At 62.4% G+C, this 57,671-nt stretch carries 52 protein-coding genes; 24 read left to right on the top strand and 28 right to left on the bottom strand.

Annotated elements, in window-relative coordinates; translation table 11 throughout:
* From G9U53_RS07370 to G9U53_RS07380, 3 genes are all read right to left on the bottom strand, one after another.
* A partial coding sequence (locus tag G9U53_RS07370) for an isopeptide-forming domain-containing fimbrial protein (protein ID WP_242692441.1) occupies window positions 1-3,036 on the bottom strand: 3,036 nt, incomplete at its 3' end.
* A 979-nt stretch (window positions 3,037-4,015) separates the two neighbouring features.
* Complete coding sequence (locus G9U53_RS07375; RefSeq protein ID WP_054782289.1) at window positions 4,016-4,762, bottom strand: glycoside hydrolase family 25 protein; 747 nt, start codon at window positions 4,760-4,762, stop codon at window positions 4,016-4,018.
* A gap of 56 nt (window positions 4,763-4,818) precedes the next feature.
* Window positions 4,819-6,156 (bottom strand): glycogen debranching protein, encoded by a 1,338-nt coding sequence (locus G9U53_RS07380; RefSeq protein WP_042449890.1) that lies wholly within the window; start codon window positions 6,154-6,156, stop codon window positions 4,819-4,821.
* 110 nt (window positions 6,157-6,266) lie between these two features.
* On the opposite strand from G9U53_RS07380, the gene G9U53_RS07385 reads away from it, so the two are divergent.
* From G9U53_RS07385 to G9U53_RS07395, 3 genes are all read left to right on the top strand, one after another.
* Window positions 6,267-6,965 (top strand): haloacid dehalogenase type II, encoded by a 699-nt coding sequence (locus tag G9U53_RS07385; RefSeq protein WP_007735269.1) that lies wholly within the window; start codon window positions 6,267-6,269, stop codon window positions 6,963-6,965.
* Between the two features lie 72 nt (window positions 6,966-7,037).
* Window positions 7,038-7,949, top strand: a complete 912-nt coding sequence (locus tag G9U53_RS07390; RefSeq protein ID WP_047270088.1) for a cation transporter — start codon at window positions 7,038-7,040, stop codon at window positions 7,947-7,949.
* A gap of 119 nt (window positions 7,950-8,068) precedes the next feature.
* Entirely contained in the window at window positions 8,069-9,427 is a 1,359-nt protein-coding gene (locus tag G9U53_RS07395) for an HNH endonuclease signature motif containing protein (RefSeq protein WP_165638521.1), read from the top strand.
* A gap of 49 nt (window positions 9,428-9,476) precedes the next feature.
* Here G9U53_RS07395 and G9U53_RS07400 read toward each other — a convergent pair whose 3' ends face one another.
* Window positions 9,477-10,478 carry a PHP domain-containing protein gene (locus tag G9U53_RS07400; RefSeq protein WP_003942580.1) on the bottom strand — a complete coding sequence of 334 codons (1,002 nt, stop codon included), beginning with the start codon at window positions 10,476-10,478 and terminating at the stop codon, window positions 9,477-9,479.
* 54 nt (window positions 10,479-10,532) lie between these two features.
* Between G9U53_RS07400 and G9U53_RS07405 the strand changes: the two genes are divergently transcribed.
* Complete coding sequence (locus G9U53_RS07405; RefSeq protein ID WP_003942513.1) at window positions 10,533-10,949, top strand: TIGR03668 family PPOX class F420-dependent oxidoreductase; 417 nt, start codon at window positions 10,533-10,535, stop codon at window positions 10,947-10,949.
* A 144-nt stretch (window positions 10,950-11,093) separates the two neighbouring features.
* Complete coding sequence (locus G9U53_RS07410) at window positions 11,094-11,846, top strand: cyclase family protein (RefSeq protein WP_207624107.1); 753 nt, start codon at window positions 11,094-11,096, stop codon at window positions 11,844-11,846.
* Here the strand turns inward: G9U53_RS07410 and G9U53_RS07415 are convergent.
* The 4 genes from G9U53_RS07415 to G9U53_RS07430 all read right to left on the bottom strand — a co-directional run bounded on the left by G9U53_RS07415 (window position 11,835) and on the right by G9U53_RS07430 (window position 16,076).
* Window positions 11,835-13,391 carry a GGDEF domain-containing protein gene (locus G9U53_RS07415; RefSeq protein ID WP_007729043.1) on the bottom strand — a complete coding sequence of 519 codons (1,557 nt, stop codon included), beginning with the start codon at window positions 13,389-13,391 and terminating at the stop codon, window positions 11,835-11,837. The genes G9U53_RS07410 and G9U53_RS07415 overlap by 12 nt on opposite strands.
* Window positions 13,392-13,527: 136 nt before the next feature.
* Entirely contained in the window at window positions 13,528-14,418 is an 891-nt protein-coding gene (locus G9U53_RS07420; RefSeq protein WP_003942568.1) for a metal ABC transporter permease, read from the bottom strand.
* Window positions 14,419-14,421: 3 nt separating this feature from the next.
* Window positions 14,422-15,153, bottom strand: a complete 732-nt coding sequence (locus G9U53_RS07425) for a metal ABC transporter ATP-binding protein (protein ID WP_165638523.1) — start codon at window positions 15,151-15,153, stop codon at window positions 14,422-14,424.
* Window positions 15,150-16,076 (bottom strand): metal ABC transporter substrate-binding protein, encoded by a 927-nt coding sequence (locus G9U53_RS07430; protein WP_165638524.1) that lies wholly within the window; start codon window positions 16,074-16,076, stop codon window positions 15,150-15,152. Before G9U53_RS07430 ends, G9U53_RS07425 begins: the two co-directional genes overlap by 4 nt.
* A gap of 77 nt (window positions 16,077-16,153) precedes the next feature.
* Here G9U53_RS07430 and G9U53_RS07435 point away from each other — a divergent pair, with 77 nt between their 5' ends.
* From G9U53_RS07435 to G9U53_RS07445, 3 genes are all read left to right on the top strand, one after another.
* On the top strand, window positions 16,154-16,831 hold the full coding sequence (locus G9U53_RS07435) for an SDR family oxidoreductase (protein ID WP_165638525.1): 678 nt from the start codon (window positions 16,154-16,156) through the stop codon (window positions 16,829-16,831).
* 138 nt (window positions 16,832-16,969) lie between these two features.
* The gene (locus G9U53_RS07440) at window positions 16,970-17,878 is read left to right on the top strand and encodes a TIGR04222 domain-containing membrane protein (RefSeq protein ID WP_165638526.1); all 909 of its coding nucleotides are present in this window, start codon (window positions 16,970-16,972) and stop codon (window positions 17,876-17,878) included.
* Window positions 17,875-18,801 (top strand): TIGR04222 domain-containing membrane protein, encoded by a 927-nt coding sequence (locus G9U53_RS07445; RefSeq protein WP_165638527.1) that lies wholly within the window; start codon window positions 17,875-17,877, stop codon window positions 18,799-18,801. Before G9U53_RS07440 ends, G9U53_RS07445 begins: the two co-directional genes overlap by 4 nt.
* Here the strand turns inward: G9U53_RS07445 and G9U53_RS07450 are convergent.
* From G9U53_RS07450 to pdhA, 5 genes are read right to left on the bottom strand one after another with little or no spacing between them, the layout of a single operon-like run.
* On the bottom strand, window positions 18,712-19,836 hold the full coding sequence (locus G9U53_RS07450) for a Glu/Leu/Phe/Val dehydrogenase (RefSeq protein ID WP_165638528.1): 1,125 nt from the start codon (window positions 19,834-19,836) through the stop codon (window positions 18,712-18,714). The genes G9U53_RS07445 and G9U53_RS07450 overlap by 90 nt on opposite strands.
* Before the next feature lie 24 nt (window positions 19,837-19,860).
* Complete coding sequence (gene lpdA / locus G9U53_RS07455) at window positions 19,861-21,255, bottom strand: dihydrolipoyl dehydrogenase (protein WP_242692442.1); 1,395 nt, start codon at window positions 21,253-21,255, stop codon at window positions 19,861-19,863.
* On the bottom strand, window positions 21,255-22,478 hold the full coding sequence (locus G9U53_RS07460; RefSeq protein ID WP_165638529.1) for a dihydrolipoamide acetyltransferase family protein: 1,224 nt from the start codon (window positions 22,476-22,478) through the stop codon (window positions 21,255-21,257). The genes lpdA and G9U53_RS07460 overlap by 1 nt, the downstream gene beginning before the upstream one ends.
* Window positions 22,475-23,479, bottom strand: a complete 1,005-nt coding sequence (locus G9U53_RS07465; RefSeq protein ID WP_165638530.1) for an alpha-ketoacid dehydrogenase subunit beta — start codon at window positions 23,477-23,479, stop codon at window positions 22,475-22,477. The genes G9U53_RS07460 and G9U53_RS07465 overlap by 4 nt, the downstream gene beginning before the upstream one ends.
* 2 nt (window positions 23,480-23,481) lie before the next feature.
* Window positions 23,482-24,609, bottom strand: a complete 1,128-nt coding sequence (gene pdhA / locus G9U53_RS07470) for a pyruvate dehydrogenase (acetyl-transferring) E1 component subunit alpha (protein ID WP_003942481.1) — start codon at window positions 24,607-24,609, stop codon at window positions 23,482-23,484.
* 154 nt (window positions 24,610-24,763) lie between these two features.
* On the opposite strand from pdhA, the gene G9U53_RS07475 reads away from it, so the two are divergent.
* The 3 genes from G9U53_RS07475 to G9U53_RS07485 are packed head-to-tail and all read left to right on the top strand — an operon-like array spanning window position 24,764 to window position 26,428.
* The gene (locus tag G9U53_RS07475; protein WP_020971454.1) at window positions 24,764-25,234 is read left to right on the top strand and encodes an Lrp/AsnC family transcriptional regulator; all 471 of its coding nucleotides are present in this window, start codon (window positions 24,764-24,766) and stop codon (window positions 25,232-25,234) included.
* Between the two features lie 46 nt (window positions 25,235-25,280).
* Window positions 25,281-26,105 (top strand): DUF692 domain-containing protein, encoded by an 825-nt coding sequence (locus tag G9U53_RS07480; RefSeq protein WP_165638531.1) that lies wholly within the window; start codon window positions 25,281-25,283, stop codon window positions 26,103-26,105.
* Window positions 26,102-26,428, top strand: coding sequence for a hypothetical protein (locus G9U53_RS07485; RefSeq protein WP_007729071.1), 327 nt, complete (start codon window positions 26,102-26,104; stop codon window positions 26,426-26,428). Before G9U53_RS07480 ends, G9U53_RS07485 begins: the two co-directional genes overlap by 4 nt.
* On the opposite strand, the gene G9U53_RS07490 is transcribed toward G9U53_RS07485, so the two are convergent.
* The 8 genes from G9U53_RS07490 to G9U53_RS07525 form a co-directional block, all read right to left on the bottom strand.
* Complete coding sequence (locus G9U53_RS07490) at window positions 26,417-27,211, bottom strand: family 1 encapsulin nanocompartment shell protein (protein WP_003942478.1); 795 nt, start codon at window positions 27,209-27,211, stop codon at window positions 26,417-26,419. The genes G9U53_RS07485 and G9U53_RS07490 overlap by 12 nt on opposite strands.
* On the bottom strand, window positions 27,208-28,266 hold the full coding sequence (locus G9U53_RS07495) for a Dyp-type peroxidase (protein ID WP_042447536.1): 1,059 nt from the start codon (window positions 28,264-28,266) through the stop codon (window positions 27,208-27,210). Before G9U53_RS07495 ends, G9U53_RS07490 begins: the two co-directional genes overlap by 4 nt.
* Window positions 28,267-28,334: 68 nt before the next feature.
* Window positions 28,335-29,291, bottom strand: a complete 957-nt coding sequence (locus G9U53_RS07500; RefSeq protein ID WP_007729077.1) for an SMP-30/gluconolactonase/LRE family protein — start codon at window positions 29,289-29,291, stop codon at window positions 28,335-28,337.
* A 33-nt stretch (window positions 29,292-29,324) separates the two neighbouring features.
* Window positions 29,325-30,281 carry an alpha/beta hydrolase gene (locus G9U53_RS07505; protein ID WP_165638532.1) on the bottom strand — a complete coding sequence of 319 codons (957 nt, stop codon included), beginning with the start codon at window positions 30,279-30,281 and terminating at the stop codon, window positions 29,325-29,327.
* Window position 30,282: 1 nt separating this feature from the next.
* Window positions 30,283-30,657 (bottom strand): nuclear transport factor 2 family protein, encoded by a 375-nt coding sequence (locus G9U53_RS07510; RefSeq protein WP_003942502.1) that lies wholly within the window; start codon window positions 30,655-30,657, stop codon window positions 30,283-30,285.
* Between the two features lie 65 nt (window positions 30,658-30,722).
* A complete protein-coding gene (locus G9U53_RS07515; protein ID WP_165638533.1) occupies window positions 30,723-31,403 on the bottom strand; it encodes a hypothetical protein in 681 nt (226 codons plus the stop codon).
* 54 nt (window positions 31,404-31,457) lie between these two features.
* A complete protein-coding gene (locus G9U53_RS07520; protein ID WP_050655905.1) occupies window positions 31,458-32,888 on the bottom strand; it encodes an APC family permease in 1,431 nt (476 codons plus the stop codon).
* Between the two features lie 98 nt (window positions 32,889-32,986).
* The gene (locus G9U53_RS07525) at window positions 32,987-33,709 is read right to left on the bottom strand and encodes a FadR/GntR family transcriptional regulator (RefSeq protein WP_021332595.1); all 723 of its coding nucleotides are present in this window, start codon (window positions 33,707-33,709) and stop codon (window positions 32,987-32,989) included.
* A 186-nt stretch (window positions 33,710-33,895) separates the two neighbouring features.
* On the opposite strand from G9U53_RS07525, the gene G9U53_RS07530 reads away from it, so the two are divergent.
* Genes G9U53_RS07530 through G9U53_RS07550 form a run of 5 tightly spaced genes read left to right on the top strand, consistent with a single transcriptional unit; the run spans window position 33,896 to window position 38,864 of the window.
* Window positions 33,896-34,702 carry a gamma-glutamyl-gamma-aminobutyrate hydrolase family protein gene (locus tag G9U53_RS07530; protein ID WP_242692443.1) on the top strand — a complete coding sequence of 269 codons (807 nt, stop codon included), beginning with the start codon at window positions 33,896-33,898 and terminating at the stop codon, window positions 34,700-34,702.
* Window positions 34,686-35,459, top strand: a complete 774-nt coding sequence (locus G9U53_RS07535) for an SDR family NAD(P)-dependent oxidoreductase (RefSeq protein WP_021332597.1) — start codon at window positions 34,686-34,688, stop codon at window positions 35,457-35,459. The genes G9U53_RS07530 and G9U53_RS07535 overlap by 17 nt, the downstream gene beginning before the upstream one ends.
* Window positions 35,456-36,832 (top strand): glutamine synthetase family protein, encoded by a 1,377-nt coding sequence (locus G9U53_RS07540; protein WP_165638535.1) that lies wholly within the window; start codon window positions 35,456-35,458, stop codon window positions 36,830-36,832. The genes G9U53_RS07535 and G9U53_RS07540 overlap by 4 nt, the downstream gene beginning before the upstream one ends.
* Window positions 36,833-36,863: 31 nt before the next feature.
* Window positions 36,864-38,327 (top strand): aldehyde dehydrogenase family protein, encoded by a 1,464-nt coding sequence (locus G9U53_RS07545; protein ID WP_165638536.1) that lies wholly within the window; start codon window positions 36,864-36,866, stop codon window positions 38,325-38,327.
* A gap of 18 nt (window positions 38,328-38,345) precedes the next feature.
* Window positions 38,346-38,864 carry a hypothetical protein gene (locus G9U53_RS07550; RefSeq protein WP_007729094.1) on the top strand — a complete coding sequence of 173 codons (519 nt, stop codon included), beginning with the start codon at window positions 38,346-38,348 and terminating at the stop codon, window positions 38,862-38,864.
* A gap of 66 nt (window positions 38,865-38,930) precedes the next feature.
* Here G9U53_RS07550 and G9U53_RS07555 read toward each other — a convergent pair whose 3' ends face one another.
* A complete protein-coding gene (locus G9U53_RS07555) occupies window positions 38,931-40,436 on the bottom strand; it encodes an MFS transporter (RefSeq protein ID WP_165638537.1) in 1,506 nt (501 codons plus the stop codon).
* A gap of 1,967 nt (window positions 40,437-42,403) precedes the next feature.
* A complete protein-coding gene (leuS, locus tag G9U53_RS07565) occupies window positions 42,404-45,250 on the bottom strand; it encodes a leucine--tRNA ligase (RefSeq protein WP_021332602.1) in 2,847 nt (948 codons plus the stop codon).
* A 101-nt stretch (window positions 45,251-45,351) separates the two neighbouring features.
* On the opposite strand from leuS, the gene G9U53_RS07570 reads away from it, so the two are divergent.
* Together G9U53_RS07570 and G9U53_RS07575 are read left to right on the top strand one after the other, a co-directional pair.
* Window positions 45,352-45,846: an SdpI family protein gene (locus tag G9U53_RS07570; protein WP_165638538.1), complete on the top strand. Its 495-nt coding sequence runs from the start codon at window positions 45,352-45,354 to the stop codon at window positions 45,844-45,846.
* 5 nt (window positions 45,847-45,851) lie between these two features.
* Window positions 45,852-46,811, top strand: coding sequence for a DUF1648 domain-containing protein (locus G9U53_RS07575; RefSeq protein ID WP_231914980.1), 960 nt, complete (start codon window positions 45,852-45,854; stop codon window positions 46,809-46,811).
* Here the strand turns inward: G9U53_RS07575 and G9U53_RS07580 are convergent.
* Entirely contained in the window at window positions 46,780-47,475 is a 696-nt protein-coding gene (locus G9U53_RS07580) for a FadR/GntR family transcriptional regulator (RefSeq protein ID WP_047272655.1), read from the bottom strand. The two genes, G9U53_RS07575 and G9U53_RS07580, sit on opposite strands and share 32 nt — an antisense overlap.
* Before the next feature lie 162 nt (window positions 47,476-47,637).
* Here G9U53_RS07580 and G9U53_RS07585 point away from each other — a divergent pair, with 162 nt between their 5' ends.
* Window positions 47,638-48,807 carry an MFS transporter gene (locus G9U53_RS07585; RefSeq protein ID WP_063315350.1) on the top strand — a complete coding sequence of 390 codons (1,170 nt, stop codon included), beginning with the start codon at window positions 47,638-47,640 and terminating at the stop codon, window positions 48,805-48,807.
* 4 nt (window positions 48,808-48,811) lie between these two features.
* A complete protein-coding gene (locus tag G9U53_RS07590) occupies window positions 48,812-49,792 on the top strand; it encodes a bile acid:sodium symporter family protein (protein ID WP_003942582.1) in 981 nt (326 codons plus the stop codon).
* Here G9U53_RS07590 and G9U53_RS07595 read toward each other — a convergent pair.
* The 3 genes from G9U53_RS07595 to G9U53_RS07605 are packed head-to-tail and all read right to left on the bottom strand — an operon-like array spanning window position 49,785 to window position 51,413.
* Window positions 49,785-50,003: a hypothetical protein gene (locus G9U53_RS07595; protein WP_042924370.1), complete on the bottom strand. Its 219-nt coding sequence runs from the start codon at window positions 50,001-50,003 to the stop codon at window positions 49,785-49,787. The genes G9U53_RS07590 and G9U53_RS07595 overlap by 8 nt on opposite strands.
* A 55-nt stretch (window positions 50,004-50,058) precedes the next feature.
* Window positions 50,059-50,664, bottom strand: a complete 606-nt coding sequence (locus G9U53_RS07600) for a YqgE/AlgH family protein (RefSeq protein WP_003942572.1) — start codon at window positions 50,662-50,664, stop codon at window positions 50,059-50,061.
* A gap of 53 nt (window positions 50,665-50,717) precedes the next feature.
* Complete coding sequence (locus tag G9U53_RS07605; protein WP_039973071.1) at window positions 50,718-51,413, bottom strand: TetR/AcrR family transcriptional regulator; 696 nt, start codon at window positions 51,411-51,413, stop codon at window positions 50,718-50,720.
* 134 nt (window positions 51,414-51,547) lie between these two features.
* Between G9U53_RS07605 and G9U53_RS07610 the strand changes: the two genes are divergently transcribed.
* Genes G9U53_RS07610 through G9U53_RS07625 form a run of 4 tightly spaced genes read left to right on the top strand, consistent with a single transcriptional unit; the run spans window position 51,548 to window position 56,119 of the window.
* Entirely contained in the window at window positions 51,548-52,489 is a 942-nt protein-coding gene (locus G9U53_RS07610) for an NAD-dependent epimerase/dehydratase family protein (RefSeq protein WP_165638539.1), read from the top strand.
* A gap of 54 nt (window positions 52,490-52,543) precedes the next feature.
* Window positions 52,544-53,167: a TetR/AcrR family transcriptional regulator gene (locus G9U53_RS07615; RefSeq protein ID WP_042924289.1), complete on the top strand. Its 624-nt coding sequence runs from the start codon at window positions 52,544-52,546 to the stop codon at window positions 53,165-53,167.
* Window positions 53,151-54,788: an acyl-CoA dehydrogenase family protein gene (locus G9U53_RS07620; RefSeq protein WP_165638540.1), complete on the top strand. Its 1,638-nt coding sequence runs from the start codon at window positions 53,151-53,153 to the stop codon at window positions 54,786-54,788. Before G9U53_RS07615 ends, G9U53_RS07620 begins: the two co-directional genes overlap by 17 nt.
* A gap of 23 nt (window positions 54,789-54,811) precedes the next feature.
* Complete coding sequence (locus tag G9U53_RS07625) at window positions 54,812-56,119, top strand: MFS transporter (RefSeq protein WP_165638541.1); 1,308 nt, start codon at window positions 54,812-54,814, stop codon at window positions 56,117-56,119.
* Here the strand turns inward: G9U53_RS07625 and G9U53_RS07630 are convergent.
* Window positions 56,103-57,554, bottom strand: a complete 1,452-nt coding sequence (locus G9U53_RS07630) for a CCA tRNA nucleotidyltransferase (RefSeq protein WP_165638542.1) — start codon at window positions 57,552-57,554, stop codon at window positions 56,103-56,105. The genes G9U53_RS07625 and G9U53_RS07630 overlap by 17 nt on opposite strands.
* Window positions 57,555-57,671: the final 117 nt, after the last annotated feature.

Below are 57,671 nucleotides of genomic sequence, written 5' to 3' on the forward strand. Positions count from 1 at the left end.
GTACGCCACCTCACCCGCACCGTTACCGGTGTTCGTGAACGAAAGCGTGTACTTGATGTCCTGACCGGCAACAACATTCGAACCCGACACCGGATCAGAAGACTTCACCACAGCAATCTTCGGAGACAGAACCGGATGCTCCGTCGTCACCGGCGGAGGAGTGATCTCCGGACCCGTCGGCGGCTTCGCAGTACCGGTGACCTTGTTGTTGATCAGAACCCCGCCGGCAACACCATCGTTGATCTTCACCTGATAAGTCAAAACAACAGACTTACCCGGCTCCAGAACACCAGTCCACGAGAGCGCCGTCCCCGAGAGCGTCGGAGCAGCGGCAGCAGCACCGTCGACTGTCGCCTTGAGCGAACCGTCCACCAACGTCGCGTTGTCGAGAACCTTCGACAGATCATCGGTCAACACAACAGGATTGAGCGTCGTCTTACCGGTGTTCGTACCTGTCACCGTATACGTGATCGTCTGACCAGCATTGACGCCGGTACCCGACGCAGGATCGGCAGTCTTCGCGACAGTGAAACCGGGAACCGAGTGATTCGTCTCAACCGGCGGCGGAGTGATGTCCGGACCGGTCGGCGGCTTCGCAGTACCCGTGACCTTGTTGTTCAGGACCGTACCCGCAGCGACACCGTCGTTGACCTTCACCTCGTAGGTCAGGACAACCGACTTGCCGGCTTCGAGAACGCCAGTCCACGAGAGCGTCGTACCCGACAAAGTCGGAACAGCCACGGAAGCTCCGTCAATGGTCGCCTTCAGCGAACCAGGAACGACAGCAGCATTATTGAGGACCGCACCCAGATCGTCATTGATCTGTACCGGATCAAGCTTCGTCTTGCCGGTGTTGGTGCCGGTGACGGTGTACTTGATCGACTCGCCGGCCTGAACCGTCGAACCGGAGATCGGATCGGCAGTCTTCGCCAGCGTAAAACCTGGAACCGAGTGATTCGTTTCCACCGGAGGAGGAGTGATGTCCGGACCGGTCGGCGGCTTCGCAGTACCGGTGACTTTGTTGTTCAGAACCGTTCCCGCGGCAACGCCGGCATTGACCTTCACCTGGTATGTCAGAACAACAGACTTACCGGCCGGGAGATTCGCGGACCACGACAAAGTGCTGCCCGAAAGAGTCGGAGCAGCAACAGGAGCACCGTCGATGGTCGCCTTCAGCGAGCCCGGAACGACAGCAGCATTGTTGAGAACCGCACTCAGATCATCGGTGATCGTCGCGGGAGTCAGGGCCGTCCTGCCGGTGTTGGCACCGGTGACGGTGTACGTAATGGTGTCGCCGGCCTGAACCGTCGAACCGGAAACCGGATCAGCCGTCTTGGTCAGCGTGAAACCAGGCATGGGATGCGTCGTGCAGAGATTGGTTGCAGGATCACATGTTGTGGGGGGAGTTGTAGTCCCCGGAACCAGATAGTTGTTCAGAACTTTGTTGCCGCCGTCTTTGACAGTGACGGTGTATGTGACTGTCCCCTTGCCGCCGGCCGGCAAGGTGCCGCCGACCTTGATCTTGTCGGCGCCGTTCAATGCGGCGGTGAGTCCGCCGGTTGCAGCACCGACCGCAACTGTTCCGTCATCAATGACGTCGGCGAGGTAGTCCGTGTAGTCGATCGTTGCCGGCGCAGTGCCCGGATTCTCGAAATTCAGAGTGTAGGTGATTGATTGGCCGATATTGACCGTCTCACCGGTAGGTGGTGACGACGACTTCTTCACGAGAACCGGGGTGTTCTTGACCTTGCAATACACGTTGTCACCCGGTGTAAGTGCTGCCTGCGCAACGTCACCGACCCTGAGGGCCTGGGTCACGCCGTTTACCTGGCAATCCCACGATGTCGCATAGTTCGCGGTCTTGGTCGCCGAGGTAGTTGGCTTCTCCCAGAACGTGACGGGGGTGGGCGTGGTATCTGCGAGGAGCGTCCGCCAGCCAGTCGATGCCGTCGTATCAGTCGCACCGGTCGTGGTGCTCTTGATCTCGGTTGCTGCAGCGGCGCCTGCATCAGCGTGGTGTCCGGTGCTCATGCCGATAGTGAAATCGTCACCGGGGGTGACGCGCGTGAGGTCCTTGTCGATCTTGACCTTCGACAGCAGCACACCGAACGCCAGGCCCTGACGCGAGGTCGCCTGAACGGTATTTCCGAAAGTGGCTGCGAAACTTGTCGGAGCAGTCGATGCAACGACCAGCGTTCCGGGCGTGCGCCCCTGGCCATTGACGTTGTTCCACGAATCGCATCGGACGGTATTGGCTGGCATACCCGTCAGCCCACCGTCACAGGCCCGAATTCCGGGGTAGGCAGGATCACTGTCGTCACCGACGGTACGTGCGATCTGCCGTAGAGGCTTGTCCGAATTGAAAGTGAGGAATTCACGGTCGTTCGTAGTATTGATATTCGCGTCTGTCGACTCGGCGTCGGCTGCTACGAGCCCGTAGTTGTTGACGGCGCCATTCGGCCCCGTCATCACGATGTTCTTCAGCGAGACTGTTCCACCGGACTGACCAGCGGTGGCTGAGGTTTGGTAGATCGCCGGCTTGATCGTCGTCGGCACACCCGTGTACGCGGAAGTTCCCAACGCTGCATAGTGCAACGTGGGAAATGCCTTCGTTTCGATCCCCTGGTGTGTCTTTCCCGCTACCGAGTCGGTGAGGAAAGCCTTGAAGTTGATCTTGTAACCGTCGGTGAGCTGGATTTCCATCGACTGCCCTGCCGCAGAAGCAGCCGTTGCCGCATCGAGCGTCGACATATCGATCCAGCAGATGTTCTGCGAGAACGGACCGGTGCCGGGGGCGCTGAATGCGCAGCCTTTTGCAGGCTGTTCATCCGGAAGAACAGCGGCGCGAGCCGGCGCCTGAGCCTGAACGGGGCCGCCGAGCGTCGCGGCCGGCTGCGCTGACGCAACCACTGCCGTCGCGCCGGAGATACCGAGAATCATCGCGATGGCGGTCCATACCACCGTCCACGCTCGCACCCAGGGCGGGAGCCCTGCGGTGAATATGGCCGACCTTGTCGGCGGTATGTCGTTAGGCATTTCTTACTCCCCAGGATGTGCCTGATCGATGTTCGATGGACGGAGATGCGAGAGCGCTGGCGCGAACTCCCGGTTGATCGGTTGGTTCGGGTCGATGCGCCTGTTTTCGGCTGATCGACCTCACACCGGACGCTGTTGCCGGTCCTGTCATTCGAGCTCCTCTTCGGAAACACCTGCGTGTTGGAAGAGCCGTCCTGAACAGGACCTTGGCCCTCGAAATCCGCGCAAATCGAGAGCAACCTTCCAGTTATCAGAAACAAGATAACAGATAACCGGGAGCTTGCCCATCGAAAGTCGGACAAAGCAGACCGATCGACGTTTTTGTTCGTAGATCGGACAAGCTTCGAGGAGCAGTGTTGTCCGAGCGGACAATTCAGCCCTCGGAGTGCGGCACCGCGGCGAACGCGATGACATTCAACGTTTCCGCTGACCAGATCGGGTGACGACCAACCTCAAGGAAGGTACGGAATCTGGACAAATGCCCAATATGGATAAGGCCTGTTGGATGCGCCACAGACCCTCGAACGACGGTCGGAAACCCCGTCCTGAATGGAGTCCGATCACCCGTGCGAGCACGTCGAAATTGATCGAATTGATCCAGACCACACTCAGCGACGGCTGCCGGTAACGAAGCATCCCGAGGCTCCGATAATTGGATTGCGAGGCACCAACTTCGCCCGAAACCGGGCGGCCGCCTTCGATTCAAACCCAACTTCAAGTCCGTTTTGTAGCTTTTCAGGCAGAGCAGTTCTGCTCATTTTCTGCCATAGCTATTTTCTGATCCTGCTCAGCTAGTCGAAAGTTCAGCGACCGTGGCTACCGCCCGGCAGAATTCTCGTAACTGACGAGCAACAACCGGACTAACCAGCCAAGCGTCACAAGAGTGCCAAAAAGGGCCCTTCCGCGTGCCTCGAGGCAAATGCATCGAGGGCGAAAGGGCCCGAACCGGGCACCACGGAGCCAAAGGCCCCGCCGCAACCTAGCTGCTGCCGAACCCCACACTGTTGGCGTAGCGATCGAAATCGCCCTGGGCTCCGCTGTAGACGTTGATATCTGTGTTTCCGGTGATTCCGGGGATGCGTCCGGTGCTGGTGTACTGCCAGAAAGTCCAGTTGGACCAACCGCCGGGTAGCGGCCCCGGTGCGTTCTGCCCGTTGTAATCGGCGATCCACAGCGGGTAGTGGTTGAACTCGGTGGTGTTGGCCATCTGAGTACGCCAGAAGTTGGGATACGTGTAAATGATGGGCTGCCGCCCGGTGAGTGTCTGGACTGTATTCAAGTAGCGATGAGTCCAGTCGATGACCTGCCCGGCGGGCAGTCCCTTCGCGTCCTCGAGATCCAGAACGGGCGGGAGGTCACCAGGTCCGTTGATACCCAGGACGATCGCCGAATAGAAGGCGGCCTGGGCTTCGGGGGACTGGCGAACGTCTGCGTAGTGGTAGGCCCCGCGCGAGACGCCGGCAGCACGCATGACCAGGCAATCCTGGATGAAGTACGGATTGACGTAGTTGAGCGACTCGGTGGCCTTGACCATCGCGAACTCGTGCCCTGACGCCTTGACCTGGAACCAGTCGATTCCGGTTCCGTCCACGTGTTGCCACGAAGAGACGTCCGGGCCACGGGGAGCGTCGGCAGCGGCGAGGCCAGGTGCCGTGATCGCGATGGCAGCTGCCATCGCGATCGGGGTGAGCTTGCCCAGTGTCCTGACGATCCGTCGCTCGACCATTTCCCGAGACTAAGGTCGACTAGTCCGTTTTGTCCCCTAATTCAAGGAATGTTCACTCAACCGAGCCAATCGAGAACAGCCGCAGCGGTCCACGACTGTTGCATACTGCCCAGCGGCTCACCGGTGAAAGGCTCGTAGTATTCGGCAAAACTGCCATCGCTGGCCTGCCGCAAACCCTCCGAACGCAACACGTGCGATCTCTCGGCCCACCCCCGACGCGCGAACGCCCACGAGAACAACCACGTGATCACCGGCCACACCGGGCCACGCCAATACTCCCGCGGGCGGAAATCGCCGGAAACCGGAGACGTCGACGGTGGGACAGCAAACCGCATGTCCGGGTGACCACAGAATTTGGGCCCCTCGAAAGTGCGCAACAGAGCGCGCTCGGCATCGCGGCTCAGGCCGCCGCACAGCAACGGCGCAAACATCGCGATGGTTTCGGTATGAACCCATCGCCCGGTGCGAAGATCGAAATCCTTTGCTGCACCTGATCGTTCATCGGTGGTGGCAATCACGCCCTGCCGGAATCGATCTGCCCAACCGCGCAGATCACGGACGTCGGAGTTCGGCCGCGAATGCTCCTCACCGATAGTTGCCAAGACGTCGCATGCCATCGAGAAAACCGCACTGACAAACACGTCCTCGACGGCAAAACTCATGGCAGTGGCGAGTTGAGAATCCTCGTACCGCACGGCCTTCATCTCTTCGAGAAGCCAAAGGTAGCGGTCGTATTCGTTATCCGTGGGCCGCTGAGACAGGTCCGTCACCACAGCGAGATCAGCACGCTGATACGCAGGCACTTGTCCCGCAACAACATTCGCGTACGCCAGATCCCACCGCGGAGAGTTGTCCATCCCAGATTCCCACCCGTGATAGAGCGCGATACGGCCGTTGCCGTCGAGATCGCGGGCCTCCGCCAACCACCGATGCCACCGAACCAGATCGCTCCAGCGCCGGTCGAGGAACTCTTCCGCGACCGCACGCGTCGTACGTCCGTGCCGACGCGAATGATCGAGAATCCGCTGCACCGCGATCGCGTGAACGGGGGGTTGGGTGATTCCCGATGTAGCGGTACCCAAAGGAGCATGCGCTGCCAACGCATTGACATCCCACCGCGTCGGGCCGGGGAAGTAGCCGTCGACACCGTTCGCGAACACGATGTGCGGAATCATTCCGTTCTTCCACTGAGCCGAGAGCAAGGTATCGAGCTCTACTACCGCCCGTTCGACGCTGAGCGGCGCCAGACCTACCGCCACGAACGCGGCGTCCCAGCTCCACATGTGGGGATACAGCTTCGGGGCAGCGCTGGTCATCGTGCCCAGGTCGTTTCCGCGCAGCAAGTAGGCAGCTCGGGCGGCGAGCTGAGTCGGGGTGAATCCGCGGTCGGCCATAGATGTCTATTTTGCGACGCGTCGAGCCTTTGCGCTCACCGAGCACGAATCCGGCGCTGCAGCCGCAATAATGAAGGAAGTCCGTCAGGTGATCTCGGAGTGGAGGCCTAGTGCGCGAGAAGATCAAAGCACTGCTGTTCGACGTCCAGGGCACAGCGACCGATTTTCACAGCACACTGTGCCGAGAGGCCCGTCGAATCACCGACGCCGACGTGGACTGGCCAAGATTCGTCAATCTCTGGCGCGCTGAGTACTTCGCGAACACCTCCGAGGCCGACGACTCCACAGGCGAATGGGTGACAGTACATTCGGTGTACCGCGAGGCTCTGCGCAAGCTGTTGGCCCGCGAGAGCATCGAACTTTCCGATGCCGAACAGGAAGAACTCACCACCGCCTGGAAATTCCTGGACCCGTGGCCCGACACTGTCGCCGGCCTGACAACCCTGCGCCAGCAGTACACAATCGCTGCCTTGTCCAACGCCGACGTGAATGCCGCAGTCAGCATCTCCCGGCACGGAAATCTGCCATGGCATGCCGTCTTCACTGCCGAAATGGCCGGCGTCTTCAAACCAGATCCGAAGATCTATCACCTGGCTGCTCGATATCTCGGGTACGACCCGGCCGAGATCATGATGGTTGCCAGTCACAAATATGACATCCGGGCGGCCAAAGCTCTCGGATTCCGCACAGCCTTCATAGCTCGACCACTCGAATTCGGAGCCAGGGGCAATCCCGATGTGTCCTTCTCCGACGAGTTCGACATCAACGCCGAGGACTTTCTCGATCTGGCAGCGCAATTGGTCCACTGATCCCGTGCCTGCGCGTCGTTGCTGGTATTCCTACGTGAAGGAATATCGAAACGGACAGGCGGTTTGGAATTCATGGGCACCAAGGAAGACAGCGCTACCCGCGAACGCAAGGCCCTGCGGTACTCGCTCGTGGTCGCAACGGCGTTGGCTGTGCTCGCCGCATTCTGGGGCTGGATCTCGCAGTCCCAGGTGATCCTGCTCGACGGTGTGTACGCCCTCATCGGAATGGTGTTGACGGCGATCTCACTGCGGGTCTCGCGGATAGCCGACTCGGGCCCCACCGCACGCTTCCCGTTCGGAAAGGAGGCATTGATCCCGGTCGTCATCGCTGTCCAGGGCATGGCACTACTGGCGACGCTCGCCTACGCCGCAGTCGAGGCAGTTCGTGTCATCCTCGCGGGCGGAGTCGACGTCACCGCGGGGTCTCTGGTGGCATACGGCGCTGTCAGCGCAGTGGTGTCGATCATCATCTGGCGCTACGTCGGACAAGTCGACCGCACATCTGATCTGCTCGTCGCCGAAGCCAGGCAATGGGGAGCGTCGGCTGCCTTCAGCGCGCTGGTCGCAGTCGGTGCTGTCGTCGCAATGATCCTGGGCCGCACCGATTTCTCCGACGCCGACCGATATGTCGACTCCGTCTTGGTCCTCCTCGGCTGCGCGATGCTGGTCCCGCAACCGTACGCACTTCTGCGAACCGCACTGATCGAACTCCTCGAAGGTGCTCCCGGCGAAAACGTTCAGGCCCGCGTGCACGATGCCATCGCCGTCGTCCGCGACGAATTCGGTTTGGACGAACCGACTCTCACCATGAGCAAGGTGGGTCGCAAGCTGTATGTCGAAGCGACGTTCATGGTCGCGCCACACAGCTGGGACATCGACGGTGAAGACGCAGTACGACGCTCGTTCGCCACCAGCCTCGCCGATCTCCCCTACGAACCGTGGCTGAACATCGAACTGACTACAGATCCGGCGCTGATGCTCTAGCGACGGAATCTGCTCTCGAACAACAGAATCACGACGGCCGGGCCCACCTCACCTTCTCGAAAAAGCCCTTGACTCGAAAGTATGTTCGAGTATAATGGGAGGTGGAACGGGGGGTTCTCATGACGATCAACATCACCGAAGATGCCGTCACCGACGTGGTCAACAACTCCGCCGTGGGTGTGCGCGGACGATTGTGGCGGCTTCACCCCAGCGACGTCCGCGAGATCGCCATCACCGCGTCAGCGGAAATCCTTCGCCTGGAAGCCATTCGAGTGGCCGCCGTCGACACCCTGACGTTGAACCCGGACGAACAAGTACTCTGCTACCGCGGCACCGGACAATGGCTCGCGAACCACACCATGCTGCAGATCTCCACCGGCAGAAGAATCGCAGCCCTGGGCAAAGCGCTACGGTCGTTTCCCGAGATCGAAGACCAATTCGATGCCGGTGACCTCACTTTCGAGCACGCAGCACTGATCGTGGCGTTCTGCGAATCCCCACCCAAGGCAATGCCCGACGCCGCACTACCGTACTGCCGCGACACACTCCTCGCCGCAGCATCGGGAACCGAAGCAACCACCGTCAAACTGCGCTACGCCATCAGCGTCCTCGAGCACATGTTCGAATCCGACGACCCACCACCAAGCGAAGACACCGACCGCAACGAACTGCGCATCTCCCCCACCCTCAACGGAAGAGTCGCCGTCCGAGGCGATTTCGACGGAATGACCGGCGAAATGCTTCTCTCCGCCCTCTCCAACCTCTCCATGCCCCCCGCCGAAGACGGCACACCCGACAAACGACCCGCCGCCACACGCAACGCAGACGCCATGGCAGAACTCATCCGACGCTACCTCGACAACGCTGCCACCGGCATCGACGGCGGCCAACGCCCACACCTGAACGTGCACATCAACGCCAAAGACCTGGCCTACCACCGTGAATGCGCCACAACGGGTGATGGCTCAACACCTGTCCCGTCCGAGGACGACGATCCCGGCATGCTGAATCTCGACTTTCACGATCTCGACAAACAAGATCTCGATGTCGGCCACATGCCCTGGATGGGTCCACTGAGCGTCGGCCGCACCCGCATGATCGCCTGCGACTGCATGCTCTCTAGCGTCCTCCTCGACGGAAACGGTGCCCCACTCGACGTCACCCCACTGAAAAGGCTTGTCACCGCAGCACAACGCACCGCCCTGATCGCCCGCGACAAAGGCTGCGCCTTCCCCGGCTGCGACTGCGTCCCCGCCTGGACCGACGCCCACCACATCAAACACTGGGCCAAAGGCGGACCAACCGTCATGGACAACCTGGTCCTGCTCTGCCGAACCCACCACACCCTGATGCACCGAAAACCCGGATTCACCGGCAAATGGGAAATCCGAATGGGCACCGATCACCTGCCCTGGTTCATCCCACCACCGGGCATCGACCCCGACCGGAAACCCCGCCGCTCCACCACACGACTCTGAACCCGGAGGTCACCGAGCACACGCCTCGGTGACCCATTCCGGCGTGCTCTCAATTGCCCGCCCACTCCAAAAGATCTTCGGCGGTCCAGGTATTGATCACCCGATCGGCTTCGACACCGCACTTTTCGGCCCGGTCACAGCCGTATCCCTGCCAAGCCAGCTGACCGGGGGCATGGGCGTCAGTGTCGATGGAGAAAAGACAATCGAGATCGCGGGCCAACTCGATCAAACGCGAAGGCGGGTCACGACGCTCCGGTCGGGAATTGATCTCAACGGCTGTGCCTGATTCGCGGCAGGCCTCGAACACTTTCTCCGCGTCGAACTGCGACTCGGGCCGGGTTCCGCGAGCACCCTCGACAAGACGCCCGGTGCAGTGTCCGAGAATATCGACACGCGGGTTTCGCACTGCAGCAAGCATTCTGCGGGTCATCGCCTCACGTTCGGACCGCAGCTTGGAGTGGACGCTCGCCACCACGATGTCGAGTTCGTCGAGCAGATCGGGATCCTGGTCGAGTGAACCATCCTCGAGGATGTCCACCTCGATTCCCGTGAGGATGCGGAAGGGAGCCAGTTCGGCATTCAACCCGGCTATCACGTCGAGTTGAGACCGTAGACGCTCCGCGGACAGCCCGTTGGCAACTGTGAGGCGAGGCGAATGGTCGGTGAGGGCGCAGTAGTCATGGCCGAGTGCTGCTGCGCGTCGCATCATTTCTTCGATGGGGCTTCCACCATCGGACCAGTCGGAGTGGGTGTGGAGGTCGCCGCGGAGGGCTTGTCGCAATGGGCTGTCGCCGATGGGCTCAGCCTGCCCCCGCAGTTCCTCGAGATACTCGGGGATGCCGTCGTACGACTGAGCGATAATCGTGGCAGTCTTCGGCCCGATGCCGGTGAGGGCCTTCCAACTGTCGGCTTTCCGGCGAGACTCCTTCTGCTCGTCGGACAATCCTGAAAAGACCTCCGCAGCTCGGCGATAGGCCTTGACGCGGTGCGTTTCAGCGCGTGATCGTTCGAGCCAGTAGGCGATCTCCCGAAGCGCTTCATCCGGTTCCATGAGACCACTGTTCCGTCAGCAGCGGCTCGCGGCAACCCTTGATCCCCTTACGCTGTGAATATGGACGACCCGAGAGCACGATTTGAAGCCGCGCGGGTGGCTCACCTGGCAACGGCAGATGCGGCCGGCGTTCCGCACATCGTGCCGCTGGTATTCGTCTTGGTCGGCGGCACCGTCTATTCCTGTGTCGACCACAAACCGAAAACCACGACCGCTCTTCGCAGGCTCCGGAACATCACCGAGACGGGGCGCGCAAGCCTGCTGGTCGATCATTACGACGACGACTGGTCCGCGCTCTGGTGGGTCCGCGTCGACGGACATGCGGAGGTTCTCGACCCCGGCACCAAGGAGTCCGAGAGCGCGATCGATGCTTTGGCCGCAAAGTATCCGCAGTACGTAGATCACCGACCGCACGGACAGGTCATAGCTGTCCGCGATGTGGAGTGGTCGTCATGGTCCGCAGCAGCCTAAGGTTCTGTCCTAGTGTTCAAGGAGCGAAAGTGATTGCAACACTCTCAATTCGGACAAATTGGCGGGGGATCGATGAAACGACGGCAGTTACTTCAGCGCGCAGCCACAGGTCTGGCGCTGGTAGCGGGACCTCAGGTGATCGACATGGGTAGCAGTTCCGGAAGCAGTCAAGACGCAACAAGCCCGTTGAACGAACAGTTGTCGGTTGTTTCGCTCGCACACGTGAACGACCCGGCGACGACACCGGTTTTTCCAGGCGACCCCGAGTTCACTCTCGACACAGCGGCCACCATCGCAGACGACGGCTACTACCTCCAGTACGTCAAGGAAGGTGAGCACACGGGCACGCATTGGGGCGCACCCGCACACTTCCAGGAAGGCGGCCTCACAGCCGACCAACTCGATCCGGCGGACCTCTTCCTCCCCGCAGTGAAGATCGACATCCGGGACAAGGCTGCCGCCGATTCGGACTATGCGCTCACGGTCGCGGACCTGCAGGAATGGGAAACGCGCAACGGCAAGATCCCCGATGGAGCGGCCGTAGTTCTCTGGACCGGATGGGAATCGCGCTGGGGTAGCGAAGAATATGCCAACTCCGATGCCGAGGGCGTCACCCACCAGCCCGGCTTCTCGGTGGACGCGGCGCGGTGGCTGATAGACACCGGCCGTTTGGGCACCCGCGGAGCATTGGGAACCGACACGTTCGGTCCCGACCTCGGAAACGACGAAACCTACCCCGTCTCGACAATCCTGTACGACAAGCATCGAATCAGCCTGGAGAACTTGAACAATCTTGCCGCCCTGCCAACCACCGGGGCTAGCATCCTTGTCGGTGGTGCGATCAACAAGGCCGGATCGGGTTCACCGGCAACGATTTTCGCACTACTACGGCGATAACCATTTGCGACGGTCGCCGTAGACAACGACCGCGCCCTTCCCACTTCTCTTCGCCTCGTACATCGCCGCATCGGCCTGGCGAAGAAGAGTGTGCGCGCTGAGCGGTTCGTCCCCGAACTCGAACTGCGCGGACTCGAAATGCGCGACACCAACGCTCGCACCCACCGACACCGATGTGTCTGCAGTCTGATCGGACCTGAGCGCGTCGACGATCCGGCGAGCCACGACGACGGCGTCGTCGATCGTGCCCTGCAGGAGCACTGTGAACTCGTCGCCACCGAATCGGGCGACAAACGCACCCTCGGGAACCGCTTCGCGCAGACGTGCTGTGAGAGCAACCAGTAACCGGTCGCCGGCCGGGTGCCCGTATCGATCGTTGATCTGTTTGAAGTCGTCCAGATCGACAAGCATCAGCACCCAATCGGAGTTCGTCTGGCGATAGTTTTCGATGGCGCTCGCAAAGTGTTCGTCGAACGCGGCCCGGTTTGCAAGCTCGGTGAGTGGGTCGTGATGTGCTCGGTACCTCAGCTCGTCCTGGGCAGCGGAGATCTGTTGAAGGAGCGCGTCGTTCTCGAGGAGCGTGAGTATTTGGCGCACCAGCGCGAGAACCAACACGCCGACGCCGAGTATCACGACCACGGCATCGAGGTTGCCGACGATCAGCGCCTGAACAGTCACGATCGTCGCGATCACCGCGATCAACAGATACGGCAGCAGCAACTGAGTCCGATCGCTTCGCCACTGCTGCGGCGCGTTGCGGTTCCGAGGCTCGGTTCGCTTCGTCAGCGCCGCCAAGGCGATCAACGGCGGCCCCGCGATGAACCCGGCATCGGCGATGGTCGGCATACTCTCGGCGCCGATCGCCACCAAGTACGCGTACAGGCTGTCCGATAGGGAGAGCATCACCAACCCGCACCCGAGGAACGTCAGCGGTTCACGGATCTCTGCTACGGCCTTCGGTCCGATGACCATCAGCAAGACCATGGCGATCAGAACGAAGTCGGTGATCGGATACATCACCGCGACAAGAAACCCGAGAGATCCCGTCGGACCGGTATGAACGACGGCGCCCAGGGCGGTCGTCCACGTGAGGATGAACAATCCACCGACAACGACAAGACCGTCGAGCGTCAGCACGAGCCAGAGATGGATCGGACCGATCGCCTCACGCCGGGGCGACTGACGCACCAACGACAGAAGCGCCGGCACGGCGAACACCGGGAACATGAAGAAACCGATGTCCGCGATCGACGGCGACGGAAGTGGAACGTGGAGAACCGAGCGGTAGAACGCCCAGAAGAACATCCCGAGAGTCCAGCCGGCCATACCCAGAGCCATCAGAGTTCGCCAACGCCGCTCGACGCCGTGATAGCGCCGCGATGTCCACCAACAGACCGCAGTTGCGGTGGCTCCGCCGACGAGCTGGGCGATATCGTCCACCAGAACCGAAGTTCGTGGGCTGAGCAGCCCGGATCCGGCGAGAGCGATGACCGCGACAACGACGCCGAGAACCAGCCACGTGCGTCGCGCTCGGAACTGCGTCATCGAAGAACCCATCGGTGTTCAAGGCGTCACCACCGATCGTCTTGCAGCCGGCATCGTTGCGGCCGGAATGTTCGTGGTGACGAATGCCCGTACGAACCTACCCGATTTGGTAGCGGATTGTTAACTGGACGAACGATCAGGAAGGCTCGTACGCCGCGGCGCTGTATTCCGCTCGGGTCCTACGCCGCTGCGAGGTCCATTTCGCGATCACCCCTTGCGACGGGCTGAACAGGTACACCAGAGCGAACACGATGCCCTGCGTCATGACGACCATGCCACCGGAAGCCGTGTCGAGATAGTAGCTGACGTAGATACCGGCAATCGCGCAGACTGCGGAAACGACGGGAGCTATCACCAGCATCCGCGAAAACTTGTCGGTGAGGAGGTAGGCCGTCGCGCCGGGGATGATCAGCATCGCCACCACCAGCACGACGCCGACGGCTTGCAACGCCACAACGGACGTGAGTGCGAGGACGCCGAGTAGCAGCGCACCCAGGCGCTTGGGCGAAAGACCTATCGCGTTCGCATGGATCGGGTCGAAGGCGAACAACGTCAGATCACGACGCTTGATCAACAGAATGCTCAACGCCAACGCGCCGAGTATCGCGACCTGCAGAAGATCTGACGAGCTCACCCCCAGCAGGTTGCCGAAAATGATGTGGTTGAGATCGGTCTGGCTGGGGGTCACCGAGATGAGCACCAAACCGAACGCAAAGAGAGTCGTGAAGACGATACCGATCGCGGCGTCTTCCTTGACGCGGCTGGTGTTACGGATCAGTCCGATCAGGGCTACGGCGATCAACCCGAAGATCAAGGCCCCGATGGCAAATGGTGCGCCGACGACGTAAGCGAGGACAACACCCGGCAGCACGGCGTGCGAGACGGCGTCGCCCATCAACGACCACCCGATGAGCACCAACCAACAACTGAGCACCGCGCAGACAACCGCTGCCACAACCGCAACGGCCAACGCGCGCACCATGAATCCGTACTGGAGAGGATCAAGTAGCAGTTCTACGAGGTTCATCGATCAGGTCCTGTCCATCACGTCGAGACCGAAAGCCAGGGCGAGGTTTTCCGGTTGCAGCACGGTGTCCGGGTCGGAATGCACCAGGACCTTGCGCATGAGCAGTACCGCCTCGTCGCAGAGTTTCGGCACAGCGTGGAGATCGTGGGTCGAGACCAAGATCGACCGGCGGTCGGAAGCCAACTCTCGTAGCAGCATCGAAATCGTTGCCTCGGAACGCTTGTCGACGCCCGCAAACGGCTCGTCCAGCAACAGTATCGACGCGTCCTGAGCGATGCCGCGTGCGACGAACGCGCGCTTCTTCTGACCACCCGAGAGTTGACCGATCTGACGATCCGCAAATTCGGTGAGTTCCACCCGCTCGAGGGCCTCTGCCACCGCCTCGCGATCTGCACGCCGCGGACGTCGCAAGAATCCGAGGTGGCCGTACCTGCCCATCATAACGACGTCACGGACGCTGATCGGGAAGGTCCAGTCGACGTCTTCACTCTGCGGCACGTATCCGACGCGGCCGCTCTTGCGCGCAGTGGCTGCGTCGAGACCGGCGATTCTGACAGAACCGTGGTCCGGCTTGATCATCCCCATGATCACTTTGAACAGAGTCGACTTTCCTGAACCGTTCATGCCGATCAGTCCGCAGACGCTTCCGGAATTCAATGTCAGATCGACGTGGTCCAGTGCGTGGACCTCGCCGTAGTGAACGCTGACGTTTTCGACGCGAATGGCTTCGTTCATGATTTACCGCCGGTCAGACCGCCGAGGATGACGTCGGTGTCGTGGCGAATCATGTCCAGGTAGGTGGGCACGGGACCGTCGGCTTCGGACAGCGAATCGACGTACAGCGTTCCGCCGAACTTCGCGCCGGTCGCCCCGACAACCTGCTGCATGGGGGCATCCGAGACCGTCGACTCGCAGAAGACGGCGGGAACGGAATTGGCTCGGACGAAGTCGATCGCGGCGATGATCTGCTGCGGCGTCGCCTGCTGCTCGGCATTGACCGGCCAGATGTACGCCTCGCTGAGTCCCGCGTCCCTGGCCAGATAGTCGAACGCACCCTCGCAACTGACGAGTGCACGCTGACCTGCGGGCAATGCCGCCAGCCCACTGACCAGGCCGTCCTGAACTGCTTGCAGTTCCGCCTTGTACTTCGCGCCGTTCTCCGCAAATGCCGAGGCGTTGTCCGGGTCGAGGTCGCTGAAAGCAGTCACCATGTTGTCGACGTAGATCTGCGTATTCAACGGAGACATCCATGCATGCGGATTGGGCTTGCCCGCATACGCGTCGCCGGCGATCGGAATGCCTTCGACGCCGTCGCTGACCACGACGTGTGGCACGTCCAGTCCGTTGACGAATTTCGCGAACCACGCCTCGAGGTTCATGCCGTTGTCGAGGATCAGATCGGCTTCGCTCGCCCGCCGAATGTCTCCGGGCGTCGGCTCGTAGCCGTGAATTTCGGCCCCCGCCTTGGTGATCGACTCGACGCGAAGATGATCGCCGGCAACGTTCTGGGCGATGTCCGACAGCACGGTGAACGTGGTGAGCACCACCGGGCGGTCGTCGTCGGAGCCAGAACTCACCGCAGAACAGCTGGACAGAAGCAGGGCGGCGAGGGCGGCAATTCCCAGGCGGCGGAAGTTCTTCGCGTCGCGTGTCGTCATGGTCGAACTCTAATATGTGGGTAAACAAATACACAAGTTCGCCTCGCCGAACAATCTCCACTCGATAAGCTCGGGCCATGCGTCCTACTGCCTTGATCACCGGTTCCAGTCGCGGCCTCGGAGCTGCCATCGCACGCGAACTGGCGCCGACACACGACCTGCTGCTCGGTGCACGATCCGCGCAGGCCCTCGAGCCGATCTGCGCCGAACTGACCGGATCGACGCCTCTACCCCTCGACCTCACGGACTACGACGCCGTCGCCGCCGCCGCCTCGTCCATCACGACGCTCGACGTGCTGGTACACAACGCCGGCGTGGCCGACATCGGAACCATCGAGGAATCCTCGGTCGATCAGTGGCGACGCACCCTCGAGGCAAACGTCATCGCCGTCGCCGAACTCACGCGGGTTCTCCTGCCCGCGCTTCGTGCGGCCGGAGGTCACGTCGTGCTGATCAATTCGGGTGCCGGACTGCGCGCCAACGCCGGTTGGGGCTCGTATGCGGCCAGCAAGTTCGCCCTGCGCGCTTTCGGAGATGCGTTGCGCCTGGAAGAGCCGGCACTGCGGGTCACCTCCATTCACCCCGGACGGATCGACACCGACATGCAGCGCGACATCGTCGCCGGTGAGGGCGACGAGTACGACCCGGAGCGCTTCCTGAAAGCCTCCACTGTGGCGCGTGCCGTACTCACTGCCGTCCAAACACCGTCCGACGCACACCCTACGGAGATCGTGCTTCGACCTACCGGCCGGTAAATCCCCAGTTCGGCGGTAACGGAATGGTGACGATGGCCATCCGGATATCGCTTTTCCGGGCACTGGCCCGATACTGACATCAGTTGTCGGACAAAGAGACTGGACTTGTCTCAGGAGTTCATCGAGAGGTGGTGTGCGATGCATGATCATACGGATACATGGGGGATCCCCAGCCAGACTTTCCTTCAGTGGTACCTGGTGGCGGCTGCCGTCGCGATCGGACTCTCGCTGTACAGCCGAATGACTGCGCGCCGGTCACCGGTGGTCGTCGAAGCTGTCCGTCGGCCGCTCACTCCTCCCGAGATCGGCGCCTTGACCAGTGACTACCAAGCGGTGCTGGCGTCGATGGCTATTCTGCGCAGCGCCGAGCTGATCAGCACCGAAGGCAAGACCAAGCTGGCACTCACTGCGGAGGACAAGAATCGTCTCGACTGGTTCACCCGTACGGTGCACAAGCGGCTCGGCAACGGAAAGGTCCCGCTGCGGCAGGTGCGTCTGATGGGACGGCTGAACGTCGCACTCGCACAACTACGTACGACGTTGATCGACGAGGGATATTTGCAACGCCAGCAGGACGGTCTGACCGCTGCCCTTCGGACCGTTCCGATCGTGGCGGTCATTGCTCTCGGCTTGGTCCGTCTCGTCGCCGGAATCGCCGGCGGTAAGCCGGTCGGGTTCCTGCTCCTCACCATCATCGTTCTCGCTCTGATGATTCCACTTCTTCGCATCAAGCGTCGTCGGACAGCTTTGGGAGACAGCGAGCTTCGACGCCTCAAGCACGAAAACTCGTACCTCTCACCGAAACTGCGGCCCGCGTACACGAGCTACGGTCCCTCGCTCGCCGGGCTGTCGGCGGCGCTCTTCGGTGCGGGCGCTCTGGTTCTGATCGATCCGGCGCTGGCGGGAGCGGTAGCTGCGGGCGCCGCGTACAGCCCGGGTGGCGGAAGTTCGAGCTACTACAGTTGTGGCTCCTCATCCGGATCATCCGGCTCGGACGGCGGTGGCGGCAGTGGGAGCAGTTGCGGCGGCGGGGGGTGTGGGGGATGAGCACGCATGCATCCGACACCTGGGGGATCCCCAGCGAGGATTTCCTCTACGGCTACATAGCCGTTTCGGCCACGCTCATGGTTCTCACTCTGGGGTGGCGTCTGATGATCCGGGCACGCCGGCACGGGTACTCAACCGAGCACGGGTATTCCGCCGAGCAACTGACGCCTCCGGAAGTCGGAATGCTCACCGGCGAGTCACGCGCCATCGCAGCATCATTGGCAATCCTGCGTAGCGCTGACCTGATCACCACCGACGGCGCTGTCCTGCGCCCGTTGGGCCCTGGCGACGAGACCCTGGACTGGTACACCCTCACCGTGTACCAGCGCCTGGCCCAGCAGGCTCTACCCCATCGTCGGCGCCAACTCGCCGAGCGTATGACGGTGGAAACAGCTCGCCTACGAAACTCTTTGGCGGACCGGGGATACCTGACCTCCGACAGCGCCAGGCGTTCAATCTTTCTCTCCACAGTTCCGCTGAAGATCCTGGTGGCCGTGGGTATCGTCCGCATTGCTTTCGGACTGCACAACGACAAGCCCGTCGAGTTTCTGATTCTCGCCGTACTCGTCACCGGGTTCAGCATCCCGCTGCTCGGGCTCAACTTCGATCGAACCACCTCTGGCAAGGCGGCACGTTCGGAACTGACCACGGCACACGCCTACCTGTCCCCGCGCAACAAGCCTGCCTTCTCCGCCTACGGACCGCGTTTGGCGGGAATGTCCGCTGCTCTCTTCGCCGGTTCGGCGATGCTGATGATCAATCCCGCCTTGGCCTCCGCCGCCGGAATCGGTGCCGACGGCAGCGGAAGTAGCGGGGGTTCGGACGGTGGCGGTTCAGGCGGGGGAGGCAGCAGCTGCAGCGGAGGCAGCAGCTGCAGCGGGGGCGGCGGATGTGGCGGCGGCGGCGGTGGATGCGGGGGATAGCCGCGCCCGGGCGAGCATAAGCGCTGCGGCCGCGGTAGTGATGCCACGTTCCTCGCTCAACGAGTACACCTCGTCCAAGGTTCGACCGATGCCTCGGGTTCGTTCGACGACGTCGTCTTCGTTCCACCCCAGGACTTCTCGCCCCACGAGGTGAAAGGCTCCGCCTGCGTTCGCGACGAAATCAGGGGCACAGAGAACCCCGCGGTCTCGCAGAACCTCACCGGCAGCGGCATCGGTCAAGATGTTGTTTGCTGCGCCCGCCACGGCCAGAGTCGGAATCGACGCAGCCGCAGCGAAATCAATGATGCCTCCCATCGCGCAGGGGGCAAAGAGGTCACACGGTGTTCGGAGGACCTCGCCGGCAGGAACGACCGCGTGCCCCGCGAGAGAAGCCGCCTCGAGGCGCTGCGGGTCCGTATCGGCAACCAGCAGACGTGCGCCAGCCTGCGCTGCGAGACGGACGACGTCGCCGCCGACGGCGCCGAGCCCCTGTACCAGTACCGTTCGGCCGTCGAGTGTTCCGAGTCCTCGGCGACGCGCCGTGGCCTTCATCGCTTCGAACACACCCAGAGCGGTGGCGTGCGCGCTGGAACCGGCGCCACCGTTGCCGACCGAACGCCCGAAGACGTATCTGGTGGTGCGACTGAGCTGATCCATGTCGGAAGAGTTGGTGTTGACGTCGGGACCGGTCCAGTAGTTTCCTTCGAGCTTGTCGATGTTCTCGGCGTGGATGTCGAGGATACGGGTCCAGGTTGCGGCGTCGATCTGATTGCGCGGTGCAGGTAGCGCTATTACCGACTTCCCGCCACCCATCGGCAGATCGGAGACCGCCATCTTCAAAGTCATTGCGCCGGCCAGCTTCCCGGCGTCCGCCAATGCGTGACCGATGGAGGGATAGTGAGCGGCCCGCGTGCCACCCGACGCCGGTCCCAGACGGGTGGAGTCGATTCGAATCACGAAAGTCGTGCCGGTCTCCCGATCATGGCGTGTGACGGTCAGTTCACCGTCCCAGCGCAGTTCGTCGTCGATACTCATTGAATCTCCTTTTCTGTCTCCGGGTCAGTTGTGGGCGTGCAGTGGTGTTCCCGCGAGTGCGAGCATGGCCTCGCCCAACGCTTCGTTCTGACTGGGGTGCGCGTGGATGAAACGCCCCACTTCATCGGGAAGTGCTTCCCAGGCAACGGCCAACTGCGCCTCACCGATCAGTTCGCCGACGCGGTCTCCCACCAGGTGAACTCCGACAACAGGGCCTTTCGTTCCGCTTCGAATCACTTTGATTCCGCCGGTAGTTCGCAGGATCTGACTCTTGCCGTTACCTGCCAGGTCGTAGATGACGGTGGAGACGTCGGCGTACTGCGTGCGCGCCACCTCTTCGTCGAGTCCGACCGATGCAACTTCGGGATGTGAGTACGTCACGCGAGAAATCAGATGTTCGGCGACCGGTATCGGATCCTTGCCGGCAATCTGTTCGGCCACAAAGATTCCCTGCTGGAAGCCTCGGTGCGCCAATGCAAGACCGGGCACGATGTCACCGACCGCGTACACACCGTCCACGGACGTACGGAGGCGTTCGTCGGTGACGACAAATCCCTTGTCGAGGCTGATTCCGTTTTCTTCGAAACCGTCACCGTCCGTGCGAGGTCCGCGGCCGACGGCGACCAACAGTAGGTCGGTGTCGAGTTTCGTTCCGTCGCTTAGTTCGACGCGGACCGAATCGGCTGCTTCTTTCGCGGAAACCATCTTCGTACCTGTCTTGCACACGATTCCGCGTTTCCGGTATGCCCGTTCGAGCTGCTTCGACGACCACGGGTCCTCGGCGGCGATCAGTCGGGGGAGTGCCTCGACGATCGTGACTTGGGCGCCGAACGAGCGCCAGAGGCTTGCGAACTCGACGCCGATGACACCGCCACCGAGTACCGTTGCGCTGGTGGGCACCCGGTCGAGTTCGAGTGCCTGGTCGCTGGTGACGATCCGTCGGCCGAGTTCGATGCCGGGGAGTTCCCGCGGATACGAGCCGGTGGCCAGAACGAGTGATGTTCCGGTGTAGCGGGTTCCGTCGACGTCGATGCTTCGCCCACCGACGTACGTTCCGTATCCGTTGACGATAGTGATCTTGTGTTGCGCCAACAAACCTTGCAGACCGCTGTACAGCCGCTCGACTGTCCCGTTCTTGTAGTCGTGCACCTGCGCGATGTCGATGCCGTCAAAAGATGCCCGGACTCCGAATTGCTCACTGGTGCGTGCCGAGTCGGCCACCTCGGCGGAATGCAGCAGCGCCTTGGTCGGGATGCATCCGCGGTGCAGGCACGTTCCGCCGACCTTGTCCGCCTCGATCAGCGTGACCGACAATCCGAGTTGGGCGGCGCGGATGGCGCAGGCATAGCCGCCCGATCCTCCACCGAGGATCACGACGTCGCTGTGGGGTTCTGCAGTTGTCATCGGAGCCTTGGTCATCAGAGCCTTCCCAGGACGCGGATCGGGTTCTCGATGTAGTCACCGAACAGCCTGAGGAATCCGCCGGCTTCGCCCCCGTCACAGACGCGGTGGTCGAAGCTCAACGAGATCTGAGTGACCTTACGAACGGTCAACTCGCCGTTCACGACCCACGGCTTGTCGATGATGCGTCCGATCCCCAGAATTGCCGCCTCGGGGTGATTGATGATCGGAGCCGATCCGTCGACCCCGAATACCCCGTAGTTGTTGAGCGTGAACGTGCCGCCGGTCAGGCGGGCGGGTTCGAGCTTGCCGTCGCGGGCAAGGTCGGTGGTCACCCGAAGTGTCTGTGCGAGTTCGACGGTGCTCAGGGCGTCCGCATTTCGAATGACCGGTACCATCAATCCCTTCGGTGTCTGCGCGGCGATCCCCAGGTGGGTGCGGGCGTGTCGGACGATCTCGCCTCGAGCAGTATCGACCGACGAGTTCAGTTCGGGGTACTGCGCCAACGCCGCGATCGTCAGCCGAGCCAGGAGCGCCATCAGGCTGATCTTGTCGGAATCGGGCAGTGACTTGTTGATCTCGGCTCGCGCCGCCAAGAGTTCGGTGGCGTCGACGTCAACCCAGGTTGTTGCGTCCGGGATCTCACGGCGGCTGGTGGACAGCTTGTCGGCAACTACCTTGCGTAGCCCCTTGATCGGAATTCTTTGGTCGGTCGCGTGTGACGTTTCCGTTTCCGGGCCGAAGTTTGCCCCGGCCTCGACGTCGGCGCGCGTGATGACTCCGCCAGCGCCCGATCCGGAAATCGTGGCTAGGTCGATACTGTTGTCAGAGGCCAGTTTACGAACAATCGGCGAGATCACACGTACCGACGGAGCCGCTCTGCGGCGGCGCAGAGGAGCATCCTCGCTGGTGCCGTAGCCGATCAGGACGTTGCCCGAACCGGCGCGTTCCTCTTCGCGGTAGCGCTCGTGGTTGGCCGAAACGACCGCGTCGACACTCTCGCCACCACTCACGGTGATCAGCGGTGTGCCCACCTTCAGGGTGTCTCCGTCTTTGCCGTGTAGTTCGATCACGGTCCCGGCGAACGGGATGGGCACATCCACAGCAGCTTTCGCAGTTTCCATCTCGACGACGATCTGATCGATGGTGACCACGTCGCCGACCTTGACGTGCCACTCCGCGATGTCGGCCTCCGCCAGTCCTTCGCCGAGGTCGGGGAGCATGAATACCTGATTGGTCATGCCGTCACCGCCCAACGGGTGTCGGGAGTGTCGTTCCACTGCAGACGGTCGACGGCGTCCAGGACCCGGTCGACGCTGGGCAGGTGGTGACGCTCGAGCTTGGGAGCGGGGTAGGGGATGTCGAAGCCGCTGACCCGGAGCACCGGGGCATGGAGATGGTGGAAGCACCGTTCCTGCACGCGGGCAGCAATTTCTGCACCCACACCGGCAAAACCTTGCGCTTCCTGGATGACGATGCAGCGTCCGGTCTTTCGCACCGATGCGGTGACCGTCTCGTCGTCGAACGGCACTATCGAGCGGATGTCGATCACCTCGATGTCCCGGCCCTCGGCTGCAGCGGCCTCGGCGGACCTCAGTGCAACGTCCACGGACGGACCGTAGGCGATGAGCGTCGCGTCACGACCGGGGCGACGGACGACGGCGCGACCGATCGGCTCGCGTGCGGTCAGGTCGACATCTGCTCGCGCGAAGTACAGCTTCTTGGGCTCGAGGAAGATCACCGGGTCGGGGTCCTCGATCGCCGAACGTAGCAGCGAGTACGCGTCTTCCACCGTGGACGGCGCCACAACCTTCAGTCCGGGTGTGTGCGCGTAGTAGCCCTCACTGGAATCACAGTGATGCTCCACCCCGCCGATACCGCCGGCAAAAGGAACACGAATGACTATCGGAATCGACAGCGCGCCCTTGGTGCGGTTGCGGATCTTCGCGACATGGGAGGCGATCTGCTCGAATGCCGGATAGGCAAACGCGTCGAACTGCATTTCCACGACCGGACGAAAACCGGTCATGGCCATGCCGATTGCGAATCCGATGATGCCGGACTCGGCGAGGGGAGTGTCGAAGCATCGGTCGTCGCCGAAGTCGCGGGTGAGGCCGTCGGTGACGCGGAAAACGCCGCCCAGGGTGCCGACGTCCTCACCGAAGACGACAACGTTGTCGTCCGCGGCCAGAGAGTCGCGTAGCGCGGTGTTGAGGGCCTGAGCCATCGTGAGCATGGGCATGGTCAGTGTCCCCCTGTGTCAGCGGCTTCGGCAGCAAGTTCGGTTTCGAGTTGGGCTTGTTGCTCACGCAATTGCGGTGTCTGCTCGGCGAAGACGTACCGGAACAGATCGAGCGGATCGTGCGGGCGGTCGACGTTCATGCCGGCGCGCAGTGTGGCGGCCGCGGTTTCTGCCTCTGCAGTCAGCGATTCCACGAACGCGTCGTCGATCAGATCGTGTGCGCGCAGATACTTTTCGAGACGCGGCAACGGATCTCGCCCGAGCCAGGCTTCCACCTCGGCGCTGTCGCGGTAGCGGGTGGCGTCGTCGGCATTGGTATGTGCGTCGATGCGATAAGTGTGTGCCTCGACGATCACCGGTCCGTTTCCGCTGCGGACGAAGCGTGCCGCCTCGTCCATGACGGCCAGCATCGCAACGGGATCGTTGCCGTCGACCTGCTCGCTGCCGATCCCGTAGCCGACGCCCTTGTGCGCCAACGTCGGTGCTGCGCTTTGGCGCGACAGTGGCACGCTGATCGCAAATCCGTTGTTCTGCACCAGAAAGATCACCGGCGCCTTGAAGACGGCGGCGAAGTTCAGCGCCTCGTGGAAATCGCCCTCACTGGTGGCGCCGTCACCACAGAGCGCCAAGGCGACGGTGTTCAAGCCCCGTCGAGACTCCCCGTAGGCCACCCCCGCTGCATGCAGCAATTGCGTTGCCAGCGGGGTGCACTGCGGCGCACTGCGCAGTGCGACCGGGTCGTATCCGCAGTGCCAGTCGCCGGCGAGCATGCTCAGAATCTGCACCGGATCGACACCCCGGGCGGCCAACGCCATCGAATCCCGGTAGGTGGGGAAGAGCCAGTCACTCGGCTCCAGACTCATCGCTGCCGCGATCTGACATGCCTCCTGCCCTCGCGAGGACGGATACACGGCCAGGCGCCCCTGTTTGGTCAGCGCCGTCGCCTGCTGGTCGAAACGCCTGCCCAGGAACATCTTTCGATACATCGCGATCAGGCGATCGTCGCTCGGTTTTGCGTAGCGGGCCTCGCTGCGCGTCAGTTCTCCGGCAGGGTCGAGGTACTGCACCGCAGAATCGGCCGGCAGGAACTTCTGATACCGCAGTTCCCCCAAGGGTTCGACAAGTGTCACTTCTACCTCCAGAAGACGTTGTGTCCATCAGTATTCGCACTCCGGCGACGTAATGGCAGCAAGCGTCGAGGATTCAAGACAAACGGCCTATCATGAGGATTCGGGCAGCAATATGTCCATCAACCGACTCGACTACCGAACCAGGAATGGACAGATGGCCACCGAACCGCACGCTCTCGATGCGATCGACCGTCGCATCATCGCCGAGCTGGTCGCAGACAGTCGCATCTCCATGCGTGCACTGGCCGAGAAGGCGCACATATCCCGCGCTCACGCCTACGTCCGCATCGAAAGGCTCGAGGACGCCGGAATCATCACCGGATTCACGACGCGGATCGCCCACGAGAAGGCCGGACTCGGCTCCTCGGCATACGTTGCACTCTCGATCAGGCAGCACTCGTGGCGAGGTCTGGCGGCGTCCTTGAAGGCCCTGCCGTTTGTCGAGCACTTCTCCCTCCTCGGCGGCGACTTCGACGTTCTGGTGCTGGTCCGTGCCCCGGACAACCAGGAACTACGCCACACCGTTCTCGAAGAACTCCAGGGACTCGACGGGGTTCTCTCGACCAAAACGTGGCTGATCTTCGAAGAAGGCAACGGTCCGGGACCCAACTGGTTGCCCGGCTGATCCGTCTATAGTCGCCGTTAGCAGTTGCACACGGGAGGTGACTCGAATGACCCTGCACGGCCTGGGAATCGGTTGGTGCCCCGAGGTCTCCGGAATCATCGCGCAGCTCGACGGCCTGGCATTCTGCGAAGTCATTGCCGAATCCGTCGGAAACGAGATACCGCCGCACCTCGGCTCGCTGGGAGTTCCGGTGATCCCGCACGGAATCTCGCTCTCACTTGGCGGGGCCGAGGCGGTAGATCAGGCACGGATCGATCACCTTGCGCGTGCATCCCAGCTACTGGGCGCTCCCTTGGCGAGCGAGCACATCGCATTCGTGCGTGCAGGCGGCATCGAGGCCGGCCACCTGCTCCCACTTCCGCGCACCTACGAAGCCGTCGACGCCCTGGTACGCAACATCACCCGGACTCAGGACGGTCTACCGGTGCCGTTCGCCGTCGAAAACGTTGCCGCCCTGTTCGACTGGCCGGACGACGAGTTGACCGAAGGGGAGTTTCTCGCGGAGATCGTCGAGCGCACCGGAGCCCTGCTGGTTCTCGACATCGCGAACGTCTATGCCAATGCCCTCAACCGAGGGCGTGATCCCTGGGCCGAGCTGAGCCGGCTACCACTCGAGCGAATCGCATACTGCCACATCGCCGGTGGCAGCATCAGCGACGGCAAATACCACGACACGCACACCGATCCGGTACCCGAAGCCGTGCTGGAACTCCTTGCGCAGTTCACCGCCGCCGGTCACCATCCCGCCATCATGCTCGAGCGCGACGGAAACTATCCGCCGGCACTGGAATTGCTCGACGAGCTCGATGCCATCGCCGACGCAGCTGGTCTGGATCGCATCACCGCGGGCACCGATTGGTCACGCACATGAGCACGCTCGGTGAGCGTCAAGAGGCGCTGATTCGCGCACTGGTGGCGGGTGGCGAACTGCCCGAAGGCTTCGACAAAGACGAAGCCGCCGTTGTCTCGGCGGCGCTGCTCCGAAAGCGCGCAGGAGAAGTGGCGCACCACCTTCCGGTCGTGCGCCACACTCTCGGCGATCGTTATCTTCAGTTGTTCACAGCGTGGGCGGACGGACGACCGAAGTCGTCTTCGCATGCGGATGCCCAGGCCTTTGTCGCCCATCTCCAGGACATCGGCGAACTGCCTCGCCCACCCTGGTATCAGAGGTTTCGAAAGGTCTCACGCAAGTGAGACAACAGCTTCGCTGGTGTACATGAGGAACGTCATCGATTCCTGGAAGTACAGCTCGACGGAGTTCGCATCGTGCGAGAGATAGCCGATGGACAGGTCCTGGCCGAGGTGCAATTCGTAGTCACCGCCACGCGTCGACAGCAGGAAAGCGCCGTCGATGGCCGGGGCCCAGATGATCTCGCCGTCGAGGACGCGTCGCAGGTGCTCGCGGATGGGGTAGCCGTGATCGGAGGTCTCGTTGATCGCGGTGAACGCATCTGCATTCAAGAGCAGTGAGTACGGTCCGTTGACACCGGCCAAGCGCAGCGACGTGATCGCCTGGCTGATGGCTTCCGGGTAGTCCTTGGCGTCGATGGGTAGCTTCAGTTCCGGGTTGGAACCGCTGGCCCGCACGCCGGTGATGCTGGCTGCTGGGTATCCCTCGAAGATGGCGCGGTCCTCGGCGAACGCGATCTGCTTGGCCGCGTCCTTGACGGGCTGCCAGTCGGAGTCCTTGGCGCCGCGTTCGACGTCGTCGATGGCCTGACGGCTGACGGTGAAAGGGACCCGCAGTTCGATGATCGGCTGGGACTGACGAGCATGTGCGATGACGCCGTCGGCCAAGGGATTGATCGGCACCTGATGCCCGAGTGGGATGGCCGCGAGATCGTCACCCGACGGTCCCTCCACATCCACGACACGACGACCGGCGACGTGACGCTTGAAGGTACGGCTCGCCTCTTCTTCGATCTCGGCCCAGGCTGCTGCCGAAATGGGTGCTAGGTCGCGGTGCAGGTTTGTCATTGCTGGGCACTCCTTTTGAGGCTGCCGATTCCGAGAGAACCGTCAGAGATGGGCGCTGTGAACGTCGCTTCGGGAACGAGCCTGGTCGGCAAGTCCGGGGGATCGTCGAGAAAGTCCGCCGTCGGAACGAAGAAATTGATTCCGGTGACGGCGGTGGAGAAATCGAGAATGCGGTCGTAATTGCCGACGGGATTCCCGATGAACATGTTGGTGAGCATCTGCTCGGTGACCGTAGGCGACGCCGAGTAACCGATGAAATAGGTACCCATCTCAGCGGAGCCGACGTGGCCGAACGGCATGTTGTCCCGCAGAATCTGGATCTGCTCACCGGATTCGTCCTCGATGACGGTGAGTGCGGTGTGGGAGTTGGCCGGCTTGGTGTCGTCGTCCATCTCGAGATCTTCGAGCTTGGAGCGTCCGATGACGTTCTCCTGCTCCTCGACGGGCAGGGAGTTCCACTCCGACATGTCGTGGAGGTACTTCTGGACGATGACGTAACTGCTGCCTGCGAAATCCGGATCCTCGTCACCGACGGTGACCGCGACGTAAGCGGCCTGCCCGGACGGGTTCTCGGTACCGTCGACAAAACCCATGAGGTCGCGTTGCTCGAAATACTTGAACCCGTGGACCTCGTCGATCACCGACGCGGCCCCGGCCAACCTGTTGGTCACGACCGTGGCGAACTCGAAGCACAGGTCCATCTGACGGGCCCGGATGTGAAACAACAGATCGCCCGGCGTGCGCGGGGCGTGGTGTTTGTCACCGGTCAACTCGACGAACGGATGCAATTCCGCCGGCCGTGGACCGTCGAAAAGTCGATCCCACGCATCCGAACCGATGCCGACGACGGCAGCCAAGCCACCGGCGGGAACCCGGAATCCGATCGAGCGTTGCAGCCCGGAAATATCCGCCAGAACGTCGTGAACTGCCTGCTCACCACCCTCGTCGATGGTGAAAACCAGGAAGATCGCAGCTTCCGTGAGCGGGGTCAGCAACGGCTGCGGTATCGCGGGAAGGGCCACTTCGGCCTCGTCGATCTCACTCGTTTCCGCCATGCAGACCAGTATGGACGATTCCGGCAGTCCCGGCATCAGTAGTGGGTAAGTCGCGTCAGGGTGTCGCGTCAGGGTGTTGCGGCCTGGGCGCCCGCGTCGAAGCCGGCCGGAATCTCGAAGATCTTTCCGTCGAACCCGGCGCGGTAGAGATGCCCGGCCGCGAAACCGGAATTGCCACGCCCGTAGGTCAACACACTCGACGCTTGCAGTCCGCTGGTGAGCGAGCAGTACTGGCCGGGTCCGTCGATCCGCCACACCTCACCACTGATGTCCGTGGGAACAATTGCGCGATCTCGCGAGTCCAAGGTCAAACCATCTGGGGCAGAGAAGGTTTCGAAACCACCGAGATCGACCAACGACTCCGAATATCCCGGATTGTCCACGGAGATGCGGCTGACACCCGGGTTTGCGAACGTGCGCGAAACGTAGAGCCAGCGATTATCGGCGCTCAGGGCAGCGCCGTTTGCACTCGGGAAGGTTGCCCACGCCGGGTCGACGGAACCATTCGGGCTGACCTTTCCGATCAGCGAACCGAAATCGTTGGTGGCGTAGATCGTCCCGTCGTGCGCGACGGCAAGGCCGTTTGCAGCGCTCAGACCACCGGCTATCGGCGTCACGGCGCCCGAGTTCACGTCCACCCGCGCGACCGACGCAGCACGCGTCAGATCGCCGATCAGCACGCCGGCGTTTGCTCCGGTACCCACCAGCAGTGAACCGTCCGGGCTCCACGCGAGTGCGCCCGCACCGCCGGGAACCGTCGCGATCGGAACTGCGGCCTGACCAGGCCCGTCGACGCGGAAGATCCGCCCACTCACCAGGTCGGTCGTATACAGGCGCCCTTGCCCGTCCACCGTGACACCCTCGAGGGCAGCACCCGGAATCTGGGCGCTGAGTATGGCGGGTGACGATCCAGGGCAAGGCGGAGCGGCGGCGGCACCGGACACGCCCAGAGCCAGAAGCGAACCGGCAACAAGAGCACCGGTGATACCAACACGAATACCGCGATCGAAGATCCTGGTGCGCATCTGCGCAACGCTAGACCCTCTGTCCGATTTCGCCTAGAGACTCCGAAGGAAAGAGATCAAAAGTTCATTGACCTCGACAGCGCGTTCTTGTTGTACGAAGTGCCCCGCACCGCCGAGGAGATGTACACCCCGCAGGTCGGGGACAGTGTCCTTCATTCGGTCCAGTGCCTTGGGACCGCTCATCGCGATGACCGGGTCTTCCGCGCCCGCAACGAAGAGCGTCGGGACCTCGACGTGCGCGCCGTCCAGATCCGCGCTGCGTTCCCAATTGGCGTCATACGCTCGGTACCAGTTCAAGCCACCGGTGAAACCTGTTGCAGTAAAGGCCTTTACATAGACATCCAAATCATCCTCGGTGAGCCACGACCACGGCAACGCCGGCGCCTCGGGAAGTACGTCGAGATAGCCGTTTCCTTCGGAGGGGTTCTTCCACACATCGAGGTACCGGTAAGCCCCGGACAAGGCGTGGAAGAGCCGCTGAAGGAATTCACGTGGACGGGCGTCGAGTTCGCGCTCCGCGACACCCGGTTCCTGAAAATAGTGAATGTGCAGAAAGTGCTTGCGCGCCAAGGCGGCGTAGATGGCCGAGGGCTTGGCCGGGAATCTGTCCGGCGCATAGGGAACCGCCAAGGAGACCAGTCCCGCAACGCGATCGGGGTGACGAAGCGCTGTCGTCCACGCGGCCGGAGCGCCGAAATCGTGTCCGACGAACACCGCTTTGTCGATTCCGAGAGCGTCGAGTAGGTCGATCAGCCGGTTCGCGACGGCGTCGTTGGTGTAGTCCTCGATCGCGTCGGGGCGGGTAGTGCCGCCGTAACCGGGCATGTCGAGTGCAATCGCCCGAAAACCCGCTTCCGCCAACGCTGCCGACTGATGGCGATAGCTGTATCCGAGGCCGGGAAAGCCGTGGCACATGACCACAGCTGTCCCGGAACCGGAATCGTCGATCTGCCAACAGAATCCGTCGACGTCGATCGTCTTGACCGTCATGTCAGGCGGTTATCATGTCTTCCTGGTTCCAGAATGCGCGCATCGACAGGATCTTTCCGTCGTCGTCGAAGGTCATGACGTCGATGGGTGCGATGGTCAGGGTCTGCTCGCCGAGCTTGGTGATCAGCGAGAAGTGGAATGCCGCTTCGTTTCCGGCGATGCGGAGGGTCTGGAGGTGAGCTTCCTGGTCGAAATTCTCGATCACGGAGTAGAACTCGAGAATGGACTCGCGGGTGGTGCGCACGTCGGTACCAACCGGGTCTTCAACCGTTGCACCCTCTGCGTACAGGGCCACAACCTGGGCAGCAGTGCCCGTCGCAACGGTCTCGATGTAGGCGTCGACGGTCTTGCGGATTACCTCTGCGGACGGTGCCATGGTCTACCCCTCGTAGTTAGAACAGGTTCTAATTCTGAGGATAACCTACGACTCTGTTCCACGGGTCAGCTTTCGAGCACCTTGCGCAGGCGAGCCTTCTTCCGGTTCTCCCGCACGATCCAGACGACATCGGTGTCGTCCGACGCCCCCAGGGAGACGAATGCCGGCAGGGCATTCTCCGGATCCGCCGCAACCGCGACACTCCAGCAGTATCCGAGCGCCTGCCGGAGAGTCCGTGTGTCGGCGTCACGACGGGAATCAGCCGGTTGCGAGACGATCCACTCGGTAGCGTCTCGGCACACCTGAACGGCCAGCGCAGCGTTGGTCTTGTCCTTCAGCAACCGTGGCTCGCAGATCCCCGCAGCCGCTGCGCGCAGCGTCAATGGATGAGCGGAGCGTGACCACTGCTCGATGATCGCCCGCAATAATTGCGGATCCGTGTCGCCTATCGCCTGAACGGCCATCGCGGCAGCTTCACGTGCACGCCACGACGCACTGGTGGTTGCCTCCGTGAGACTGTTCAGAACAGCCTTGTCGCGTGAACGAACAAGGATGAATCCGAGCCCGACGATCCCACAGCAGCGGATGTATTCGTCCTCGGACTCCGCCGCCAGCAGGATGTCGTCGTCATCGGCGCCGCGCGCGAACTCGAGCATGAGCCCAAGGTTCGCGCGCGGGCCGGGCAATCCTGAACGCTCCTGCAGATAACTCCACAGTTCATCGCCGTCCAGATCCGCGAACGTCATGGGAGTCCTGCTTTCTCGAGTGCGGGTGCACCCATCATTTCACCGAAAGCCCTCTCACGACGGGAGTTCGAAGCTCACTTGCTTCCGTCGTCGCGCATAGAGGAATCCACCGACAAACGCGAGCACCAGCACCCCGGTCATCACCACGGCCAGAATGTTGCCGCCCAGTAGGAGCGGAAGGTTTCCGGCAATGGCGATCGCGAATCCGATCAGCCCGACAAGGCCCAAGCTCGGGGCAAGTTTGGTGTGCCAGAATCGCTGATCGACCTTCGTACGATGAAAGAAGACGAGCACCGCAAGGCACGTGAGCAACATGAGAGCCACGATCCCCACCGTTGCAACGCCGGCGAACCACGCGAAGATCTGTGTCACCGGATCCAGACCGATGACGATGCAAGCTCCGAGAAGTACCAGAGCACAGCAGGATTGCACCACTGACGCGATGTGCGGCGAACCATGCACGCGGTGCGTCCGCCCACCTGCGCCCGGCAGAACGCCGGTGTTCGACAGAACGAAGATGTATCTGGCCAAGACATTGTGGAGAGACAGAACTGCGGCAAAGAGACTGGACACCAACAGAATTTGAATCAGGTGGGCTGTCACCGTTCCGGCAAAGTCGGTGGCAGTGGTGATCAGCATGCCGTCGGGGTCAGTACCCGCAATGTCCACTGCACCCTTGTCGCCCCAGGCTGTCACAACCGCCCAACTGGAGAGAGCGTAGAAGCCGCCGATGAGTATCAAGGCGGCGTATGTCGCTCGCGGGATAGTCCGCGCGGGATCCTTCGCTTCGTCACGGAAGATCGCCGTCGACTCGAACCCGATGTAACCGGCAAGCGCGAATACCAATGCGACGCCGGGGGATCCGGAGAATATTTCCGACGGAGAGAACATTGCTGTCGACGGGCCTTCCGGACCACCGTCGGCGATGATGAAAGCGTCGAGTACGACTACGATCCCGACCTCTGCGATCAACAGGATGCCGAGCACCTTGCCCGACAATTCGATATGACGAAATCCGAGGACGGCTACCAGAGCTAACGAGGCGAGCGAGAAGATCCACCACGGCACCTCCGGACCACCGTAGGAGGTGATCAACGAACTCATTGCCGGGCCGAGGTAGCCGTATACGGCCAATTGCACTGTGCTGTAACTGACGAGGGCCAACATCGCACTGCCGACGCCGGCACCACGGCCGAGACCATGTCCGATGTAGAGATAGAACGCTCCGGTTCCCGGGATGTAACGCGACATCGCGGTGAACCCGACGGCGAAGAGCAGAAGTACACCGGTTGTCACGGCGAAGGTCATGGGGAAGCCCGCACCGTTGCCACCGGAAATACCCAGCGGCACAAGACCACTGATCACAGTCAGGGGTGCAGCTGCGGCAACGACCATGAGGACTATCGAGCCGGTACCCAGCGAGCCTCGAAGAGTTCGGTCATCGCCGGATGCATCACGTGAAGCATTGACGGAAGTATGGGTCATACGGGCGATGTTAGAACCATTGAAGTCGATTCGGGACCCAATTCACAAAACTTTTACTTGCGAAAAACGGGACGAACCGTCCGTTCGTCGCGCTCCCGTCAGCCTTCTTCCTGCAGCGCCAAGCGTTTGAGCTCGTCTTTTGCGTGCAGAATGTGACGTTCCATTGCCTCCGCCGCGCGAGCGCTGTCGCCCCGCTTGATCGCCTCGAAGATTTCCTTGTGCTCCACCCTCGAAGCCTCGACCTGGTCTTCGAACACGAGATGATCGACGGGGACGAACATTTCGCCGCGAGCCTCGACCACAGCGGCCTCCAACCTGCTGTTTCCCGCCGCTCTGGCGATACCGCCGTGGAACCTGGCGTCACAAGCCCGGAACGATCCCCGACTTCCGGAAACCCCCAATTGCTCAATGGATTCGAGCAACTCGAGAAGATGACGATCGGTTCGCCGGACCGCCGCGAGGCTTGCCGTGCGCATTTCCAACCCGATACGGAGGTCGACGATCTCGTCGATGTCTGCTTCTCGCGCTTTCAACTGGCCAACCCAGTCTTCATAAGGCCTGGTCAACTCCGAAACGAACGATCCGCCCGTGGCTCCTCGCCGCACCTCGATGTATCCCATCGCCTGAAGGATTCGGACCGCTTCTCGCACACTGACTCGACCGACTTCGAGTTGCTGAGACAGTTCACGCTCGGATGGCAGGCGATCACCGGGGCTGAGCGCGCCGCTGTGAATGAGCAGTCGCAAGCGTCGAGCGATATCCTCCCCCAACGTCGGTGCACTGACCATGAATTCGATGGCCGGCAGCTTGTCGATCTGCACGTCTCGTACCCCCTACTCGGTGCCTGGACCGACACTTACGCTTCGTCTTGACCTACGAAATCGAACGCTCCCATTCGCAACTGTCCTTGAATAGATACAGCAGCGCGCGGCACTTCGAACCCGTTACCCCAACTTTACAAGCCAAACTCTAGCGAAAAGCCATTCAATGGTTCTATGCTCGCTCCTATGACCCAATTCACGATGACGGCGGAGGCACTCCCCGCCATGCCCCTGATCGGAGTCACCGGCCGCGTCGACCGCGGCGGGCCGTCACTACCCAACGTCGTCGGCGACGCGTTGATGGAAATGTTCTTCACCGATTTTCCCTCGAAAATCCGCGCTGCCGGTGGTCAACCGATCCTGCTGAGCATCCACAGTGATCCGCGCCGAATCGTCGAGCATATCGATGCCCTCGTCCTCAGCGGTGGTTCCGACGTGGACCCCAGGCGATACGGCCGCACCCCCGGACCAAACTCCTCGATGATCGACCCCGCTCGGGACGAATTCGAGTTTGCCCTGGTCGATGCAGCCTGGGAAATCGGACTGCCGATCCTGGGTGTATGTCGAGGACACCAGGTCGTCAACGTCGCCCGCGGGGGCACTCTGATTGCCGACCTTCCGACCGACGCCGGTGAGGCGCACAGCTTCTTCGGCTATCCGCGTTCCTACCGACCACAACAGGTCGCCCTTGAATCCGGCTCCATCCCATATAGTCTGTACGGCAACAGCATTCACGTGAACAGCCTTCACCACCAAGCAGTGGATGCCCCGGGGAGCGGGCTTCGGATCGTCGGACGCGCGCTCGACGGCGTCGCCGAAGCCATCCAGGCCGCCGATCGCCCCGTGGTGGGCGTGCAGTGGCACCCCGAATTCTTCGTCGAAATCGACCCGCTCTTCTCGTGGCTCGTCGACGCTGCAACCTCCCGTCGGACCAATTCTTCTCACCAGATCGATCATCACAGAATGGAAGACAACAATGTCACGTACGCATGAGAACAAGGTTGCCCTGATCACCGGTGCAGGCTCCGGAATCGGCCGCGGCATCGCGCTGCGCCTCGCCTCCGACGGTGCCCGCGTCGCGGTCGTGGACCTTCACATCGAAAGTGCAAAGGAGACCGTCGCACTTATCGAATCGCAGTACGGCACACCCGCGCTCGCCCTTGAGGCCGATGTGCGCGACCGCGCCGCCGTGAGCGCCGCTTTCGAAGCCACCGTCGCCGAATGGGGACGCTTCGACTACCTCGTCAACAACGCCGGCCTGATCACGATGAGTTCTCTCGAGAACCTCACCGACGAAGAGTGGGACCTCGTCCTCGACGTCAATCTCAAGGGCATGTTCATCGTCACGCAGATCGCCACCCCGTACTTCCGCGACGGCAACAGCGGCGCTGTGGTGAACTTGTCGACGGTGGAAGCGGACGTGGTCGTGTCCTCCCAGGGCTTCGCACAGGTCCACTACAACGCGTCGAAGGGTGGAGTGAAGATGCTGACGAAGGCTCTGGCCGTCGAACTCTCGCGGTACAACGTACGAGTCAACGCGATCGCCCCCGGGCCGGTCCCCACCGCCTTCCTGCCTGGCATCGACGTCTCCTCCGGCGAAGTTCTCGACTTCATGAAGTCCAGGCTCCTGGTGCCGCGCGTCGGCCGCCCCGAGGACATGGGTGCTGCAGTCTCCTTCCTGCTCTCCGACGACGCCTCCTACATCAGTGGAGTCCAGCTGCCCGTCGACGGCGGATGGCTTGCCCGATGAAAGGCCGGCTCACCACGGCCGAGCTCGCCGAGTCCGACATCGACACCGTCCTCATCGCCGGTATCGACCTCTACGGACGGTTGATCGGCAAACGAGTCCCGACGCGAATTTTCCTCGCGAACATCGACGAGGGTCTGCATGTGTGCACCTGTGTGTATGCCTGGGATGCCAGCCAACGCATGGACAAACTCGTTGTCGACTACGCCGGCGGACACACCGGCTGGCATGACTTCCGCCTGCAACCTGACCTGGGAACACTGCGACGCGCGTCGTGGCTCGAGTCCACTGCCATCGTCATCGCTGACTCGGTCGACGAACATACCGGCGAGATGGTCCCGATCGCACCGCGCACGATCCTGCGCAAACAGATCGACAAGCTCGAAGCTGACGGCCACACCGTCTACGCGGCAACGGAACTCGAGTTCCACCTCTACCGAGGTACCCCCGACGCATTGCGGCGCAGCGGCTATCGGAATCTCGAACCCACCACCCTGGTGCCCTCGGATTACACCATCACCGCCGGCAACGCGATGGAACCTTTCTTCCGCAAGGTACGAACCGCGTTGGAGGAGAGCGCGATTCCCGTGGAGGTCTCTCAGGTCGAATACGGCCTGGGCCAGTGGGAGATCAACCTCGAATACGGAACCGCCCTCGAGATGGCCGACCGCCATGTGCTATTCAAGCAGGTCGTCCACGACGTCGCTGCGGCAGAAGGGCTCACTGCTACCTTCATGGCACGTCCGAGCACCGACGGCATGGGCTCGTCGTGTCATATTCACGCGTCCATGCGGAGCGACGACACCTTCCCATTCCACGACGAAAGCGCAGAAAACACCGCGAGCGCCGAACTGCTGCACGCCGTCGGCGGAGTTCTCGAGCACTGCCCGGAACTCATGCTGTTCTACACGCCGACCATCAACTCGATGCGCCGCACCAGAGCCAGCCACGATTTCTCGGGGAACGGCTTGACCTGGGGTTTCGACAACAGGACTACCACCTGCCGACTCATCACCGGTGCACCGTCCGCCAACCGTCTCGAAATGAGACTGCCAGGGGCGGACGCAAATCCGTATCTCGCACTCGCCGCCGTTCTGGCGTCGATGAACGACGGTCTGACACGAAAGCTCGATCCCGGCGCACCGGTACGACGCGACGGGTACAGCGACACAGACACACTCGAGAAGGTGAAGCAACAACCGCTGCCCGGCACACTGGACGAAGCGGCGCGTGCGCTCGAGGCCAGTGAGTTCGCACTCGCGGCGTTCGGCGCCGAGGTCGTATCGCACTATGCGGCGGTCGCCAAGGACGAATGGGATTCCTTCATGTCCGCGGTCACCGACTGGGAACGCGAACGCTACCTCGACAACATCTGACCTACAAACGATTTCGCCACGAAGGACAGTCATGACCACTTCATGCTCACTCGTGCCCCAGAACAACACGATCGACGGAAACGTCGAAACACCGGCTATCGACCTCGGCGAATTTCTCACCGATCCCGACACCGGAGAGAAACTGCAAGCCCAACTCTCGTCCTCCACCGAACAGGTGGAGAGGGCGATCACCGCCGCGACAGAACTTCACCGATCGGGTGTCTGGACCCGTCGATCGGTCGCCGACCGGGTGCGCCTACTCGAGAGAACGGCTGAACTTGTCGAAGAACGGACTGCGGCGATCGCTCGTGAGGACTCCAAGAACAACGGCCTTCCGCTTTCGATCAGCACACTTTTCGCCGGCGGACTTCCCGATCTGTTCCGCAGTGCTGCAACGCATCTGAAGAACTCCTCCGGGTTCGAGCAGCTGGCGTCAGGTGCACAATTACATCGGCTGGCGTGGGGCCCGACCGCTGTGATCGCACCGTGGAACGCACCGAGCTTCATCACCGCCAAGAAGACCGCATTCGCTTTGGCCGCAGGTGCTCCGGTCATCGCCAAGCCCTCCAACTGGGCTCCGTCAGGACCCAACGTGCTTGCCGAGGCGATCTCACGTGCCATCGCCGAAGTCGACGCGCCGAAAGCTCTGTTTCAACTCGTTCACGGAGGCGGGGACGTCGGGCATCTACTGGCCTCCGATCGACGAATCCGAGCACTGGCGTTCACCGGCGGCCGAGCGGCCGGTAGTTCCATCGCCGCTGCAGCTTCTACCGATTTCAAGGCTCTTCAACTCGAGCTCGGCAGCAACAACCCCGTGATCATCCGCGCCGACGCCGACATCGATCTGACTGCCACCGCACTCGTCGACGGGTTCACCAAACTCAACGGGCAATGGTGTGAGAGTCCGGGAAGCGTCTTCGTGCCGCCGCACCTTCACGACCGGCTTGTCGACGCAATACTCGACCGCACGGCCGAAATCGCACTCGGCCGAACCGATGACGCCAACACCACGATGGGTCCGCAGGCGAACGAGCCTCAACTCCAACGGATGCGGGATACCGTCGAGTTCCTCCGCGGCGTGGGCGGCACGGCCGTCTCGAGCACCCCCGTGCCTGACGATTCCGGATGGTTCTTCCCACCGACAGTGGTGCACGGAATCTCGTCGGAGCAAACCAAATCGGAGACCTTCGGGCCGATCCTGACGGTGCACCGAGCATCAACCGACGAGGGAGCTCTGCTCGAGGCCAACGCTCTCGATACCGGCCTGGCCGGATACGTGTTCGGCGCCGACGTCGACGCCGCTCGTGAACTTGCGACCCGAATCGATTGCGGTGAGAACAAGATCAACAGCACCAGCCTCCTGGACCTAGACGACCACTCGACCCAGAGTTTCTGGGGCGGAAGCGGTATCGGCGCACACGGCGACGCAGAGCTTCTCGACTTCTTCCGGGGATCGAGAATCATCGGGGTCGATGCGCCCGGACTTCCTCTCTAGGCGGAGGAGGTCGAGGAAATGGGTGAAGCGGCTCGGGTGGGCACCGATACGAGTCGGGTGGGCACCATGGTGGTCGAATGCCACGATACCGCGGCGGTTCTCGCACGTATTTCGTCGCTGGGGTGGAAGCTCGGCGTCGAGGTCGTCAGCCTGTCTACATGGGTATCCGTGACATCGCCGGGAGTCACCGGAATGTCGATCGCGTACCGTTGCCCGGCAACGATCTCCGACGCCATGTTGATCAAGCGTCTCAACAAGATCATCGGGATAGTTCGCATCAAGACGGACCACGGCCCGTTCGTTCCGGTGACACCACAGGTCGGCCTACACGTCACCGCGACTTTCCAACGCGTCGATCCCGTGGCGCTGGTGGCGTACCGGCACGGCGCAACTGTGTGCAGTCAAGCGAACAATGTTCTGTCGGTACAACTCACCACCACCCGATCGATCGCGGACACATTCGTATCTGATCTGGCACAGGTCGCAGAGCGTCCGCTGCGGGGTGAGATCTCGCTGCAGGAGATTCATCTTGCATGACGTCGAAGTGCACCACGGCGATGTGCGGCTACGGACGTTGGCCAGTAGCCGCACATCATCGTGTGATCAGTGAGCCGGGAGGAGGGACGTCTCCTGCTGCACACCGTCTTCTGCGCCGATCTGGACGATGTTTCGCGGCAGGAACACGGCCGCGATCGCGCCGAGAACTGCTGCAGCAGCACCGATCAGGAAGGCGATACGCATGCCCTCGTCGGTGTAGAACACAGCGCCCTCCATCGCCATCGCGATGTGCGAGTTCAAGACCGTGAAGGCGATGACGGGAAGCACTGCGGGGAAGATGCTCTGGAAGACCGCAACCATGCTCGCCGTGGTTGCCTGCAACTGCGGCGGCACTGCTTCGATGAGCAGGTTCGGGATGGAGGCGTAGCCCATACCCATACCGACACCGAAGATTCCGGCGAAGATGATGAGCAGCGGCTTGTTGTCGTGAATGGTGGCCGTCAAGGTGAATCCGACTGCCATGAGGATCATTCCGGTGATAATCAGCAGACGCGGTCGGATGTTGCGTCCCACGAGGAAGCCCACAATCAAGCCACCGACCACCACCATGCCGCCAAGCGGCGCCTGGAAGATCGCGAATCCCTCTGCCGTGACGCCGAATCCGTATCCCAGGCCGAGAACTGCGGGGGTCATCACCATCATCGGCAGCAAAATCGTGAAGACTCCCGATGCGCCGTAGCAGAAACCGGCACCGACGGCGGTGAGCATCACCGAACGCTTGCCGAAGTAGCGCAGGTCGATCAAGGGCTCGCGGATGGCTCGGGCAGAGGCAACCCAAGCCACCAACAGTGCGACGCCGCCGATCAGGTAGGCCAGTGTCGAACCGTTCTTCCAGCCCCAGGTCGGTCCGAAGCTGACGCCGATCAGAATTCCGGCGATGCCCGACCCGAGCAGTACCGCACCGATCAGGTCCAGCGAAGAGCGAAGTCGGACAGTCGATTCCGCCGTCGAAGCGAAGATCATGCCGCCGAGGAGAACCAGCCCGACGACAAAGAACCAGAAGATGCTCCGGAACCCGTGGTTGTCGATCAACCAACCGGTGAGGAACGGCGCCGGGATCGCAATCAAACCCATACCGGAAGTCGCGATACTGACGGCCAAGGCAACAGTTTTCGGCGGAAAAACATCTCGAATGAGGGAGTAACTCAGGAACAGGCAGGGAACCAGCAGACCCGTCAGCGACCGGCCCAGAATCAGGATCGCGTAGCTCGGCGCTATCGCCGAAATGAAGGATCCGACCGCCGCGCCGGCGACAGCCAAGAGCAGGACTTTTCGTTTGCCGTACATGTCGGCGAGCTTGCCGAGCAGAGGAGACGCGACCGCCCCCAGCAGCAAGAACGACGTGAGCAGCCAAGCTCCCTGCGTCGTTTGATAGTGCACCGAGATCGCAGGGAGAGCAGTGGAGATCATCATGTAGCTCACTGCGAGCATCTCGAGAAGTAGAACAATCGACGCCAGGGAGAACACCAGTCGCGGAGTCCACCGCTCCGGTATCGATGTCGGTTCGGGCAAACTGGGAGACGAACCGTCGCTGTGGACATGAGACGCCATGGCTGGAAGATCCTTTCGGGAACACCTACGAATTCGATTGACCCTCTGTCGAATACCGTCGACGGGGGCCTAGCCGGGAAGTGCAATGGAACGACAGCTACCGATCTCGGTAACGTGTTACCTGCATCACAGCCCTCGCGTCGACCGCGCGCTACAGAATGTTCCGCGGAGCGGGACAATCAGGACAACGACTGATTGGCGACGGTGCACCAAAAGGACTGCGGCGGTTCGATTGTGAGCAAAGGCAACTACTCTGCGGAGTCGACGCGCGATTAACCCGGGCTGAAAAGCAGTGACTCACGCTTGCCCACACCACCACAGACAGAAATGTCAACGCCAGCGCCAGCAGTCCGACTACCCCCACTCCTGCAGCTACGCGCTCGTACGCCGCTCCAGCTACTGCCCCGACTGACATCCACGTGCACACCCAGGCCATCGCAGACGGCACTTGCGCAACGGCAAACCTCCGATAGCTCGTCCCGACGGATCCCACCAGACGCGGTGTTACGGTCCGGACTCCAGCCATCCACTGACACAGAACAATCGCTGCAGCGCCATGCCGTTCCACCAGGCTCAGAGCCCGTAACTCCATCGATTGAGAGAGTTCCATCAACCGCGACCATGCCCGCGACCGGTCGGCCCCACGGGCTCCCGTTCCCGCGAGTGGACTCACTCTCCTGAACCGGCGAGCACGTCGGCCTCGCACGTAGGCAATATGCCCTCCGGCAATTTCACCGGCGATCGCGACAAGACACGCTGCGACTGGGTGAACGGCACCCGTGCTTCCGAGATACCCGAAAGCAAGGACCGCCGTCACACCAGGAAGAATGATCCCGACCAACGTGCCCACTTCCGCCATGATCAGCATCCCACCCGCCGCGAGCAACCAAACCGGGGGCAGCCCGGTCAAGAGGTCAGCAGAAATTCGCACGAGTCATCGGCTGCCCACATCGGTACACAACCGCCGGCGGTGCGTTACGCCAAATAACCGGTCCACACGAGACGTCGGTGAACTTTTCGTTCAGTGCAATTCGGAATCCCTGGGCTCTCGGTAGCCAGCGCGCGTGGGGGTAAGCGAGAAGGCTCGCCTGCCCGCCATCCGTGAGCAGGGTCGCAATTTGATCCAGAATCAGACACTGCTTTCCGAGATCGATGAGCGACCACGGGAGCGCACAGACGATTGCGTCAACGCGTTCTACTCCAGCGGATTTCAACAGGGCGATCAGATCACAGGCGTCGCCCCAAATCGCCTCGATGCTTGGCCTCGTCCGACACAGATGCCTCACCAGTTCACGATCAACCTCGACCGCGATATGACGGCCGCTCCTCGGTATTCGTGAGGAGATGGCGTCCGAGACAGAACCTGTCCCCGGACCCAACTCGACGATCACAGGCGCGCCGACCGCTGGTACGACCGCCGCCAGTTCCGCTGCGACGGAGGGAGAACTCGGCGCGACCGCGCCCATGGTAAACGGCTTCCGGAGAACAGCTTTAGTGAATTGCCAACCTATGTTCTGGTTCGATGTCATCGCGTCAACAATCCTCAGAACGAGCCGCGCCCACATCGTCCCCTGGGGTTGAAATTCACACGATTCGCTCGGGGCTTGCCCCTAAGGGCCGATACCTAAGGGATTGAAACACTCTCTCAGGGCATCGCCTAAGGGTCACAATATAATTCATCAATAGTGACTCCGTAATACCCGGCGCTCCCCTGCTCGAACAGATCGAAGTGAGGTGGTGTTCGCGTGCCGCGAAGCGATGACACTCGTTCTCCAAGTGGAGTATTCAGATTGTTCGAAGATCGCAGCTTGAATCGGAAACTGGATCGGAGATTCGATCCGGGCGATCACCCACGACGCCTGTGAAGACTGGCAGCACATCTGTGGCGCCCAGATACGCACCCAGATACGACTGTGCGCCGTTTCGGTAGCGGTAACTACCAAAACGGCGCACAGGGGCCGAAGGCCCTACAGAACTATGTTGACCATCTTGCCCGGCACAACGATCACCTTGCGGGGTGCGTTGCCCTCGAGCAGAGCGACGATCTTCTCATCGGCCAGCGCAATCTCTTCGACAGCCTTGCGATCGGCATCCGCCGGGACGCTGATGCGGCTACGAACCTTGCCGTTGACCTGGATCGGGTACTCGACGGTATCCTCGACGAGCCACTTCTCCTCGACTGCCGGGAAGGGTCCGTGCGCAAGGGATTCCGTGTGACCCAGACGCGACCACAGCTCTTCCGCGAGGTGCGGCGCCAGGGGAGCGAGCATCAGCACCAGCGGCTCGACAGCAGCACGCGGCGCACCGCCCGGGAACGCCTTGGTGAGGTGGTTGTTGTACTCGATCAGCTTCGCGGCGGCCGTGTTGTCGCGCAGCGCCGTGTAATCCTCGATGACACCGGAAATCGCCTTGTTGAGCGCACGCAAAGTCTCTTCACCAGGAGCTTCGTCGGTGACACGGGGCTTGCCGGTCTCCTCGTCGATGACGACGCGCCACACTCGCTGCAGGAATCGCGCAGCACCGACGACGTCCTTGGTAGCCCACGGACGCGAGGTGTCCAGCGGACCCATCGACATCTCGTACACACGGAGGGTGTCTGCACCGAACTCGGCGCAGATCTCGTCCGGCGCAACGGCATTCTTCAGACTCTTGCCCATCTTGCCGTACTCGCGGTTGACCTCGGCACCCTCGTAGAAGAACTTGCCGTCCCGCTCGACGACCTCTTCTGCCGGCACGTAGACGCCGCGGGCATCGGTGTACGCGAATGCCTGGATGTAGCCCTGGTTGTACAGGCGGCGGTACGGCTCGCTCGAGGACACGTAGCCCAGGTCGAACAGAACCTTGTGCCAGAAGCGCGAGTACAGCAGGTGCAGCACTGCGTGCTCGACGCCGCCGACGTACAGGTCGACTCCACCGGGATCGTTGGGGCCGTGCAGTTCCGGACGCGGGCCCGTCCAGTACGCCTCGTTCTGCGGGTCGCAGAAGGCGTCCTGGTTGGTGGGGTCGATGTAGCGCAGCTGGTACCACGAGCTACCTGCCCACTGCGGCATGACGTTGGTGTCGCGATGGTAGGTCTGCAGACCGTCACCGAGATCGAGCTCGACGTTGACCCAGTCGGTCGCCTTGTTCAGCGGGGGAGAGGGCTCGGAGTTGGCGTCGTCCGGATCGAAGGACACGGGTGCGTAGTCCTCGACCTCCGGAAGCACCACGGGCAGAGCCGAATCCGGCAGAGCGTGTGCGTTGCCGTCCGCGTCGTAGACGATCGGGAAAGGCTCACCCCAGTAACGCTGACGCGCGAAAAGCCAGTCGCGCAGCTTGTACTGGATGGTGCCCTTGCCCTGGCCGCTCTCCTCGAGGCGACTGATGACGGTCGCCTTGGCCTCGGCAACGTCCAGCCCGTCGAGGTAGTCGGAGTTCACCAGCGGGCCGTCACCGGAGTACGCAGCCTCCGAAACATTGCCACCGGCAATAACTTCGAGAATATCCAGACCGAACGCGTTCGCGAACTCCCAGTCACGGTGATCGTGTCCCGGAACTGCCATGATCGCACCGGTGCCGTAACCCGTCAGAACGTAGTCGGCGATGAAGATCGGAACCTTGTGTCCATTGACCGGATTGACGGCGTAGGAACCAAGGAAGACGCCCGTCTTCTCCTTGTTTTCCTGGCGCTCCAGGTCGGTCTTGGCGGCAATCGACTTACGGTATGCAGCAACAGCTTCCGCCGGAGTCGTGGCACCGCCAGTCCAGCGCGCGTCGACACCTTCGGGCCACTCGTCCGCGACGAGCTTGTCCACCAAGTCGTGCTCAGGAGCCAGCGTCACGTAGGTGGCGCCGAACAGCGTGTCCGGACGGGTAGTGAACACATCGACGCCGTACTCGCCTGCAGCAAAGGTAACTTCGGCACCGTACGAGCGTCCGATCCAGTTGCGCTGCATGGCCTTGACCTTGTCCGGCCAATCCAGGTACTCGAGGTCGTCGACCAGGCGATCGGAGTACGCGGTGATGCGCATCATCCACTGCTGGAGATGCTTACGGAAGACTGGGAAGTTTCCGCGGTCACTACGACCGTCGGCGGTGACTTCCTCGTTGGCCAGGACGGTACCCAAACCGGGGCACCAGTTGACCATCGAATCCGACTGGTAGACAAGGCGGTACGAGTCCAGAACCTTGGCCTTCGCGGCCACGTCCAACGAAGCCCACTCGCGTCCGTCTTCCAGAGCGCGCTCACCGGAATCGAACTCGGCTTCCAACTCGGAGATACGACGCGCCTTGCCGGCTTCCTTGTCGTACCAGGCGCCGTGGATCTGCAGGAAGATCCACTGCGTCCAGTGGTAGAAGTCGACGTCCGTCGTCGCGAGGCTACGACGCTCGTCGTGCCCCAGACCCAGGCGTCGCAGCTGGCGCTTCATGTTGGCGATGTTGGACTCGGTGGTCGTCCGCGGGTGGGTACCCGTCTGCACGGCGTACTGCTCGGCCGGGAGACCGAACGCGTCGTAGCCGAGGGTGTGCAGGACATTGCGCCCCTGCATGCGATGGAAGCGCGCGAAGACGTCCGTAGCGATGTATCCGAGCGGGTGACCGACGTGCAGACCCGAACCCGAGGGGTACGGGAACATGTCCTGCACGAAGAGCTTGTCGGCGGGAACACCGTCGGGCGAGGAGAGCGGACCGACCGGATTGGGCGCGTTGAACGTGCCTTCCTCACTCCAGCGGTCCTGCCAGTGCTGCTCGATCTGGCCGGCGAGCTCCGCGGTGTAGCGGTGCTGCGGAGTTGCGTCGGCTGGTGAATCGGGGGACTGCGGAGACTCGGTCACTATGGTCGCTATCTACTTGGCTGACGGAAATACCGATAACCAGGGTAGAGCCTGCACGACCCGGGCATACCATCAACTCCACTCGCGCCTATCCTGTATGGGTGATCGTTGTCGCTGTGGTGCTATTCGTGCTCGCTGTCGCCGTAGGTGGAGTTGCCGTCGCCGGACTGATCGGCAAACTCCCGCGCAACCGCTGGGCCGGTGTCCGCACCGAGGATTCCCTGCGGAGCGAGGAGTCGTTCGCCCTCGCCAACAAGGTGGCCGGTCCGACCATGCTCGCGGCCGCTGGAATGTTCGTCATCGGCGGAGTCGCAGCACTGACCATCGGCGGAGTCTTCGGCATTGCCGTCGCGATCATCGCCGTCGTCGTCGCCGTCCTCACTGCCGGTTTCGGTGGAGGCATCGGCACCCGCGCAGCCGCCGCGCTCCCGCAGCAGAGCGGATGCGGTAACGACTGCAACTGCGGCGGGCACTCCGAGCCTGCCGCCGACGAGCCGGTGGCGGAGACCCCCGAGGCCAAGGCGAACGCTGCCGCTTGCGGCACCGCTTCCTGCGGTGCCTGCGCGCTCAAGGATGCTTGCCAGCCGGCTCATTGATTCACGTGAAACATCGCGTGGTCGACCCGGCCGGGGTCGTATTCGGGCTAGTCGTTCCGCTGTTGTGTGCGGTCTTCGGCTTCGTCCTGACAGAAATGTGGGAGCCTCGCCTCCCGGAGCAGATCGCGACTCACTGGACCACCACCTCGCCGGACGGCTTCTCCACCCCGTCGGCCAACGCATGGACCATTGCACTTTTGACACTGCTCTTCGGTGGCGGTCTCAGCGCGATTGCTGCTCTTGCTCCCGCGATGTTGATGATGCGTCGCTTCATGTTGGTTGTCGGGCTGAGCATGGTCGGGCTCGTCACGACAGTGAACTTCGCTTTGCTCTACACCCAACTCGATGTCGCCGATCCGTCCACGACGTCACTCCCGCTGTGGTCTCTCGGTGTCGGCTTTGCAGTCGGCGGGGTGCTGGGGTGGATCGGCGCCTCCTTCCTGCGCGACTACCGCGTCCGCACTCTTGCCACGATCGAACCCTCGGCCGGGTTGCCGCGAAGCAGCTGCCCTCTACCTATCTCCGACGACGTCGGATTCAGCACCAAAGGCTCGGTGATCCTCACTGCGATCACTCTGGCGCCCGGAGTCATCATGGCGTTGGCGATGCGGTCACTCTGGCCGTTGTTCATCTTCGGGGCACTCGGACTGCTCGTCGTCAGCTTGGTTCGCTTCCGGGTGATCGTCGACGAACGGGAGATCCGGGTGATCAACATGGGGATGGCTGCGATGACCTACGGCATCGAGGAAGTTGTCGGAGCCGACGTCGCGGAGATCAAACCGTTCGCGGACTTCGGCGGCTGGGGACTCAAGACCAAGGGTCGTCGTAACTACGGCGTCGTCACCCGCACCGGGCCAGCGGTGGTCATCACGTTCGCTTGTGGCGACCGACTCACGATCACGACACCCGGGGCCGAAGACATCGCCGGGTCACTCAATCGATTGGCCGACGCCCGGACTCGGTAACCGCCGAGCCTGAACCGATCGCTTCCTGAGTCTTCTCGAGATACCCACACGCCGCAGCCCTGGCTTTGGTGACATCGCGTTCGGCGATGGCTTCGGCAACTCCCTGATGATGCGAAGACGTCAGCGACGGCGGATGCACCCCTTCGGTCACCTCGTACGTGGCGCGGACGGTTTCGAGGATTCCGGCAAACAGATCTTTCAGCACGGGATTGTGGGCGGCATCGACGACGGCAATGTGAAACGCGAGATCGACGTCGACGAAGTTCTCGGCCGGGACGTCACGCTTGGTGGCCAGCTCACGAAGTATCCGGACGTCGTCGTCGCTGCGACGCTCACACGCCAACCGGACCGCTTCCATCTCGAGCGCACGACGCACTTCGAAGACGTATTTCATCTCGTCGACGGACGCGTGTCTGCCGAGCAGTCCGCCGATGTCGGTCCGAGCGCGCACGAAGGTCCCTGATCCGCGACGGATCTCCAGGACTCCCGTCGAGGTCAATGTCTTGATCGCTTCGCGCACGGTGTTCCGGCCGACGCCGAGAACACTCATCAGCTCCGGCTCGGTCGGAACACGATTGCCCACTGTCCAGACGCCGTCGGAGATCTGCGCGCGCATCCAGTCGAGGGATTGCTCGTACGCGGACTCTTTGCGAACAACGGTCATCAGCTCATCCTCACAGCATTAGCGGCGATCATTCCACTCACTTACGATACGTAGGACGACCCATGTATTTTCGCACTCTGTCTTCAGGAGGGGCTTCCCACGTCCGCCACAGCTGTCGCCACCGAAGAACGCACACGCCGCACCAATCGACACTTCTACGGCGTGGGCTACGTCCTCACCGTGATCCTCTTGGGCGCGAACATGCCCACCTCCGTCTACGGGCTCTACCGGACCGAGTTCGGATTCACGCCCACCATCCAGACGCTGATCTACGGCGTCTACGTCGCCGGCCTCGTTCCGGCATTGCTGTTCTTCGGACCGCTGTCCGACGCCCTCGGCCGACGCACCGTGCTCCTTACTGCACTCGCTCTGAGCGTCGTCGGCACGCTCGTTCTGGCATTTGCCGACGCGACGGTGTGGTTGTTCGTCGGCCGGATTGCCCAGGGAATCGCGGTGGGCGCGGCCAGTGCGGCGGGCAGCGCCGCATTGGTGGAGCAGGAACCGAAGTTCGATCACCGACGAGCAGCGCTCGTATCGACGGTGACGGGCGCGTTGGGCGGTGCGCTCGGACCACTCGTGTCCGGTGCAATCGCCCAGTACCTTCCGCAACCGCTGCGGTTGCCGTATCTGATCTTCCTCGTCGCGTTCATCCCGGCACTGATCGTGTTGCTGCTACTTCCGCGGATCGGGGACGTCACACGCCCGAAGCGGTTCTTCCAAATGCCACATGTTCCCGCCACTGTTCGCGAGACTTTCTGGCTCAGCTCGCTCGCCGTCGCGCTGTCGTGGGGCGCGGTCGGGCTCTTCCAGTCGGTGGTCCCGTCGTGGATGACCAGCCTGCTGAACATCGACAACCTTCTACTCGGCGGCGGGGCGGCCGCACTGGTGATGATCTGCTCGGTGGTCGCGCAACTCGGCGGAAGCCGCATGGACCCGCGCACGTCCGTCACCGCCGGCCTGGGAATCCTCGCTCTGGGAATGATCGGCCTCCTCGTGGTCGACCTCGTCCCGAGCCTGGCACTGCTTGGCGTCATCACCGTCGTGGTCGGCGCCGGGCACGGTCTGGCGTTTGCCGGCGGCATGAAGCGCGTCAACGCCGCCGCCCGGACCCACGCCCGCGAGAGCCACGGCGGAGTTCTGGCCGCGTTCTTCACCGTCAGCTACGCGGGACTGGCGATCCCGTCGATCATCGCGGGTATCGCCATCACCCTCCAGGGAATGCAGACGGCCATCATCGAGCTGTCGATCATCGGGACGCTGCTGTGCCTGGCGGTGATGGGCTTCAACCTTCGTGGGGCTCGAGAGCCCGCTGAAGCTCGCCGTTATCCTTAGCCAGGTGAAGTTTCTCAGTAGGTTCTACATCGACGGGTTCATCCTCGGCATCATCATCGCCGGCGTGCTCGGAAGTGTGTTCCCGGTATCGGGTACCGCGGAGAGCATTCTGAACTGGGCCACCAAGATCGCCATCGGCTTCTTGTTCCTGCTCTACGGCGCACGGCTCTCGCCGCAGGAAGCCTGGAAGGGCGTCAAGCACTGGCGACTGCACACCGTCGTCCTCGCCGCGACGTTCGTGCTGTTCCCACTGATCGGCCTAGCACTGCGATTCCTGTCACCGACGCTGATCAGCGACGAGCTCTACACCGGCATCCTCTACATGTGCCTGGTTCCGTCGACGGTTCAGTCTTCGATCGCGTTCACCTCGATCGCCAAGGGGAACGTCGCGGGCGCGATCGTCAGTGCGTCGTTCTCCAACCTGATCGGCGTCTTCGTCACACCGCTGCTGGTGGTTCTGCTGATGAACACCACCGGCCAGGCGACGGTCGACTTCTCGTCGATCCTCGACATCGTCGTACAGTTGCTGATCCCGTTCATCGTCGGTCAGCTGATCCGCCCGCTGGTGATCGGATGGCTGCAGAAGTACGCCGAACCCACCAAGTACGTCGATCGCGGATCGATCCTCCTCGTTGTCTTCGCCGCCTTCAGCGAAAGCATGAAAGAGGGGATCTGGAGCACCATCACGATCTGGCAGATCGTGATCCTCACAATCGTGTGCTGCCTGATTCTCGCGCTGGTTCTCGGCGTGACCACTCTCGCGGGGCGCAAGCTCGGGTTCGATCTTCCCGATCAGATCGTCATCATCTTCTGCGGGTCGAAGAAGTCCTTGGCAACGGGCCTACCGATGGCGGCTGTACTGTTCGCGGGCCAGCCCGTCGGCCTGATCGTGTTGCCGCTGATGATCTTCCATCAGATCCAACTGATCGTGTGTGCTGCGATGGCGCAACGCTTCGCGAATCGGGATCCGGTCAGCGTCAGCTAGCGAGCAACTCGCCTCGGGTCGCGTCGACGCAGCCGCAACCGCCCTGCAGTTCAGCACAATCGATGGACAGCGCATGGCGGACCGATGCCAGGTCGAGGCAGTTCGCGCCGGTGCATTCGAGTGATCCGTCGGCATGCCGTAGCAAAGAATCGTGGCAGTGATCGACATCCGAAACACAATCCGCGCACTGGATCTGACGCTCAGCGATCATTGCTGCCACCTCTCTCGAAAACGATGACACAGGAATATCATCGACCTCCGACAAGTCAGTTTCGTTCCACCTCGATGGGGTGGCTGGCCAGCATCGCCACGGGTAGCGGCTGGCGTCGTAGCACCCGTGCCCAGACATCGACTCGGGGCGGCGTCAGCACATCCGACGGCAGCGAGCTGATCACCATCCAGTCTTCACGCTCGAGCTCCGAATCCAGCTGGCCCAGAGTCCAACCCGAGTACCCGGCAAAAATGCGGATCCCTTCGACCAGAGGAGCAATGACCTCCGGGTCCGAGTCCAGATCCACCATGACTACCTTGCCGTCCACCCGCCGCAGGCCGGCGACGCCGTCGATCCGCGCACCGTTGCGAGCGATGCCCAGGCAAAGCGCCGAGTCACGCTTGACTGGTCCACCGATGTACAGGGCCGAAGGATGCGCGGTCAGCGGTGACCACTGCGGCAACACGTTCTGCACGGCCGTCTCACTCGGCCGATTGACGACGACGCCCAGGCTCCCGGCGTCGTTGTGCTCGATCATGTAGATGACGGTGCGGCGAAATGCGGGTTCCGTGAGATCGGTCGACGACACCAACAAACTGCCCGGACGAACCTCCGGTTCTATCCAGGCCATTCGATCCTCGGGTTCTTCTGCGTGCGCCACAAGGACATCATCTCACCGACAACTGCGCGCGGAGGAACGAGACACAAGCGTGTTCAGGTCAGACCCGCCACATCGGCAAGTAGTGCCAAATGCCGCTCGAAAATCTCGCTCGCGTCGGTGAACGTATCGCTTCCGTACTGCCCGAACACCTCGAAGTTCACCGAACCGAACAGCGATACCCAGACGAGAGTTGCGCGCACCGCGGCATCCGGCGGCAGGTCGGTACCCAGTTCAATCCGCACTCCCTCGAGGTCCGCTGCCAACGTGTCACTCAGGCCCGGACCCTCTCGCACCGTCAGTGAACCCGCGCGATGGGCGGCGTCGATGATCCCGATCAGCCGGGTCACGACGAGGGTGCCGGGGCCGGTGGTCTGCTCGCCCGGAGCGTCGTAGCCGGGGACGGGGCTGCCGAACAACAGACCGTAGCGGGCCGGCTCCCGGATCGCCCAGCTGCGAACGGCGCGCCCGAGAGCAATGAACTGTCCGCGAAAATCCTCTGCTGCAACGGCATTCACGGCGGCGTCCACTTCCGCGCCCAGTTCCGTGTACCCGTCGACCACCAGCAAGGTCAGCAGTTCGTCCCGACTGGCGACATAGCGGTATACCGCTGAGGACACGACTCCCAGGTCACGCGCGACGGCCCGCAGAGACAAAGCGGCAGCGCCGACGGCAGCAAGATGCTCGCGTCCGATACGGGTGATGTCCTGCAGCGTCTGTTCGCGCGCCCGCTCACGGGGAGTTCCAACCATGAGTCCATCTTGCCCCATTCCCGAGAGCAGCATCAACAAAAGAGAGCACTGCTCTTGACAGCGCTCGGGTGCAGGTGCATTCTTGAAAACGAGAGCAGTGCTCTCAGTTCACTCGAAACAAGAAGGAGCACACCATGTCGAACCTCGAAATCGTCACCGGAGCAGGACCCGTCGGATCCGCCGTCGCACTACAGCTCGCCGAGCAGGGAATCAACGTCCGGCTCCTGACCAGGTCCGGCAGCGGGCCCGAGCACCCGCTGATCGACCGCCGACGCGTCGACGTCTCGGATTCCGAGGCCCTTCGCTCGGTCAGCGAGGGCGCCACGGCCATCTACCACTGCATCCACGCTGCTTACAACGCAGCCGATTGGGAGCGGGAACTCCCGGCGGCCGAGAAGGTTGTGCTCGACGCGGCCGCATCCATCGGTGCCGTCGTCGTCTTCCCCGAAAGCCTCTACGCCTACAACTCCGACACCCTGATGACCGAATCCGATCCACGCAACGCCACCGGTGGCAAGCGCGGCGTGCGCACCGCGCTGCTGCGTGCTCGCGAGGCCTCTGCAACACCCACCGTCAGCGTCGTGGCCTCGGACTTCTTCGGTCCCCGCGTCCGCACCGCCCACGCGGGCGAGCGCATGGTTCCGAAAGTCATGGCAGGTAAGAAGATTCGTGTCATCGGTTCCGCAGATCAGCCGCACTCCTTCACCTACATCCCCGATCTCGCAGCAGCGATGATCGCGGCGGCACACAACCCCGAACTTTGGAACTCCGTCCTCCACGCACCCACCGGCCCCGCGCTCACTCAGCGCAAGATCGCCGAGGCCTTCGCCCGCGCCGCCGGGGCATCCCCCGCCAAGGTGGGTGTACTCCCCGCCTGGGTGCTCGACGCCGCCGGCAAGATCAACACCGACAGCCGCGAACTCGCTGAGATGAACTACCAGTTCACCAAGCCGTTCGTCATGGACTCGAGTGCCAGCGAAGTGCTGCTCGGACTCTCGCCGACGCCGCTCGATCAGGCCGCCGAAGCGACCGTCGCGTGGTGGCGCGAGGAACAGGCTCGCGCCGCTGCTGCCTGAACCTGCAGGTGGGGGCTCTTGACGCAAGAACGGAACGGGTGTTCACTTCTTCACATGGCCTATCGCCGCACTCCGGCAGTACAGGAAAGATTGGACGCCCAACGCGCCCGACTGCTCGAGGCCGCCACGACGGCAGTGGCAACTCACGGCTATGCGGGATGTTCCATCGCCGCGGTGGCCAAGAACGCCGGCGTCGGCACCGGGACGCTGTATCGACATTTCGACGGCAAGGGCGAATTGTTCGCCGAAGTGTTCCAATCAGTCTGCAGCCGTGAGGTATCCGCAGCTCGGGACGCCGGAGACAGCGCCCGACATCTGGAAGGCAACCACCGCTCCGCTGTATCAGCGTCGGTTCGGACCTTCGCCGAACGTGCCATGCGCGCACCGGTTCTCGCCTATGCACTGCTGGTGGAACCGGTAGATCCTCTCGTCGACGAACAGCGGTTGATGTTTCGCGAATCGTTCCGCGATTGCCTGGCCACCGCAATTCGCTCGGCAGTCGAATCCGGTGAGATACCGCCACAGGACGCCACTCTGACGGCAGCGTGCATCGTCGGGGCAATCGGCGAGGCCCTGATCCTTCCACTGCGCGGCGGCACCACCGATCCCGCTGCGATCGACGCCATTCTCGCCTTCACCCTTCGATCGTTAGGGAGCTTCGATGACACCCACGCATGAAGTCACCAATCAGGTTCCGCCCCTGATCGATTACGACGCAGCCGAATACGCGCCGCTTCTCGAGGCACTGCAACGTGAAGGAGCTTCGGACGCACTCGAGGAGGTTCATCAGGTTGGAATCCGCGCCGGAAGCGCGCAGGCCCAGGAGTGGGGCGATCTGGCCGAGGAGCACCCACCTGTCCTGAGAACCCACGACCGCTACGGCAACCGTATCGACGAGGTCCGCTACGACCCCGCCTATCACCAACTCATGAGCACCGCAGTGGAATTGGGACTGCACGGCGCTCCGTGGGTTGACCCGAATCCACACGCACACCTCGTCCGCGCCGCGAAGATGGCCGTGTGGGGTCAAACCGACGCCGGTCACGGCTGTCCCATCTCCATGACGTACGCCGTGATCCCCGCGCTGCGGCACAACGCGGATCTGGCCGCGCAGTACGAACCCCTCCTGACCACGCGGCACTACGATTCGGCGCTGAAAGCTCCCCTCACCAAACCCGGATTGATCGCCGGTATGTCGATGACGGAAAAGCAGGGCGGTTCGGATGTTCGTGCCGGAACCACAAGGGCAGTGCCACAATCCGACGGCAGCTACCTGCTGACGGGCCACAAGTGGTTCACCTCCGCGCCGATGTCGGACGTGTTCCTCGTCCTCGCCCAGGCACCGGGTGGTCTGTCGTGCTTCTTCCTGCCTCGGGTCCTGCCGGACGGCTCGCTCAACAACATGTACCTGCAACGCTTGAAGGACAAGTTGGGCAATCATTCCAACGCGAGCAGTGAGGTCGAGTACCTCGACGCTCTCGCATGGATGGTCGGCGAGGAAGGCCGGGGCGTGCGCACCATTATCGAGATGGTCAACATGACCCGGTTGGACTGCACGATCGGCACGGCCACCGGCATGCGCGTCGGCACCATGCAGGCAGTTCACCACGCGACGCATCGAAGTGCTTTCGGCGCCAACCTGATCGACCAACCCTTGATGCGAAACGTTCTGGCAGATCTGGCGGTGGAATCGGAAGCGTCGACCACCGTCGCGATGTGGCTGGCCGCTCTGACCGACCGCGCAACCGCAGGCGATGCCCACGCCAGCGCACTACGACGCATTTCGTTGGCCGTGAGTAAGTATTTCGTCTGCAAGCGCGGACCGATCCACGCTGCCGAGGCACTCGAGTGTCTGGGCGGAAACGGATACGTGGAGGAATCCCGGATGCCGCGCCTCTATCGCGAGGCTCCGCTGCTTTCGGTGTGGGAGGGTTCCGGCAACGTCGCGGCGCTCGACACACTGCGGGCGATGGCCAAGCAACCCGAAACACTGCAGGTGTTCTTCGACGAGCTGAAACGAGCCAGTGGAGTGGACGGCCACTTCGATCAGGCCGTGCGGGATCTCCAGGTGGCATTCGGCGATTTCGACGACATCGAATACCGGGCACGAAAGATCGTCGGCGACATGGCGCTCGCTCTGCAGGCCTCGCTGTTGCTCCGCTACGGGCACCCCGCGGTGGCCGACGCGTTCTGCGCGAGTCGGCTCGGAAACAGCTGGGGGAGTGTGTTCGGAACGCTGCCGAGGGGCGTCGACGTCGCGCCGATCCTCGAGCGGGCCACCGTCAAGATCGGCGCCTGACCCACCCACTACAGTTTCCGCTTATGAACCGAGCCTCGAACCGCCGCGAGGCCTGGCAGCGCGTACTGCACACCCTGCGTGAATCACCCGGCCTCGGAAGGCTGGCGCTCGTCCGCTTTTCCAGCCAGTTCGGCGACGGAATGTTCCAGGCCGCGCTCGGCGGCGCAATCCTCTTCAACCCGGAACGCGAAACCGATCCGGTGGCGATAGCGGCCGGCTTTGCCGTACTGCTCCTTCCTTATTCGGTGATCGGCCCCTTTGCCGGCGCTCTGCTGGATCGTTGGGACCGCCGCCTGGTGCTCCTGTGGGCGAGCGTGCTCCGCGGGCTCTTCATCCTGACCACTGCGGTGCTGCTGGTCGCCGGCGGCGGTGACACTCTGTTGTTGACCTGTGCGCTTGCTGCAATCGGAGTCAGTCGCTTCGTCGGGGCAGGCGTATCCGCAGCCCTGCCGAAGGTCGTCCGACAATCGTGGCTGGTGGCAACCAATTCCGTTCTCACAACGGCTGGTTCGGTGGTAGCCGCTCTTGGTGCTTCGGCAGCGGTGGCGATCATCGGCATGATCGGCGCGGGGGATCGAGCGTCAGGCGCCGCCGTGGCCATCGCAGCACTGGGATCGGTGATCGCGGCCCTCGCCGCGGCCAGGTTCACCGCCCGCTCACTTGGTCCGGTCGCCGACGAAGTGGTCCGCGCCAGTGCCGTCCGTTCGGTGACGGCCGGACTGCGCACCGGTGCAACCGCTGTCTGGGAGGCGCCCGGCGTCACCACGGCGATGATCGGAATCGGAGCGCACCGCATCTGCTTCGGCATCAACACCCTCATCATGGTGCTGGTCCTACGCGACACCTCGAACGGCTCCCAATTACCTGGAGGGATGGCCGGATTCGGCGTCGCCGTCGGCGCCACGGCAATCGGAATGCTGATCGCGGCATTGATCACACCGTTCCTCATCCCGCGGATCGGTCGCTCACGGACGATCACCTACGCCCTGGTGTGCGCGGTTCTCGTCCAGCTCGTCTTCGTGACCACGCTGACTCAGGGGTCGCTGCTGATCGCCGCTTTCCTGCTCGGCATCGCCGGCCAGTCCGTGAAACTCAGCGGCGACGCGGCCATGCAGATCGACATCGACGACGACCGTCGTGGTCAGGTATTCGCCCTGCAGGACACCGTGTTCAACGTCGCGTTCATCGGTGCGATCGCGGCAGCGTCGACGGTGATCGTACCCGACGGCAAGAGCGTCGGCCTGGCCGTTGCCGGTGCGGGTGTCTATGCCGCCGGATTGTCAGCGGTGCTGATCAACCGCAAGAAACGAGAAACTAGCCCTGCTGGGTAGCCCACCACTTCAGCAGTTCGGCCTCGGCCTCGTCACGCTCGAGCGGGCCGCGATCCAGACGTAGTTCCTTGAGGAACGTCCATGCCTTGCCCACCTGCGGGCCGGCCGGGATGTTGAGCAGTTCCATGATGGCGTTGCCGTCGAGGTCCGGACGCACCCGAGCAAGGTCTTCCTGCTCGGCGATGCGCGCGATCCGCTCTTCGATGTCGTCGTACGTGGCCTGCAGCTGCGCGGCGCGACGCTTGTTGCGTGTGGTGCAGTCGGCCCGCACGAGCTTGTGCAAGCGGGGGAGCAGCTCGCCCGCGTCGGTGACGTACCGCCGCACCGCCGAGTCGGTCCACTGTCCCTTGCCGTAGCCGTGAAAACGCAAGTGCAGGAACACGAGCTGTGAGACGTCGTCGACCATCTGCTTCGAGAACTTCAGTGCCCGCATGCGCTTGCGCACCAGCTTGGCGCCGACCACCTCGTGGTGGTGGAAGCTGACCCCACCGCCAGGCTCGTTACGCTTGGTATCCGGCTTTCCGATGTCGTGAAGCAGTGCTGCCCAACGCAATACGAGGTCCGGATCGCCTTCTTCGAGATCGATCGCCTGCTGGAGCACCGTGAGGGAGTGCTGGTAGACGTCCTTGTGCTGGTGATGCTCGTCGATCTCGAGCTTCATCTGCGGAACCTCGGGCAGCACGTATGCGGCCAGTCCGGAGTCGACCATCATGTTGATGCCGTCCACCGGGTACATGCCCAGCATCAGTTTGTTCAGCTCCACCTGCACACGCTCGGCGGTGATTCGCTCGATCTGCGACGCCATCTCCTTGATGGCCTCGAAAACACGATTGTTCAACGTGAAACCAAGCTGCGAGACGAACCGGGCAGCACGCAGCATCCGCAGCGGATCGTCGTTGAACGAGTTTTCCGGCGCCGACGGCGTATCTAGCTCTCCGGCCAACAGCGCGTCCATGCCGTTCAGCGGATCGACAAAAGTGTAGGAACTGTCCGCGCCGATCTTCATCGCCATCGCGTTGACGGTGAAATCGCGGCGCACCAGATCGTCGGCCAACGTCGTGCCGTACTCGACTATCGGATTACGAGAGACGCGATCGTAAGCGTCGGCCCGGAAGGTCGTGATCTCGATCTCCTGGCCGTGCTTGATGGCGCTGATGGTCCCGAACTCGATGCCCGTGTCCCACTGCTTGTCCACCCAGCCCTTGAGCAGAGCCTGAACCTTCTCCGGCCTGGCGTCCGTCGTGAAGTCCAGATCGCCACTGAAGCGGCCGAGGATCGCGTCGCGAACACTGCCACCCACCAGGAACAGCTCGTGACCGGCCGCAGCAAAACGCTCACCGAGCGGGTTCAACACGTCGGACAACGTGCCGAGCGTTGCAGTGGCGTCGGCAAGCAGTCGTAGGCGGCGATCAGCGTCGGAGGTAGGGACAGTCACGTGAAAGGAGCTTACTTAAGGTGCGCAAATAGCAGAACGCGCATACGAACGCGATAGACCGCTTTGCGCGGGTTACCGGGCAACGCTGCAACGCCAACTAGTATCGATGAGGTGTCT

This window comes from Rhodococcus sp. D-46 (genome assembly GCF_011290655.1).
Taxonomy (GTDB): Bacteria; Actinomycetota; Actinomycetes; order Mycobacteriales; family Mycobacteriaceae; genus Rhodococcus_F; species Rhodococcus_F qingshengii.

Bases quoted from the DNA above. Each gene is read 5' to 3' on its own strand.
- G9U53_RS07375 (WP_054782289.1), bottom strand. From the start codon at position 4,762: ATGGTCGAGCGACGGATCGTCAGGACACTGGGCAAGCTCACCCCGATC.
- G9U53_RS07380 (WP_042449890.1), bottom strand. From the start codon at position 6,156: ATGGCCGACCGCGGATTCACCCCGACTCAGCTCGCCGCCCGAGCTGCC.
- G9U53_RS07390 (WP_047270088.1), top strand. From the start codon at position 7,038: ATGGGCACCAAGGAAGACAGCGCTACCCGCGAACGCAAGGCCCTGCGG.
- G9U53_RS07395 (WP_165638521.1), top strand. From the start codon at position 8,069: ATGACGATCAACATCACCGAAGATGCCGTCACCGACGTGGTCAACAAC.
- G9U53_RS07400 (WP_003942580.1), bottom strand. From the start codon at position 10,478: ATGGAACCGGATGAAGCGCTTCGGGAGATCGCCTACTGGCTCGAACGA.
- G9U53_RS07410 (WP_207624107.1), top strand. From the start codon at position 11,094: ATGGGTAGCAGTTCCGGAAGCAGTCAAGACGCAACAAGCCCGTTGAAC.
- G9U53_RS07415 (WP_007729043.1), bottom strand. From the start codon at position 13,391: ATGACGCAGTTCCGAGCGCGACGCACGTGGCTGGTTCTCGGCGTCGTT.
- G9U53_RS07420 (WP_003942568.1), bottom strand. From the start codon at position 14,418: ATGAACCTCGTAGAACTGCTACTTGATCCTCTCCAGTACGGATTCATG.
- G9U53_RS07425 (WP_165638523.1), bottom strand. From the start codon at position 15,153: ATGAACGAAGCCATTCGCGTCGAAAACGTCAGCGTTCACTACGGCGAG.
- G9U53_RS07430 (WP_165638524.1), bottom strand. From the start codon at position 16,076: ATGACGACACGCGACGCGAAGAACTTCCGCCGCCTGGGAATTGCCGCC.
- G9U53_RS07435 (WP_165638525.1), top strand. From the start codon at position 16,154: ATGCGTCCTACTGCCTTGATCACCGGTTCCAGTCGCGGCCTCGGAGCT.
- G9U53_RS07440 (WP_165638526.1), top strand. From the start codon at position 16,970: ATGCATGATCATACGGATACATGGGGGATCCCCAGCCAGACTTTCCTT.
- G9U53_RS07445 (WP_165638527.1), top strand. From the start codon at position 17,875: ATGAGCACGCATGCATCCGACACCTGGGGGATCCCCAGCGAGGATTTC.
- G9U53_RS07450 (WP_165638528.1), bottom strand. From the start codon at position 19,836: ATGAGTATCGACGACGAACTGCGCTGGGACGGTGAACTGACCGTCACA.
- lpdA (WP_242692442.1), bottom strand. From the start codon at position 21,255: ATGACCAAGGCTCCGATGACAACTGCAGAACCCCACAGCGACGTCGTG.
- G9U53_RS07460 (WP_165638529.1), bottom strand. From the start codon at position 22,478: ATGACCAATCAGGTATTCATGCTCCCCGACCTCGGCGAAGGACTGGCG.
- G9U53_RS07465 (WP_165638530.1), bottom strand. From the start codon at position 23,479: ATGCCCATGCTCACGATGGCTCAGGCCCTCAACACCGCGCTACGCGAC.
- G9U53_RS07475 (WP_020971454.1), top strand. From the start codon at position 24,764: ATGGCCACCGAACCGCACGCTCTCGATGCGATCGACCGTCGCATCATC.
- G9U53_RS07480 (WP_165638531.1), top strand. From the start codon at position 25,281: ATGACCCTGCACGGCCTGGGAATCGGTTGGTGCCCCGAGGTCTCCGGA.
- G9U53_RS07485 (WP_007729071.1), top strand. From the start codon at position 26,102: ATGAGCACGCTCGGTGAGCGTCAAGAGGCGCTGATTCGCGCACTGGTG.
- G9U53_RS07490 (WP_003942478.1), bottom strand. From the start codon at position 27,211: ATGACAAACCTGCACCGCGACCTAGCACCCATTTCGGCAGCAGCCTGG.
- G9U53_RS07495 (WP_042447536.1), bottom strand. From the start codon at position 28,266: ATGGCGGAAACGAGTGAGATCGACGAGGCCGAAGTGGCCCTTCCCGCG.
- G9U53_RS07500 (WP_007729077.1), bottom strand. From the start codon at position 29,291: ATGCGCACCAGGATCTTCGATCGCGGTATTCGTGTTGGTATCACCGGT.
- G9U53_RS07505 (WP_165638532.1), bottom strand. From the start codon at position 30,281: ATGACGGTCAAGACGATCGACGTCGACGGATTCTGTTGGCAGATCGAC.
- G9U53_RS07510 (WP_003942502.1), bottom strand. From the start codon at position 30,657: ATGGCACCGTCCGCAGAGGTAATCCGCAAGACCGTCGACGCCTACATC.
- G9U53_RS07515 (WP_165638533.1), bottom strand. From the start codon at position 31,403: ATGACGTTCGCGGATCTGGACGGCGATGAACTGTGGAGTTATCTGCAG.
- G9U53_RS07520 (WP_050655905.1), bottom strand. From the start codon at position 32,888: ATGACCCATACTTCCGTCAATGCTTCACGTGATGCATCCGGCGATGAC.
- G9U53_RS07530 (WP_242692443.1), top strand. From the start codon at position 33,896: ATGACCCAATTCACGATGACGGCGGAGGCACTCCCCGCCATGCCCCTG.
- G9U53_RS07535 (WP_021332597.1), top strand. From the start codon at position 34,686: ATGTCACGTACGCATGAGAACAAGGTTGCCCTGATCACCGGTGCAGGC.
- G9U53_RS07540 (WP_165638535.1), top strand. From the start codon at position 35,456: ATGAAAGGCCGGCTCACCACGGCCGAGCTCGCCGAGTCCGACATCGAC.
- G9U53_RS07545 (WP_165638536.1), top strand. From the start codon at position 36,864: ATGACCACTTCATGCTCACTCGTGCCCCAGAACAACACGATCGACGGA.
- G9U53_RS07550 (WP_007729094.1), top strand. From the start codon at position 38,346: ATGGGTGAAGCGGCTCGGGTGGGCACCGATACGAGTCGGGTGGGCACC.
- G9U53_RS07555 (WP_165638537.1), bottom strand. From the start codon at position 40,436: ATGGCGTCTCATGTCCACAGCGACGGTTCGTCTCCCAGTTTGCCCGAA.
- G9U53_RS07580 (WP_047272655.1), bottom strand. From the start codon at position 47,475: ATGACCGTTGTTCGCAAAGAGTCCGCGTACGAGCAATCCCTCGACTGG.
- G9U53_RS07595 (WP_042924370.1), bottom strand. From the start codon at position 50,003: ATGATCGCTGAGCGTCAGATCCAGTGCGCGGATTGTGTTTCGGATGTC.
- G9U53_RS07605 (WP_039973071.1), bottom strand. From the start codon at position 51,413: ATGGTTGGAACTCCCCGTGAGCGGGCGCGCGAACAGACGCTGCAGGAC.
- G9U53_RS07610 (WP_165638539.1), top strand. From the start codon at position 51,548: ATGTCGAACCTCGAAATCGTCACCGGAGCAGGACCCGTCGGATCCGCC.
- G9U53_RS07615 (WP_042924289.1), top strand. From the start codon at position 52,544: ATGGCCTATCGCCGCACTCCGGCAGTACAGGAAAGATTGGACGCCCAA.
- G9U53_RS07620 (WP_165638540.1), top strand. From the start codon at position 53,151: ATGACACCCACGCATGAAGTCACCAATCAGGTTCCGCCCCTGATCGAT.
- G9U53_RS07625 (WP_165638541.1), top strand. From the start codon at position 54,812: ATGAACCGAGCCTCGAACCGCCGCGAGGCCTGGCAGCGCGTACTGCAC.